Source organism: Streptomyces sp. NPDC051555 (assembly GCF_044454405.1).
GTDB lineage: Bacteria > Actinomycetota > Actinomycetes > Streptomycetales > Streptomycetaceae > Streptomyces.
Map to the genome: position 1 here is coordinate 47,367 of NZ_JBITDP010000029.1, position 57,003 is coordinate 104,369.

At 71.3% G+C, this 57,003-nt stretch carries 53 protein-coding genes (1 of these 53 cut by a window edge); 25 read left to right on the forward strand and 28 right to left on the reverse strand.

The window, feature by feature from the left end; translation table 11 throughout:
- Positions 1-374: 374 nt before the first annotated feature.
- The 3 genes from ACIBEA_RS37595 to ACIBEA_RS37605 all read left to right on the forward strand — a co-directional run bounded on the left by ACIBEA_RS37595 (position 375) and on the right by ACIBEA_RS37605 (position 4,272).
- Positions 375-1,034 (forward strand): response regulator transcription factor, encoded by a 660-nt coding sequence (locus ACIBEA_RS37595; protein WP_330335137.1) that lies wholly within the window; start codon positions 375-377, stop codon positions 1,032-1,034.
- Between the two features lie 222 nt (positions 1,035-1,256).
- Positions 1,257-3,200, forward strand: coding sequence for a 2-oxoacid:acceptor oxidoreductase subunit alpha (locus ACIBEA_RS37600; protein ID WP_399267698.1), 1,944 nt, complete (start codon positions 1,257-1,259; stop codon positions 3,198-3,200).
- Entirely contained in the window at positions 3,193-4,272 is a 1,080-nt protein-coding gene (locus tag ACIBEA_RS37605; RefSeq protein WP_399267700.1) for a 2-oxoacid:ferredoxin oxidoreductase subunit beta, read from the forward strand. The genes ACIBEA_RS37600 and ACIBEA_RS37605 overlap by 8 nt, the downstream gene beginning before the upstream one ends.
- 61 nt (positions 4,273-4,333) lie before the next feature.
- On the opposite strand, the gene ACIBEA_RS37610 is transcribed toward ACIBEA_RS37605, so the two are convergent.
- On the reverse strand, positions 4,334-4,732 hold the full coding sequence (locus ACIBEA_RS37610) for a winged helix-turn-helix transcriptional regulator (protein ID WP_399267702.1): 399 nt from the start codon (positions 4,730-4,732) through the stop codon (positions 4,334-4,336).
- A gap of 105 nt (positions 4,733-4,837) precedes the next feature.
- Between ACIBEA_RS37610 and ACIBEA_RS37615 the strand changes: the two genes are divergently transcribed.
- The 3 genes from ACIBEA_RS37615 to ACIBEA_RS37625 all read left to right on the forward strand — a co-directional run bounded on the left by ACIBEA_RS37615 (position 4,838) and on the right by ACIBEA_RS37625 (position 8,324).
- Positions 4,838-5,692: an SDR family oxidoreductase gene (locus ACIBEA_RS37615; RefSeq protein WP_399267704.1), complete on the forward strand. Its 855-nt coding sequence runs from the start codon at positions 4,838-4,840 to the stop codon at positions 5,690-5,692.
- A 112-nt stretch (positions 5,693-5,804) separates the two neighbouring features.
- Positions 5,805-6,806, forward strand: coding sequence for an EamA family transporter RarD (rarD, locus tag ACIBEA_RS37620; RefSeq protein WP_399267706.1), 1,002 nt, complete (start codon positions 5,805-5,807; stop codon positions 6,804-6,806).
- Positions 6,807-7,007: 201 nt separating this feature from the next.
- Positions 7,008-8,324 (forward strand): M28 family metallopeptidase, encoded by a 1,317-nt coding sequence (locus tag ACIBEA_RS37625; protein WP_399267708.1) that lies wholly within the window; start codon positions 7,008-7,010, stop codon positions 8,322-8,324.
- A 96-nt stretch (positions 8,325-8,420) separates the two neighbouring features.
- Here the strand turns inward: ACIBEA_RS37625 and ACIBEA_RS37630 are convergent, their stop codons facing one another.
- From ACIBEA_RS37630 to ACIBEA_RS37645, 4 genes are all read right to left on the reverse strand, one after another.
- Positions 8,421-8,837, reverse strand: coding sequence for a hypothetical protein (locus ACIBEA_RS37630; protein ID WP_385774719.1), 417 nt, complete (start codon positions 8,835-8,837; stop codon positions 8,421-8,423).
- Complete coding sequence (locus ACIBEA_RS37635) at positions 8,834-9,037, reverse strand: ribbon-helix-helix domain-containing protein (RefSeq protein ID WP_239516343.1); 204 nt, start codon at positions 9,035-9,037, stop codon at positions 8,834-8,836. The genes ACIBEA_RS37630 and ACIBEA_RS37635 overlap by 4 nt, the downstream gene beginning before the upstream one ends.
- Positions 9,038-9,156: 119 nt before the next feature.
- Positions 9,157-10,365 (reverse strand): outer membrane lipoprotein carrier protein LolA, encoded by a 1,209-nt coding sequence (locus tag ACIBEA_RS37640; RefSeq protein ID WP_399267711.1) that lies wholly within the window; start codon positions 10,363-10,365, stop codon positions 9,157-9,159.
- A 249-nt stretch (positions 10,366-10,614) separates the two neighbouring features.
- A complete protein-coding gene (locus ACIBEA_RS37645; protein WP_354382703.1) occupies positions 10,615-11,625 on the reverse strand; it encodes a polyprenyl synthetase family protein in 1,011 nt (336 codons plus the stop codon).
- Between the two features lie 190 nt (positions 11,626-11,815).
- Here ACIBEA_RS37645 and ACIBEA_RS37650 point away from each other — a divergent pair, with 190 nt between their 5' ends.
- Positions 11,816-13,336 (forward strand): peptide MFS transporter, encoded by a 1,521-nt coding sequence (locus tag ACIBEA_RS37650; protein ID WP_399267713.1) that lies wholly within the window; start codon positions 11,816-11,818, stop codon positions 13,334-13,336.
- An 86-nt stretch (positions 13,337-13,422) separates the two neighbouring features.
- On the forward strand, positions 13,423-15,429 hold the full coding sequence (locus tag ACIBEA_RS37655) for a CocE/NonD family hydrolase (protein WP_399267715.1): 2,007 nt from the start codon (positions 13,423-13,425) through the stop codon (positions 15,427-15,429).
- A gap of 236 nt (positions 15,430-15,665) precedes the next feature.
- Here the strand turns inward: ACIBEA_RS37655 and ACIBEA_RS37660 are convergent, their stop codons facing one another.
- Complete coding sequence (locus ACIBEA_RS37660; RefSeq protein ID WP_399267717.1) at positions 15,666-16,484, reverse strand: Cof-type HAD-IIB family hydrolase; 819 nt, start codon at positions 16,482-16,484, stop codon at positions 15,666-15,668.
- A gap of 140 nt (positions 16,485-16,624) precedes the next feature.
- Between ACIBEA_RS37660 and fahA the strand changes: the two genes are divergently transcribed.
- The 9 genes from fahA to ACIBEA_RS37705 all read left to right on the forward strand — a co-directional run bounded on the left by fahA (position 16,625) and on the right by ACIBEA_RS37705 (position 26,396).
- Complete coding sequence (fahA, locus tag ACIBEA_RS37665; protein WP_399267719.1) at positions 16,625-17,902, forward strand: fumarylacetoacetase; 1,278 nt, start codon at positions 16,625-16,627, stop codon at positions 17,900-17,902.
- A gap of 151 nt (positions 17,903-18,053) precedes the next feature.
- Entirely contained in the window at positions 18,054-18,824 is a 771-nt protein-coding gene (locus ACIBEA_RS37670; protein ID WP_399267721.1) for a GntR family transcriptional regulator, read from the forward strand.
- 49 nt (positions 18,825-18,873) lie between these two features.
- Positions 18,874-19,101: a ferredoxin family protein gene (locus tag ACIBEA_RS37675; protein WP_399267723.1), complete on the forward strand. Its 228-nt coding sequence runs from the start codon at positions 18,874-18,876 to the stop codon at positions 19,099-19,101.
- A gap of 14 nt (positions 19,102-19,115) precedes the next feature.
- Complete coding sequence (locus ACIBEA_RS37680) at positions 19,116-20,507, forward strand: ABC transporter substrate-binding protein (protein ID WP_399267725.1); 1,392 nt, start codon at positions 19,116-19,118, stop codon at positions 20,505-20,507.
- Positions 20,504-21,436, forward strand: a complete 933-nt coding sequence (locus ACIBEA_RS37685) for an ABC transporter permease (RefSeq protein WP_399267727.1) — start codon at positions 20,504-20,506, stop codon at positions 21,434-21,436. The genes ACIBEA_RS37680 and ACIBEA_RS37685 overlap by 4 nt, the downstream gene beginning before the upstream one ends.
- A complete protein-coding gene (locus tag ACIBEA_RS37690) occupies positions 21,433-22,239 on the forward strand; it encodes an ABC transporter ATP-binding protein (RefSeq protein WP_399267729.1) in 807 nt (268 codons plus the stop codon). The genes ACIBEA_RS37685 and ACIBEA_RS37690 overlap by 4 nt, the downstream gene beginning before the upstream one ends.
- A 27-nt stretch (positions 22,240-22,266) precedes the next feature.
- On the forward strand, positions 22,267-25,008 hold the full coding sequence (locus tag ACIBEA_RS37695; RefSeq protein WP_399267731.1) for a fumarate reductase/succinate dehydrogenase flavoprotein subunit: 2,742 nt from the start codon (positions 22,267-22,269) through the stop codon (positions 25,006-25,008).
- Between the two features lie 94 nt (positions 25,009-25,102).
- On the forward strand, positions 25,103-25,705 hold the full coding sequence (locus ACIBEA_RS37700) for a hypothetical protein (RefSeq protein WP_399267733.1): 603 nt from the start codon (positions 25,103-25,105) through the stop codon (positions 25,703-25,705).
- Between the two features lie 70 nt (positions 25,706-25,775).
- Positions 25,776-26,396: a Uma2 family endonuclease gene (locus ACIBEA_RS37705; RefSeq protein WP_399267735.1), complete on the forward strand. Its 621-nt coding sequence runs from the start codon at positions 25,776-25,778 to the stop codon at positions 26,394-26,396.
- Positions 26,397-26,476: 80 nt separating this feature from the next.
- Here the strand turns inward: ACIBEA_RS37705 and nuoN are convergent, their stop codons facing one another.
- From nuoN to ACIBEA_RS37775, 14 genes are read right to left on the reverse strand one after another with little or no spacing between them, the layout of a single operon-like run.
- Positions 26,477-28,123 (reverse strand): NADH-quinone oxidoreductase subunit NuoN, encoded by a 1,647-nt coding sequence (nuoN, locus tag ACIBEA_RS37710; protein WP_399267736.1) that lies wholly within the window; start codon positions 28,121-28,123, stop codon positions 26,477-26,479.
- Entirely contained in the window at positions 28,120-29,706 is a 1,587-nt protein-coding gene (locus ACIBEA_RS37715; protein WP_399267738.1) for an NADH-quinone oxidoreductase subunit M, read from the reverse strand. The genes nuoN and ACIBEA_RS37715 overlap by 4 nt, the downstream gene beginning before the upstream one ends.
- A 1-nt stretch (position 29,707) precedes the next feature.
- The gene (gene nuoL, locus ACIBEA_RS37720; RefSeq protein WP_399267740.1) at positions 29,708-31,627 is read right to left on the reverse strand and encodes an NADH-quinone oxidoreductase subunit L; all 1,920 of its coding nucleotides are present in this window, start codon (positions 31,625-31,627) and stop codon (positions 29,708-29,710) included.
- Between the two features lie 12 nt (positions 31,628-31,639).
- Positions 31,640-31,939 (reverse strand): NADH-quinone oxidoreductase subunit NuoK, encoded by a 300-nt coding sequence (gene nuoK / locus ACIBEA_RS37725; RefSeq protein WP_007265827.1) that lies wholly within the window; start codon positions 31,937-31,939, stop codon positions 31,640-31,642.
- A complete protein-coding gene (locus ACIBEA_RS37730) occupies positions 31,936-32,745 on the reverse strand; it encodes an NADH-quinone oxidoreductase subunit J (RefSeq protein ID WP_399267742.1) in 810 nt (269 codons plus the stop codon). The genes nuoK and ACIBEA_RS37730 overlap by 4 nt, the downstream gene beginning before the upstream one ends.
- Positions 32,742-33,341: an NADH-quinone oxidoreductase subunit NuoI gene (gene nuoI, locus ACIBEA_RS37735; protein ID WP_399267744.1), complete on the reverse strand. Its 600-nt coding sequence runs from the start codon at positions 33,339-33,341 to the stop codon at positions 32,742-32,744. Before nuoI ends, ACIBEA_RS37730 begins: the two co-directional genes overlap by 4 nt.
- A complete protein-coding gene (nuoH, locus tag ACIBEA_RS37740; RefSeq protein WP_399267746.1) occupies positions 33,334-34,698 on the reverse strand; it encodes an NADH-quinone oxidoreductase subunit NuoH in 1,365 nt (454 codons plus the stop codon). The genes nuoI and nuoH overlap by 8 nt, the downstream gene beginning before the upstream one ends.
- Positions 34,695-37,211, reverse strand: a complete 2,517-nt coding sequence (locus ACIBEA_RS37745; protein ID WP_399267748.1) for an NADH-quinone oxidoreductase subunit G — start codon at positions 37,209-37,211, stop codon at positions 34,695-34,697. The genes nuoH and ACIBEA_RS37745 overlap by 4 nt, the downstream gene beginning before the upstream one ends.
- The gene (gene nuoF, locus ACIBEA_RS37750) at positions 37,208-38,557 is read right to left on the reverse strand and encodes an NADH-quinone oxidoreductase subunit NuoF (protein ID WP_354382690.1); all 1,350 of its coding nucleotides are present in this window, start codon (positions 38,555-38,557) and stop codon (positions 37,208-37,210) included. The genes ACIBEA_RS37745 and nuoF overlap by 4 nt, the downstream gene beginning before the upstream one ends.
- A complete protein-coding gene (gene nuoE / locus ACIBEA_RS37755) occupies positions 38,557-39,279 on the reverse strand; it encodes an NADH-quinone oxidoreductase subunit NuoE (protein WP_399267797.1) in 723 nt (240 codons plus the stop codon). Before nuoE ends, nuoF begins: the two co-directional genes overlap by 1 nt.
- A gap of 50 nt (positions 39,280-39,329) precedes the next feature.
- On the reverse strand, positions 39,330-40,664 hold the full coding sequence (locus tag ACIBEA_RS37760) for an NADH-quinone oxidoreductase subunit D (RefSeq protein ID WP_399267750.1): 1,335 nt from the start codon (positions 40,662-40,664) through the stop codon (positions 39,330-39,332).
- Positions 40,664-41,413, reverse strand: a complete 750-nt coding sequence (locus tag ACIBEA_RS37765; RefSeq protein ID WP_399267752.1) for an NADH-quinone oxidoreductase subunit C — start codon at positions 41,411-41,413, stop codon at positions 40,664-40,666. Before ACIBEA_RS37765 ends, ACIBEA_RS37760 begins: the two co-directional genes overlap by 1 nt.
- Positions 41,410-41,964, reverse strand: a complete 555-nt coding sequence (locus ACIBEA_RS37770) for an NADH-quinone oxidoreductase subunit B family protein (protein ID WP_330331952.1) — start codon at positions 41,962-41,964, stop codon at positions 41,410-41,412. Before ACIBEA_RS37770 ends, ACIBEA_RS37765 begins: the two co-directional genes overlap by 4 nt.
- 15 nt (positions 41,965-41,979) lie before the next feature.
- Entirely contained in the window at positions 41,980-42,339 is a 360-nt protein-coding gene (locus tag ACIBEA_RS37775) for an NADH-quinone oxidoreductase subunit A (protein WP_283452259.1), read from the reverse strand.
- Between the two features lie 736 nt (positions 42,340-43,075).
- Here ACIBEA_RS37775 and ACIBEA_RS37780 point away from each other — a divergent pair.
- The 5 genes from ACIBEA_RS37780 (at position 43,076) to ACIBEA_RS37800 (ending at position 45,879) form a co-directional block, all read left to right on the forward strand.
- Complete coding sequence (locus ACIBEA_RS37780; RefSeq protein WP_399267755.1) at positions 43,076-43,939, forward strand: C40 family peptidase; 864 nt, start codon at positions 43,076-43,078, stop codon at positions 43,937-43,939.
- Between the two features lie 307 nt (positions 43,940-44,246).
- Positions 44,247-44,627 (forward strand): hypothetical protein, encoded by a 381-nt coding sequence (locus ACIBEA_RS37785; RefSeq protein ID WP_399267757.1) that lies wholly within the window; start codon positions 44,247-44,249, stop codon positions 44,625-44,627.
- Positions 44,628-44,639: 12 nt separating this feature from the next.
- Positions 44,640-45,104 (forward strand): DUF732 domain-containing protein, encoded by a 465-nt coding sequence (locus tag ACIBEA_RS37790; protein WP_399267759.1) that lies wholly within the window; start codon positions 44,640-44,642, stop codon positions 45,102-45,104.
- 89 nt (positions 45,105-45,193) lie between these two features.
- The gene (locus ACIBEA_RS37795; protein WP_399267761.1) at positions 45,194-45,436 is read left to right on the forward strand and encodes a hypothetical protein; all 243 of its coding nucleotides are present in this window, start codon (positions 45,194-45,196) and stop codon (positions 45,434-45,436) included.
- Positions 45,430-45,879 (forward strand): DNA-binding protein, encoded by a 450-nt coding sequence (locus tag ACIBEA_RS37800; protein WP_399267763.1) that lies wholly within the window; start codon positions 45,430-45,432, stop codon positions 45,877-45,879. The genes ACIBEA_RS37795 and ACIBEA_RS37800 overlap by 7 nt, the downstream gene beginning before the upstream one ends.
- Before the next feature lie 60 nt (positions 45,880-45,939).
- On the opposite strand, the gene ACIBEA_RS37805 is transcribed toward ACIBEA_RS37800, so the two are convergent.
- The gene (locus tag ACIBEA_RS37805) at positions 45,940-47,223 is read right to left on the reverse strand and encodes a geranylgeranyl reductase family protein (RefSeq protein WP_399267765.1); all 1,284 of its coding nucleotides are present in this window, start codon (positions 47,221-47,223) and stop codon (positions 45,940-45,942) included.
- A 98-nt stretch (positions 47,224-47,321) separates the two neighbouring features.
- On the opposite strand from ACIBEA_RS37805, the gene ACIBEA_RS37810 reads away from it, so the two are divergent.
- A complete protein-coding gene (locus ACIBEA_RS37810) occupies positions 47,322-47,849 on the forward strand; it encodes a GNAT family N-acetyltransferase (protein ID WP_399267767.1) in 528 nt (175 codons plus the stop codon).
- Between the two features lie 23 nt (positions 47,850-47,872).
- On the opposite strand, the gene ACIBEA_RS37815 is transcribed toward ACIBEA_RS37810, so the two are convergent.
- The 5 genes from ACIBEA_RS37815 to ACIBEA_RS37835 all read right to left on the reverse strand — a co-directional run bounded on the left by ACIBEA_RS37815 (position 47,873) and on the right by ACIBEA_RS37835 (position 53,436).
- Positions 47,873-48,784: a glutaminase gene (locus ACIBEA_RS37815; RefSeq protein WP_399267769.1), complete on the reverse strand. Its 912-nt coding sequence runs from the start codon at positions 48,782-48,784 to the stop codon at positions 47,873-47,875.
- Between the two features lie 14 nt (positions 48,785-48,798).
- On the reverse strand, positions 48,799-49,491 hold the full coding sequence (locus ACIBEA_RS37820) for a demethylmenaquinone methyltransferase (protein ID WP_399267771.1): 693 nt from the start codon (positions 49,489-49,491) through the stop codon (positions 48,799-48,801).
- Positions 49,492-49,640: 149 nt separating this feature from the next.
- The gene (locus tag ACIBEA_RS37825; RefSeq protein WP_399267773.1) at positions 49,641-50,327 is read right to left on the reverse strand and encodes an imidazolonepropionase-like domain-containing protein; all 687 of its coding nucleotides are present in this window, start codon (positions 50,325-50,327) and stop codon (positions 49,641-49,643) included.
- Positions 50,328-50,340: 13 nt separating this feature from the next.
- Complete coding sequence (gene mqnC / locus ACIBEA_RS37830; protein WP_399267775.1) at positions 50,341-51,540, reverse strand: cyclic dehypoxanthinyl futalosine synthase; 1,200 nt, start codon at positions 51,538-51,540, stop codon at positions 50,341-50,343.
- Positions 51,541-51,651: 111 nt separating this feature from the next.
- Positions 51,652-53,436 (reverse strand): serine/threonine-protein kinase, encoded by a 1,785-nt coding sequence (locus tag ACIBEA_RS37835; protein WP_399267777.1) that lies wholly within the window; start codon positions 53,434-53,436, stop codon positions 51,652-51,654.
- Between the two features lie 100 nt (positions 53,437-53,536).
- On the opposite strand from ACIBEA_RS37835, the gene ACIBEA_RS37840 reads away from it, so the two are divergent.
- Positions 53,537-54,592 carry an alpha/beta hydrolase gene (locus ACIBEA_RS37840; RefSeq protein WP_399267779.1) on the forward strand — a complete coding sequence of 352 codons (1,056 nt, stop codon included), beginning with the start codon at positions 53,537-53,539 and terminating at the stop codon, positions 54,590-54,592.
- A gap of 39 nt (positions 54,593-54,631) precedes the next feature.
- On the opposite strand, the gene ACIBEA_RS37845 is transcribed toward ACIBEA_RS37840, so the two are convergent.
- Positions 54,632-55,480, reverse strand: coding sequence for a menaquinone biosynthetic enzyme MqnA/MqnD family protein (locus tag ACIBEA_RS37845; RefSeq protein ID WP_399267781.1), 849 nt, complete (start codon positions 55,478-55,480; stop codon positions 54,632-54,634).
- Between the two features lie 237 nt (positions 55,481-55,717).
- Here ACIBEA_RS37845 and ACIBEA_RS37850 point away from each other — a divergent pair, with 237 nt between their 5' ends.
- The gene (locus tag ACIBEA_RS37850) at positions 55,718-55,921 is read left to right on the forward strand and encodes a cold-shock protein (RefSeq protein WP_399267783.1); all 204 of its coding nucleotides are present in this window, start codon (positions 55,718-55,720) and stop codon (positions 55,919-55,921) included.
- 177 nt (positions 55,922-56,098) lie between these two features.
- On the opposite strand, the gene ACIBEA_RS37855 is transcribed toward ACIBEA_RS37850, so the two are convergent.
- On the reverse strand, positions 56,099-57,003 hold the 3' portion of the coding sequence (locus tag ACIBEA_RS37855) for a hypothetical protein (protein ID WP_399267785.1). It continues 829 nt past the right edge of the window; 905 of the gene's 1,734 nt are visible here — the last part of the coding sequence; its start codon lies beyond the right edge, outside the window; the stop codon is at positions 56,099-56,101.

Genomic DNA, 57,003 nt, shown 5'->3' on the forward strand with positions numbered 1-57,003 from the left:
CCGGGGGGGCGCGCGCGGGGGCCGCCCGGGCCGGGGCCGGGGGGGGGGGCCGGGGGCGGCCCCCCCCCCCCCCGCGCCTCAAACGCCGGCGAGGCTGAGGTGGCCAGGCCCCGCAGGAAGGGGCCCGGCGGGGCTGAATCGGCCGGGCTCTGCTGGAGGGTGCCAGGGTCCCCGCCGAGGTGGGGCTTCGGGCCCCTTTTTGGCGTGCCGGAAGGCCCGGTGCGGGGTTCGACCTCGCAAAGTGGGCGCGTACACGCACTTGTTGGCCCGGACCGGCCTTGACCCGGCCCCGAGGCTGGGATGCTTGGCTGTGTTTGGCTGTGCCAGGGATCGACAACGAGTGACGCGGGAGCTGCTGAGTCGTGGAAGACAGGGTGCGGGTGGTCATCGCCGAGGATTCAGTGCTGCTGCGTGAGGGCCTGACCCGGTTGCTGACCGACCGGGGGCATGACGTCGTAGCAGGCGTCGGGGACGCGGAAGCCCTGATCAAGACGGTGGCGGAGCTGGCGGCGGAGGACGCGCTGCCGGACGTGGTGGTGGCGGACGTACGGATGCCGCCGACCCACACCGACGAGGGGGTGCGGGCGGCCGTACGGCTGCGCAAGGACTATCCCGGGATCGGTGTGCTCGTGCTGTCGCAGTACGTCGAGGAGCAGTACGCCACCGAACTGCTGGCCGGTTCCAGTACCGGAGTGGGGTACCTGCTCAAGGACCGGGTGGCCGAGGTGCGCGAGTTCCTCGACGCGGTGGTCCGGGTGGCCCGGGGCGGCACGGCCCTGGACCCCGAGGTGGTCGCCCAGCTGCTGGGCCGCAGCCGCAAGCAGGACGTGCTGGCGGGGCTGACGCCGCGCGAGCGCGAAGTGCTGGGGCTGATGGCCGAGGGGCGGACGAATTCGGCGGTGGCCAAGCAGTTGGTGGTCAGCGACGGAGCGGTGGAGAAGCACGTCAGCAACATCTTCATGAAGCTCGGCCTGTCGCCGAGTGACGGGGATCACCGGCGCGTGCTCGCCGTCCTCACCTATCTGAGATCCTGATCAACTGACACCCTGTCAGGCAATGCTGTAGCGCCTGGCTCGACGGGGGTGTCGAAGAACCTGACGGCGGAGTGTCTCCTCACCGGGGTTTGCGCGGCGGGAGACACTCCGGACCAGGCCGTCCCACGGGACGGTCCAGCATATGAGCGGCCCAAGGAAGGACACCCTTACCGACGTAGGGTTGGCCTTGCGAACGCCACGCCTCGAAGGAGGTCCAGTTCAGTGACCAGCCAGGTCAGTAGCCCAGCCGAGCAGGCCGACGGGGCCGGGGGTGCTGTAGTCGGTGGACAGCGCACGCCCGCGGGTCCCGGCGAGAAGGAAGTCCGTCGGCTGGACCGTGTGATCATCCGTTTCGCGGGTGACTCGGGTGACGGCATGCAGCTCACCGGTGACCGCTTCACGTCCGAGACGGCTTCTTTCGGCAACGACCTCTCGACGCTGCCGAACTTCCCGGCCGAGATCCGGGCGCCCGCCGGCACCCTGCCGGGCGTGTCCTCGTTCCAGCTGCACTTCGCCGACCACGACATCCTCACGCCCGGTGACGCGCCGAACGTGCTGGTCGCGATGAACCCGGCCGCCCTGAAGGCGAACATCGCCGACGTGCCACGGGGCGCGGACATCATCGTGAACACCGACGAGTTCACCAAGCGCCCGATGGCGAAGGTCGGCTACGCGGTCTCGCCGCTGGAGGACGGCTCGCTCCAGGCGTACAACGTGCACCCGGTGCCGCTGACGACGCTGACCGTGGAGGCCCTCAAGGAGTACGGGCTCTCCCGGAAGGAGGCCGAGCGGAGCAAGAACATGTTCGCGCTGGGCCTGCTGTCGTGGATGTACCACCGGCCCACCGAGGGCACCGAGGCGTTCCTGCGCGCGAAGTTCGCGAAGAAGCCGCAGATCGCCGAGGCGAACGTGACCGCCTTCCGGGCGGGCTGGAACTTCGGGGAGACCACCGAGGACTTCGCGGTGTCCTACGAGGTCGCGCCCGCGACGAAGGCGTTCCCGACCGGCACCTACCGCAACATTTCCGGGAACCTGGCCCTGTCCTACGGGCTGATCGCGGCCGGGCAGCAGGCCGACCTGCCGCTCTACCTGGGCTCGTACCCCATCACCCCGGCTTCCGACATCCTGCACGAGCTGTCCAAGCACAAGAACTTCGGTGTGCGGACCTTCCAGGCCGAGGACGAGATCGCGGGGATCGGGGCCGCGCTGGGGGCCGCCTTCGGCGGCTCGCTGGCGGTCACGACCACCTCCGGGCCGGGCGTGGCGCTGAAGTCGGAGACGATCGGGCTGGCGGTGTCCTTGGAGCTGCCGCTGCTGGTCGTGGACATCCAGCGCGGCGGGCCCTCGACGGGCCTGCCGACCAAGACGGAGCAGGCCGACCTGCTCCAGGCGATGTACGGGCGCAACGGCGAGGCCCCGGTCCCGATCGTGGCACCGCGGACCCCGGCCGACTGCTTCGACGCCGCGCTCGACGCGGCGCGGATCGCGCTGACGTACCGGACCCCGGTCTTCCTGCTCTCGGACGGCTACCTCGCCAACGGGTCCGAGCCCTGGCGGATCCCGGACGTCACCGACCTCCCCGATCTGCGGGTCCCCTTCCATGACGGCCCCAACCACCAGCTCGCCGACGGCACCGAGGTGTTCTGGCCCTACAAGCGGGACCCGGAGACCCTGGCCCGCCCGTGGGCCGTGCCCGGCACGCCGGGGCTGGAGCACCGCATCGGCGGGATCGAGAAGCAGGACGGCACCGGGAACATCTCCTACGACCCGGCCAACCACGACTTCATGGTCCGCACCCGCCAGGCCAAGATCGACGGCATCCAGGTCCCCGACCTCGACCTCGACGATCCCGACGGGGCGACCACCCTCGTGCTGGGCTGGGGCTCCACCTACGGCCCGATCACCGCGGCCGTGCGCCGGCTGCGCCTGGCCGGCACCCCCATCGCCCAGGCCCACCTGCGCCATCTCAACCCCTTCCCCAGGAATCTGGAAGAGGTGCTGCGGCGTTACGACAAGGTAGTGGTGCCCGAGATGAACCTCGGCCAGCTGGCCACCCTGATCCGGGCGAAGTACCTGGTCGACGCCCGTTCGTACACCCAGGTCAACGGCATGCCCTTCAAGGCGGAACAGCTCGCCACGGTCCTCCAGGAGGCCATCAATGACTGAGGTCACCGACGCCCCCGCCCAGGCACCGACGCTGCTGTCGCTGGTCCCCAAGGCCGAGGCCAAGCAGTCGATGAAGGACTTCAAGTCCGACCAGGAAGTCCGCTGGTGCCCCGGCTGCGGCGACTACGCCGTCCTGGCCGCCGTCCAGGGCTTCATGCCGGAGCTCGGACTGGCGAAGGAGAACATCGTCTTCGTCTCCGGGATCGGCTGCTCCTCCCGCTTCCCGTACTACATGAACACCTACGGGATGCACTCCATCCACGGCCGCGCCCCCGCCATCGCCACGGGCCTGGCGACCTCGCGCCGCGACCTGTCGGTCTGGGTCGTCACCGGTGACGGCGACGCCCTGTCCATCGGCGGCAACCACCTGATCCACGCCCTGCGGCGCAACGTCAACCTCAAGATCCTGCTCTTCAACAACCGGATCTACGGGCTGACCAAGGGCCAGTACTCGCCCACCAGCGAGGTCGGCAAGCTCACCAAGTCCTCCCCGATGGGCTCCCTCGACGCGCCCTTCAACCCGGTCTCGCTCGCCATCGGCGCCGAAGCCTCCTTCGTGGCCCGCACCGTCGACTCCGACCGCAAGCACCTCACCGAGGTCCTGCGCGCCGCGGCCGACCACCAGGGCACCGCCCTCGTCGAGATCTACCAGAACTGCAACATCTTCAACGACGGCGCCTTCGAGGTCCTGAAAGACCAGGACCAGGCGCAGGAGGCCGTCATCCGCCTCGAACACGGAGCGCCCATCCGCTTCGGGGCGGACGGCTCCAAGGGCGTCGTGCGCGACCGCGCCACCGGCGACCTGCACGTCGTCACGGTCACCCCGGACAACGAGGCCGACGTCCTGGTCCACGACGCGCGCATCGCGTCGCCGACCAACGCCTTCGCCCTCTCCCGGCTCGCCGACCCGGACACCCTGCACCACACGCCCATCGGGGTGTTCCGCAACGTCGAGCGCCCCGTCTACGACACGCAGATGGCCGACCAGCTCGACACCGCCATCGAACAGCACGGCAAGGGCGATCTGACCACCCTGCTCACCGGCAACGACAACTGGACCGTCGTCGGCTGAACCCGACGCCACGGCCCTGCGCGACGGAGTGCGCGACGGGGGCCCGGATCCCGGCCGATGGCTACGGGGTCCGGGCCCCGTCGTACGCCGCCCGGGCCGCCTGGACGTCGCCCGTACGGCGTTCCGTCCAGCGGGCCAGCGCCCACACCTGCTCGGCGGCCTCGCGCCCCAGCGGGGTGAGCGAGTAGTCGACCCGCGGCGGGATCACCGGCTGCGCGACCCGCAGCACGAAGCCGTCCCGCTCCAACGTCTGGAGGGTCTGGGCCAGCATCTTCTCGCTGACCCCGCCCACCTCGCGGCGCAGTTCGCTGAAGCGGAACGACCGCTCGACGAGCGCGGCCAGGACGAGGACGCCCCAGCGGCTGGTGACGTGCTCCAGGACGCCCCGGGAGGGACACATCGGGGCCTTGACGCTGGCATTGGCATTGGCATTGGCACCGACACTGGCACTTACTTCCATGCCAGTACCTTACTTCAAAGTGGGTACTTACAAATAGTTAGCGCGCTCCGTAGGGTGGTGTCATCAACCGCAGGAACCCCGCAGGACCCCCTGAAGGAGCACCCCATGAGCATCGTCGTCACCGGAGCCACCGGAGCCCTCGGCCGCCTGGTCCTGGAGGACCTGCTGGCCACCGTCCCCGCCTCGGAGATCGCCGCCGTCGTCCGCAACGAGGCGAAGGCCGCCGACCTGGCCGAGCGCGGCGTCGAGGTGCGCGTCGCCGACTACAGCGACCCCGCGAGCCTGGAGGGCGTCTTCCGCGCCGGGGACCGGGTCCTGATGATCTCCGGCAGCGAGGTCGGCCAGCGGGTGCCGCAGCACACCGCGGTGATCGGGGCCGCGAAGGCCGCCGGGGTGGCCCAGCTCGCCTACACCGGGATCCTCGGCGGCCCCGAGGCCGACTTCGACCTCGCCGCCGAGCACCGCGTCACCGAGCAGCTCATCCTCGACTCCGGGCTGCCCCACACCTTCCTGCGCAACGGCTGGTACCACGAGAACTACACCGCGCAGCTGGGCAACGTCCTGGAGCACGGCGCGGTCGTCGGCAGCGCCGGCGAGGGCCGGATCGCCTCCGCGGCCCGCGCCGACTACGCCGCCGCGGCGGCCGCCGTGGTGACCGGCGAGGGCCACCTGAACAAGGTGTACGAGCTCAGCGGCGACACCTCCTGGAGCCTGGCGGAGTACGCCGCCGAGGTCGCGGCGCAGTCCGGCCGCGAGATCGCCTACGCGGCGGTCCCGGCGGACGCGCACCTCGACGTGCTCACCGGCGCCGGCGTCCCCGCGGGCTTCGCCGCCATCCTCGTCGACGTGGACGCGGCCATCTCGCGCGGCCGGCTCGCGGGCACCAGCGGCGACCTGGCCAAGCTGATCGGCCGCCCGACCACCCCGATCGCCACCGCGATCGCGGCCGCCCTGGCCTGAGCCGCGGTGGAGAGGATCCGGATGTCATGACCGTCACCTGCCCAAGGGCATGACATCCCGCTCCGGCGGCGCTACCTTCGTGAGGTTGGCGAGAAGTGACCCTGGAGGGCCCGTGAGGACAGACGACGAGCAGCGCACGGGTCTGCTCTACGGATTCGGCGCCTACGGCCTGTGGGGGCTGGTGCCCCTCTTCTGGCCCCTGCTCAAGCCCGCCGAGGCGATCGAGATCCTCGCCCACCGCATGGTGTGGTCCCTGGTCGCCGTCGGCCTCGCGCTGCTCGTGATGCGCCGCTGGGGCTGGATACGGGCCCTGCTCGGCCAGCCGCGCAAGCTCGGGCTGACCGCGCTCGCGGCCACCGTGATCTCGATCAACTGGGGCCTGTACATCTGGTCCGTGAACCACGGCCGGGTCGTCGAGGCCAGCCTCGGCTACTTCATCAACCCGCTGGTCACCATCGGTATCGGCGTCCTCGTCCTGGGCGAGCGGCTGCGCCGCACGCAGTGGGCGGCGGTCGCCGTCGGCTTCGCCGCCGTCGTGGTGCTGGCGATCGGCTACGGGCGGCCGCCGTGGATCTCGCTGGTGCTCGCCTGCTCCTTCGCGACCTACGGGCTGCTCAAGAAGAAGATCAACCTGAACGGCCTGGACTCGCTGGCCGCCGAGACCGCGCTGCTCTTCCCGCCCGCCCTCGGCTACCTCGTGTGGCTGACGGTCCAGGGCCACTCCACCTTCACCACCGGGGGCGTCGGGCACGCCGCCCTGCTGGCCTCGACCGGCCTGGTCACCGCGATCCCGCTGGTCTTCTTCGGCGCCGCGGCCATCCGGGTCCCGCTGTCCACCCTCGGCCTGCTCCAGTACCTGGCCCCGGTCTTCCAGTTCGGCCTCGGCGTCGTCTACTTCCACGAGGCCATGCCGCCCGAGCGCTGGGCCGGCTTCTCCCTCGTCTGGGCCGCGCTCGCGCTGCTCACCTGGGACGCGCTGCGGACCGCCAGGCGCTCCCGCGCGTCCCTCGCGGGAGCCGTTTCGGCCACTGCCGCGAGCGTCGCCACCCCCGCCGCACAGGCCGCTCCCGGGGCGCCCGCCGCCCCCGTGACCCCGGCGCGCGAACCGGCTTAGCCGCGCATCATCCACCGCTCGATCCCCGGTACGGAACCTCCGTACCGGGGATCGTCCGTTTTCCGAACCCCACTGACCGGATTATGACCTTGACGGGCAGTCATACTCTCGCTGAACATCAGGCTCGCACTGACGCACTAACGCTCACTTGCTCTATCCCCTCAGTTCCGTCATATCCCCGCGGAATCCCGGAGCCCCCACATGAGCCTGTCCGTCTCCCGGCGCCTGGTCGCCGTCACCGCGATCGCGGTGGCCGGCCTGTTCGCCTCCACCGCCCCCGCGGCGCTGGCCTCCCCCACCGCGGCCACGGCCGCGCCGACGCCGCCCGACATCCCCATAGCCAACGTCAAGGCGCACCTGACCCAACTCCAGTCGATCGCGACCGCCAACGGCGGCAACCGCGCGCACGGCAAGGCCGGCTACAAGGCCTCGATCGACTACGTGAAGGCCAAGCTGGACGCGGCCGGTTACACCACCACCCTGCAGACCTTCACCTCCAGCGGCGCCACCGGCTACAACCTGATCGCCGACTGGCCGGGCGGCGACCCGAACTCGGTCCTGATGTCCGGCGCGCACCTGGACTCGGTCAGCGCCGGCCCCGGCATCAACGACAACGGCTCCGGTTCGGCCGGCATCCTCGAAACGGCCCTCGCCGTCTCCCGGGCCGGGCTCCAGTCCACCAAGCACCTGCGCTTCGGCTGGTGGGGCGCGGAAGAGCTGGGCATGGTCGGATCGACGTACTACGTCAACAACCTGCCGAGCGCCGAGAAGTCGAAGATCTCCGGCTACCTGAACTTCGACATGATCGGGTCGCCGAACCCGGGCTACTTCGTCTACGACGACGACCCCACGATCGAGCAGACCTTCAAGACGTACTTCGCCGGCGTCGGCATCCCCACCGAGATCGAGACCGAGGGCGACGGCCGCTCCGACCACGCCCCCTTCAAGAACGCGGGCATCCCGGTCGGCGGCCTCTTCAGCGGCGCCGACTACACCAAGACCGCCGCGCAGGCCCAGAAGTGGGGCGGCACCTCCGGCAAGGCCTTCGACGCCTGCTACCACCGGTCGTGCGACACCTCGGCGAACATCAACGACGCGGCGCTGGACAAGAACAGCGACGCGATCGCCTACGCGGTCTGGACCCTGGGCGCGTCCACCCCGGTCCCGCCGGGCCCGTCCTTCGAGAACACGACGGACTACGCCATCCCGGACTCCCCGGCCGCCGGGGTCAGTTCACCGATCACCGTCTCGGGCGTCACGGGCAACGCCCCGGCGACCACCAAGGTGGACGTGAACATCGTCCACACCTACCGCGGTGACCTCCAGATCGACCTGATCGCCCCGGACGGCACGGCGTACCGGCTGAAGAACTCCAGCTCGGACTCGGCCGACAACGTCATCGCCTCGTACACGGTGAACGCGTCGAGCGAGGTCGCCAACGGCGTCTGGAAGCTCCAGGTGAAGGACGTGGCCGCGCAGGACACCGGCTACATCAACAGCTGGAAGATCACCTTCTGAACGCCCTGGAAAGCCCTGGAACACCCCGAACAACCCGAACACCCTGAACGCGCCACTGCCGCCCGCTTCCCCCCGGGGACGCGGGCGGCAGTGGCGCTACGTGCCTTCGGCGCGCACCCGCAGGGCCTCCGGAACCGGCTCCTGTATCTGGGAGCGCAGCTCCTCGGCCACGGCGGCGATGTCGACCCGGCCCAGCTTCGCGGCCTCCACGAGATCACCGAGCGCCTCGGGCGAGGGCAGTTGCTTCGCCCCGGCGACCCGCAGGTACGAGCGGGTGGCCGCGGCCGCGTAGAACTCGTTCATCGGGGATTCCAGCGCCGGGCACACCGCGAGGGTGTGCAGGAACGCGGCGGCCCGCCAGGCCGTGTCGGGGGCGGGCTGCTCGGGGACCAGCACCAGGTCGTTCTGGTGGCGGGCCACCGCGGCGGCCACCCCGGAGGGATCCCACACGGCGGGATCGGACGGGAGGTGGTGGGCCAGAGCGGTCCAGGCCCACTCCATGGTGATCTTCAATGGCCGAACCGCTCCTGGAAGTAGCCCCAGTGGTCGGCGAACTCCTCGATGCCGGAGAGGAAGTTCTTGCGGTCCTCGTCCAGTTCGCGTTCGGTGACCTCGGTGATCAGCGCGGTGACCGTCGTCCCCAGCGCCGCCGCGCGCGCTTTGAGGCGCTCGTGGAACTCTTCCTCCAGGCGGATGGTGACGTGTCTCGACATGGCACTCACGGTACAGCGGGCCCGCTGTACCGAGGAGAGTTATGCCGCAAGGGTGGCCCGGGACACAAGTCCTGGGCCACCCTTGTCGTACCTGTGCCCACGTTCCGCGGGCGTCCCGGCTACTTCGCGGCGTTGGCCGCCTGGACCAGGGCGTCCTTGGTGAGCGCACCCACGTAGACCTTGCCGTCATCCGTGATCAGCGCGTTGACCACGCGGGTCGAGAAGATCCGGCCGGAGCCGAACTTCCCGTTGACCTTGTCCCCGAGGCTGTCGAGGAGCTGCTTGGCCTCCTTGGGGGCGCCCTTCTCGTTCGCCTTGCCCTCGAAGTCCTTCATGCCCTTGCCCGTGCCCGAGTCGATCCGGGCGACCGCGCCCCAGCCCTCACCGAGGACCGTGGTCTCGCCCTTGGCCCCGCCGCCGGTCAGGCCGTTCAGGCCGGGGATCGGCAGGGAGTCCATGCGGCGCTGCGCCTTGTCCCCGTGCGAGGCGTCGGAGCCCTCCTGCACCTTGGCGCCCTTGGGCGGGGTGAAGGTGAAGGTGTCGGCGGCGGGCTTGGCGAAGTCGACCTTGCTGAAGCCCGCGTCCAGGATCGGCTTGCCGCCCTGGCTGGAGAGCACCTGGACGCGCAGCGGCACACCGTTCTTGGCGTCCACCGCGATCTGGACGGACCCGATGGTGGAACCGGACGCCTTCGGCTTGAGCACCAGCTGGTAGGCGTCGCGTCCGGCCACCTGGGCCGTGTCGCCGACGCTCACGTCGGTGGTGGGTCCGGCGGCCTTCAGGGCCTCCTCGGCGAGCTGCGCGGGCGAGGTGCCGAGCCGGTCGGCCGTCTTGTGCTCCTTGCCCTTCTGCCCCGCCTTGGCGCCCGCTTCCTTGTCGTGGAAGACCTCATTGGACTTGCTGTCGTAGCCCCAGACCTCGTCACCGTTGTGGATGAGGCTGTACTCGTCCTTGCCGTCCAGGAAGGTGATCCGCTGGCGGTCCGGGCCGTCGGCCGCGACCTTGAAGGTGTGCGTGCCGGTGGCGAGCTGCGTGAGCTTGTCCTCCGGGTTCGCGGAACCGCCAGCGACGCCCCCGCCGCCGAGCAGGCCGGTCGCCAGCTTCGGCAGGCCGAGGTCGGTGCTGATCTTCGCGGTGCCGGACAGCTGCTGGGTGTCCGACGCCGCGATCTTCTCGATGAGCTGCTGCGCCGTCACCTTCGGAAGGTCCGGTCCGCTCGCGTTGGCGAAGGCCGGAACGAGTCCCACCGTCGCCACGGCCACTCCCACGACCACGACCGGTACCGCGTACCGCGAGGCCTTGCGAGAGGTCTTTACGTTCGCTGCCATGTCTCTGCCCTACCTCTGTGTGTAGGCGGCGACCTACCCATCCCGACATCTCAACGTCCACCCCGCGCCGCCACTCTCACCCGATCTGGTGGGGATGTGTGTCTCTATCTGACCAAACGGAGGCCCTCCGGGGCATCACTCCTCGGAGCCAACTCCGTGTACGCCCGTGGGATGACATGACGAAGGCCCCCCGTCCCCATCCCGTAGGGGTCGGAGGGCCTGGCCTCTGTCTTAGGTCCTACCGGGGTGCTAGCCGGCCCGGTGGACGACCGCGTCGCACAGCTCTTCCAGGGCGGACTTCGCGAAGCACTCGGGCAGCGGGGCCAGCGTGGCCCGCGCGTCCTCGGCGTAGCGGATGGTGTCGCGCCGCGCCTGCTCAAGCGCCGGGTGCACCCGCAGCCGGGACAGCACCTCGGCGTGCCGGGCGTCGTCCGTCAGGTCGCCGTCCAGGAGGCGCACGAGCTCCAGGTCCTCCTCCCGCCCGTCCCGGGCGGCCATCTCCCGCAGCCGCAGCACCGGCAGGGTCGGGATGCCCTCGCGCAGGTCCGTGCCCGGCGTCTTGCCGGACTCGTGCGAGTCGGAGGCGATGTCGAGGACGTCGTCGGCGAGCTGGAAGGCGGTGCCGAGGCGCTCGCCGTACTGCGTGAGGATGTCGACGACCGACTCGTCGGCGCCGGACATCAGGGCGCCGAAGCGGCCCGAGACGGCGATCAGCGAGCCGGTCTTGCCCGCGATGACGTCGAGGTAGTGGGCGACGGGGTCGCGGCCGTCGCGCGGACCGGCCGTCTCCAGGATCTGACCCGTCACCAGCCGCTCGAAGGCCTCGGCCTGGATCCGCACGGCCTCGGGGCCGAGGTCCGCCAGGATGTGCGAGGCGCGGGCGAACAGGAAGTCACCCGTCAGGACCGCCACGGAGTTGCCCCAGCGCGTGTTCGCGCTGTCCACGCCGCGCCGGACGTCCGCCTCGTCCATGACGTCGTCGTGGTAGAGCGTCGCGAGGTGCGTCAGCTCCACGACCACCGCGGACGGCACGATGCCGGGCGCGTACGGGTCGCCGAAGCGGGACGCGAGCATCACCAGCAGCGGCCGGAACCGCTTGCCGCCGGCTTTGACCAGATGCTGCGCGGCCTCGGTGATGAAGGGGACTTCGCTCTTGGTGGCCTCCAGCAGACCCGCCTCGACTGCGGCCAGTCCGGCCTGGACATCGCTCTCAAGAGCCTGGTCCCGCACGCTCAGTCCGAACGGCCCGACGACGGTCACGAGGGGTACTCCTGTCTGCTGACGATCACGGTGACGATCACCTGGATTGTCGATGTGTCGCTGCCATCACTCAAGCCAGCGTATCCGGTCTGTTTTCGATCACCGAGAGCGCCCGCCCGGTCGCGACCAGCGCACCGCCCGAACCACACCGGTATGTTCTTAAGGAGCCAATACGACCGGAGAATGCGTTTTGTCCAGAACTGCGCCTGATATCGACGAACCGGCGGACCCGGAGGCCGACCAGCCGCCGCCCGGCGACGACCACGCCTTCCTCGGCCACCCCAGGGGCTTGGCGACGCTCTCCGGACTGGAGGTCTGGGAGCGCTTCTCGTTCCTGGGCATGCAGGCCATCCTGGTTCTCTACTTCGCGGACACCGTAGTCAACGGCGGCCTCGGAATGAATCCGGGAACCGCCGCGTCCGTGTCGGCCGCCTACGGAACCATGGTCTACCTGGTTTCCGTGGCCGGCGGCTGGCTCGCCGACCGGATCCTCGGCTCCTACCGCTCCGTCCTGTGGGGCGGCGTCCTGATCGCCTGCGGCCACTACGCGATGGCCGTGCCGACCGCCGCCATGACCTGGGTGGGCCTCGGCCTGATCAGCGCCGGCACCGGCCTGCTCAAGCCCAATGTGGCCAGCATGGTCGGCAAGCTCTACCGCACCGACGACCAGCGCCGCGACGCCGGATTCGCCCTGTACTACATGGGCATCAACATCGGCGCCTTCGCCGGTCCCCTCATCACCGGCTGGCTCGGCGAGCACAAGGGCTGGCACTGGGGCTTCTCCGCCGCCGCGATCGGCATGACGGCCGGCCTGATCCAGTACGTGCTGGGACGCCGCCATCTGGCCGGACGAAAGCACTCCGCCGAGTACCCCCTCGCCCCCGCGGCGATGCGCCGCGCCGTATGGAGCATCGTGGGCGGCCTGTTGGGCGTGGCGGTCCTCGCCACCCTGGCGGCCCGGATCGGCTGGCTCACCATGGGCCGGTTCGTCGACCTGCTCACCCTGATCTCGGTGATCGCCCCGGTCGTCTACTTCGCCGTCATGTTCCGCAGCCCCCGGGTGAGCGCCGAGGAGCGCGGCCGGCTGCGCCCGTACGTGGTGCTCTTCCTCGCCTCCGTCGCCTTCAACTTCATCCTGTTCCAGGCGTACTCGACGATGATGCTGCTGGCCTCGACGAACGCCCAGACCTCCATCCTCGGCTTCCACTTCCCGGCCAGTTGGTACGCCTCCGCGCTCGGCGCCTTCGAGGTGGCGCTGGCCCCGGTCGTCGCCGCCGTCTGGGTCCGGATGGGCCGCCGCCAGCCGCACTCCTCCAACAAGATCGCCCTCGGCGTGATCCTGGGCGGCCTGTCCTTCCTGTTGATGGTCATCCCGACCTCCGGGCACGGGGGCGACGACACCTTCAAGATGGCCGCCTGGTGGATCGTCGGCTCCTACCTGCTGCTCGGCCTCGGCGACGTACTGCTGGAGACCTCCGGCATGTCGGCCACCACCAAACTCGCCCCGAAGGCCTACGCCAGCCAGACCATGGCCCTGTGGTTCCTCTCGCTGGCCCTCGCCAACGGCATCCAGGCCCAGGTGGTCAAGGTCTACGGCAAGGTCTCCGTCCCCGCCTACTTCGGCGTCAACGGCGCGATCGCGGTGGCCGCGGGCCTGGCCGTGATCGCCCTCGCGCCCTGGCTGAAGCGCACGATGCACCCCGTGCACTGACCGGCCGCCCGGCCGCCCGCTCGTCCGCTCGTCCGCTCGTCCGCCTGTCCACACGTTCCCAGTACTGCGAGGGGCTGAGGCCGCGCATGAACATCCGTACCGACTTCCCGTACGGGACCACCCACGAGGATGTCCGGATTCCGCTCCCCGACGGAGTGACGCTGTACGCCCGTATCTGGCGGCCCGTGACGGACGAACCCGTTCCGGCGCTGCTGGAGTACCTCCCGTACCGGCTCAGCGACTGGACCGCGCCCCGTGACCAGCAGCGCCACCCCTGGTACGCCGGTCACGGCTACGCCTCGGTGCGGGTCGACGTGCGCGGCCACGGCAACAGCGGGGGCCACCCCGGCGACGAGTACGACGCGCGGGAACTGGCCGACGGGGTCGCCGTCGTGGAGTGGCTGGCCGCTCAGCCCTGGTGCACCGGCGCGGTCGGCATGTTCGGCATCTCCTGGGGCGGCTTCAACTCCCTCCAGATCGCCGCCCTCGCGCCCGAGCCGCTCAAGGCGGTCGTCACCGTCTGCTCCACCGACGACCGCTACGACAACGACGTGCACTACATGGGCGGCTCCGTCCTCGCCGTCGACATGCACGCCTGGGCCGCCACCATGCTCGCCTTCGCCGCCCGCCCGCCGGACCCGCTCTACGCGGGCGACGGCTGGAAGGAGCAGTGGCTGGACCGGCTGGAGGCGCTCCAGCCGCTCGTCCACACCTGGCTCGCGCACCAGACCCGCGACGCGTACTGGAAGCACGGCAGCGTCTGCGAGGACTACGCGGCGATCGGCGCGGCCGTCCTGGCCGTCGGCGGCTGGCACGACCCCTACCGGGACACCGTCCTGCGGCTGGTCGAACACCTGCCGGCCGACCGGGTGCGCGGCCTGATCGGCCCCTGGTCGCACCAGTACCCCGACCGCGGCCTGCCGCCGGGACCCGCGATCGGCTTCCTCCAGGAGACCCTGCGCTGGTGGGACCACTGGCTCAAGGGGGTGGACAACGGGGTCATGGACGAGCCGCTGCTGCGCTCCTGGATCAGCGAGTCGCACCCCCCGGCGACCGTCTACGAGCGGATGGAGGGCCGCTGGGTCGGCGACCCGGCCTGGCCCTCGCCGGCGGTCGCGCCGCACACGTACGCGCTCCAGGGCGACCCGGTCCTCGTCGTGTCCCCGCAGCACACCGGCCTGGACGCGGGCCGCTTCTTCCCCTTCGGCAACGACGGCGACCTGCCGCCGGACCAGCGCGAGGAGGACGCCAAGTCGGCCTGCTTCGAGTTCCCGGTGGGCGCCGGCGGGCGGCTGGAGGTCCTGGGCCGGCCCCGGGTCACCCTGCGGCTGCGGATGGACGTGCCGTACGGGCAGGTCGTCGCCCGGGTCTGCGACGTGGCGCCCGACGGGTCCTCGACGCTGGTCACCCGGGGCGCGCTGAACCTGTCCGCGCGGCGGGGGCGGGACAAGGCGGTGCCGTGGCCGGTGGGCGCGTACGAGGACGTCACCTTCGAGCTGAACGGCATCGGGCACGCCTTTCCGCCCGGGCACCGGATCCGGCTCGCGGTGTCCTCCGCGTACTGGCCGTGGATCTGGCCGCGGGCCGGGTCCGAGGCGGGCTGGACGCTGGAGCCCGCGGGGAGCGCGCTGACCCTGCCGGTCCGGGACCCGGCCGTGGGGGCGGGCCCGGAGATCGTCTTCGAGCCGCCGGAGCAGTCCGAGGGCCTCGGCGTGGTCCATCCCGGGACCCTGGACGAGCCGCGACCGGAGCGGCTGGTCGTGCGGGACGTGGCGCGCGGGCTCTGGCGGCTGGAGGTGGACCCGCGGTACGGCGGAACGCGGGTGTACCCGGACGGGCTGGAGTTCAGCGAGGACGCGCAGGAGGTGTACGAGATCGAGGACGGCGACCCCTTGTCGGCCCGGACCGTCTCGCACTGGCGGATCCGGCTGCACCGGCCGGAGCGGGGGTGGGACGCGAGGGTGGAGACCCGGTCGGAGATCTCGTGCGACGAGGGCGGCTTCGTGACGTCGAACGAGGTCGTGTGCCGGGAGGGGGACGAGGTCCTCTTCCACCGGACCTGGGAGCGCCGCCTGCCGCGTGCGGCGGGCTAGGCCGGGCCGCTGCCCTCACACGCCGGGCGGGCTGGATCGGGCCCGGCTCGGCCCGCCCGCGCGGCCTACCGACTGCCCTCAAACGCCGGGCGGGCTGGATTCGGCCCGGGCGCCGCCTGCCCGCGCGGCTCAACGATTGCCCTCAAACGCCGGGCGGGCTGAAATCAGCCCCGCCGGGCCAATCCAGCCCCGCCGGCGATTGAGGCGCCCCCGGAGGGAGGGGAGGGCGGGGCCCGCTACGCGTACAGGCGTTCCAGGACCACCGCGATGCCGTCCGCCTCGTTCGACAGGGTCACCTCGTCCGCCACCGCGACCAGCTCACGGTGCGCGTTCGCCATCGCCACCCCGTGGGCGGCCCAGGCGAACATGGGGATGTCGTTCGGCATGTCGCCGAAGGCGATCGTCGAGGAGGCGTCCAGGCCCAGGACGGCCGCCGCCCGGCCCAGCCCGCTGGCCTTGTCGATGCCCGGTGGCTGGATCTCCACCGTGTGTTCCCCGGCCATCGTGATGTTGACGAGGTCACCGACCACGCCGCGCGCGACCCGGGTCAGTTCGTCGTCGTCCAGCTCGGGGTGCTGGAGCAGCACCTTGTTGATCGGGGCCGACCACAGGTCCGCCCGGCGCGGCACGCGGACCGTCGGCAGGTGCGGGTGCCACATCCGGTAGCCGGGCCCCATCAGCATCTCCGCGTCCAGCCCCTCCCGGTTGACGGCCGCGAACACCTCGCCGACCTCCGCTTCGATCTTGCCGAGGGCGACCTCCGCCAGATCCCGGTCCAGGGCGACGGAGTGCAGCATCCGGCCCTCCGCCGCGTCGTACAACTGCGCGCCCTGCCCGCACACCGCGAGCCCCGTGTAGCCGAGGTCGTCCAGGACGTGCCGGACCTGTGGGACGGGGCGCCCGGTGACGATGATGTGCCGGGCGCCTGCTGCGCGCGCCGTCGCGAGCGCCGCGTACGAACGGGCGGAAACTGTGTCACCTGCGCGCAGCAGCGTCCCGTCCAGGTCAGTGGCGATCAGGGCGTACGGGAGGGCGCGAAGGGGGGCGGAAGTCACGGGTTCAAGGATACGGACCTCGTTGGACAAGTCCTACAAATAGCGCCCGAATCCGGCCTCCCGCAGGCCCCACCAGGCACGTAACGTGTCAACAAAACCCGGGACACCCCCGGGCCGCCCGGAAAGCGAGGCAGTATCCCATGCCCCTGCAGAGCCCCCTCGACGTACCCGAGGGCGACCCGTTCGGGCCGCACAACCTCCCGTACGGCGTGTTCTCGACCGCCGAGGAGACGGGCGGGGCCGCGGAGCCCCGGCGGCGCGTCGGCGTGCGGATCGGCGGATACGTGCTGGACGCCGGAGCCGTCGCCCTCGCGCTCGGGTCCCCGTACGCCGGGCTGCTCGGCCAGCCCTCCCTCAACCCGCTGCTGGCGGCCGGCCGCACCGCCTGGCACGACGTGCGCCGCGCGCTCACCGCGTGGGTCACCGACCCGGGCCACCGGCCCGCCGTCGAGCCCCACCTGGTGCCGCTCGAAGCCGTCACCCTGCACCTGCCGTACGAGGTCGCGGACTACGTCGACTTCTACGCGAGCGAGCACCACGCCACCAACGTCGGGCAGATCTTCCGCCCGGACGGCGACGCGCTCACCCCCAACTGGAAGCACCTGCCCATCGGTTACCACGGCCGCGCGGGCACCCTGGTCGTCTCCGGCACGGACGTCGTGCGGCCCTCGGGCCAGCGCAAGGCGCCCGCGGACCCGGCGCCCGTCTTCGGCCCGAGCATCAAGCTCGACATCGAGGCGGAGGTCGGTTTCGTCGTCGGCACCCCCTCCGAACTGGGCACGGCCGTGCCGCTCGGCGACTTCCGGGAGCACGTCTTCGGCCTCTTCCTGTTGAACGACTGGTCGGCGCGCGACATCCAGGCCTGGGAGTACGTGCCGCTCGGTCCCTTCCTCGGCAAGTCCTTCGCGACCTCCGTCTCCGCCTGGGTCACCCCGCTGGAGGCCCTGGACGCGGCCCGCGTGGCGCCCCCGGCCCGCGACTTCCCGCTGCTGCCCTACCTCGACGACTCCGACGCCGGCGCCGACGAGCAGGGCGGCTTCGACCTGCACATCACGGTCGCGATCAACGGCCACGAGGTCGCGCACCCGCCGTTCTCCTCGATGTACTGGACCGCGGCGCAGCAGCTCGCCCACATGACCGTCAACGGCGCCTCCCTGCGCACCGGCGACGTCTACGGGTCCGGCACGGTCAGCGGCCCCGAGACCGGCCAGCGCGGTTCGCTCCTGGAGCTGACCTGGAACGGCCGCGACGCCCTGGAACTCCCCGACGGCAAGCGGACCTTCCTGGAGGACGGCGACACCGTCACCCTGACCGCCTGGGCCCCGGGCCCCGACGGCACCAAGGTCGGCCTCGGCGAGGTCACCGGCACGATCGCGGCCGCCCGCACCGCAGACGGCCGCATCACGGACGCCCGCTAGTCCACACCTCGGGACGCAACTCTGCGGCGGGGTGGCGGATCTTTCCGCCACCCCGCCGTCGTCCCAGGTCAGAGCGGTACGCCGGGCGCCGCCCAGTGGCGCAACACTGCGGCAACACCACCGCCCGGGGCCCCTCGGTATGTTCCGTCGCATGCCAGCCGAACGCCTCCGTGAGCACACCGTCCCGGTCGCCGCAGCGCGCCGCCGACGGCTGCGCGCGGACCGCGCCCGGCAGCTCGCCGACCTCCTGCGCCACCAGGTCCTCGCCGGCCACTACCCCGGCGGGATCCTCCCGCTGGAGGACGCCCTCGCCACCGACTACCGCGCCAGCCGCAACACCGTCCGCCAGGCCCTCGACCTGCTGCGCGGCGAGCGGTTGGTGGCCCGCCAGCCCGGCGTCGGCACCGTCGTCGTCTGCGAGAAGTACCCGCACGGCCTCGACCGCCTCCAGGGCCTCGCCGAAACCCTGCACGAGCACGGCACCGTCAGCAACGAGGTCCGCACGATGGGGCCCGTACCGGCCCCGGCGCCCGTCGCCGAGCGCCTGGGCGTGCCCGAACACGGCGACGTGCTCTACATCGAGCGGCTGCGCCGGCTGAACGGTCTGCCGCTCTCCCTCGACCTCACCTACATCCCGATGGACATCGGCGCCGGGCTCCTCGACTGCGACCTGGAGCACACCGACGTCTTCCGGCTCCTGGAATCCCTGACCGGCAGCCCGCTGGGGCACGCCGAGATCACCCTGGAGGCCGTCAGCGCCGACGCGCACTCCGCCGCCGTCCTCCAGGCCCCGCGCGGCGCCGCCGTGCTGATGCTGGAGCGGCTCACCCACCTCGCCGACGGGCGCCCCGTCGACCTGGAGTTCATCCGTTTCCGCGGCGACCGGATCACCATGAGCGGCCTGCTGCGCCGCGACCGCTGAGCCCCCGCCCCGCACCTCCTCCCCTTTCCCTCCTTTCCTGGAGACAGCCATGCCTCTGGCCCCCCAGCGCGGCGACGTGCCCGTGACCATCGACGAGTCCCTGTGCATCGACGGCTGCACCCTCTGCGTCGACATGTGTCCGCTCGACTCGCTCGCCATCCACCAGGACAGCGGCAAGGCCTACATGCACGTCGACGAGTGCTGGTACTGCGGCCCCTGCGCCGCCCGCTGTCCCACCGGCGCGGTGACCGTCAACATGCCCTACCTGCTCCGGTGAAAGGCCCGATCCCCATGCGCACTCCCCCGCGGACCGCCCTGCGTACGAGAACCCTCGCGCCCCTGCTGCTCCTGGCGCCCCTGGTCACCGCCTGCGGCGGCCAGGGGGCCGGGGCGGACGGGGCGGACGGCGCCAGGACGGTCACGGTGACCGTCGGCTACCAGTCGAAGACCATCAACACCGTCACCGCCGGCACCCTGCTGCGCTCCCTCGGCTACTTCGAACAGGAGCTGGCGGCCCGCGGCGAGCGGGACGGGGTCACGTACAAGGTCGACTGGCAGGACTACGCGACCGGCGCGCCCATCACCGCCCAGATGACCGCCGGAAAGATCGACATCGGTTCGATGGGCGACTTCCCGCTGCTCATCAACGCCGCCCGCGGCAAGGAGCTGAAGCAGCCCACCCACCTGGTGTCGGTGACCGGCTACAACCTCCGCGGCGGCCTCAACACCATCGTCACCGCGCCCGACTCGACGCTGGAGTCGCTGGCCGACCTGCGCGGCAAGAAGGTCTCCACCAGCGTCGGATCGGCCGCGGACGGCACCCTCGTCCGCGCCCTGCAGCGCGCCGGGATCGACCCCGACAAGGGCATCCAGAAGCTCAACCAGCAGCCCAGCGTGGGCGCTTCGGCGCTCCAGGCGGGCAGCGTCGACGCGCTGTCGCAGTTCGTGGCCTGGCCGGGCCAGCTCGCCTTCGAGGGCCGGGCCAAGGCCCTGTACGACGGGGCCGAACTGAAGCTGGCGACCTTCCACGGAGTCACCGTCCGGGAGAAGTTCGCCCACCAACGGGCCGGGGTCCTCGACGACTTCCTGCGCGCCCAGCAGAAGGCCACCTCCTACCTGCGCGACCAGCCCGTGGCCGCCGCCGAGTCGGTGGCCAAGGCGACCGGACTGCCCGCCGAGGTGGTCTACCTCTACAACGGCGCCGACGGCATCGCGACCTTCGACCCGGCGCTGCGCCCCGAGTTGATCGACGCGCTCAAGCAGGACGTGCCGGTGCTGACGGCGGCCAAACTCGTCGGCGGCGTCGACGTGGACGCCTTCGTGGACCCGGAGCCGCTGCGGCGGATCTCCGCGGCGGCCGGCCCGGCCTACCCGGCCGCCACCGGCGCCCGCTCCCGGCTGTGGCTCAAGGGAGCGGACCGGACCACCGCCTACGACTCCCCGCGCGAGCTGCTCCGGGCCGTGCGCGCGGCGGGCGGCCAGGTCCGGGCCGGCTACGTACCGGACGCGGTGACCGGCACCCCGTGGTTCGCCGACAAGGCGGTCTGGGTGGCCGAGGGCGCCGAACTGCGCGCCTTCGTGACCCCCGCGGGCGCCGCGGCGTACGTCGCCGCGCACTCCGGCGGCGGGGCCCGCACGGTGACCTACGAGGAGGCCCTGGGCCTCGCCGGGTCCCCCGCATGAGCGGCGCGGGCGATCCGGGCGGCGCCGGCGACACGGGCGGGGCGAGCAGCGCGGGCAGCGCCGGCCGCCGGCTGCTGCGGCTGGCCTCGCTCGGGGCCGCGCTGCTGGCGTGGCAGCTGCTCACCTCGCTGGACGTGAACCTCTGGCTGCGCTTCGAGCAGTTCCCGACGGTCGGCGAGGTCGCCGCGAAGTTCGCCGAGCGGGCCGCGACGGGCCCGTACTGGCAGGACCTCGCCGACAGCCTGCGCCGGATCGTCACGGGCTTCGCGCTCGCGGCGGTGCTCGGAGTGGCGGTGGGTACCGCGATCGCCCGCTCGAAGGTGGCCGCCGACCTGCTGGGGCCGGTGCTGGAGGTGCTGCGGCCGATCCCCGCGATCGCGCTCGTCCCGGTGGCGATCCTGCTCTTCCCCTCCAACGAGCAGGGGATCGTCTTCATCACCTGCGCGGCCGCTTTCTTCCCCGTCCTGGTCTCCACCCGGCACGCGGTGCGGGCGCTGAGCCCGGTGTGGGAGGAGGCCGTCCTGACCCTGGGCGGCGGGCGGACCCGGGTGCTGTTCTCCGTGGTCCTGCCGGGCGCGCTGCCGGGGATCTTCGGCGGGCTGTCGGTCGGCATCGGCGTGTCCTGGATCTGCGTGATCTCCGCCGAGATGATCTCCGGCGAGTACGGGGTCGGCTACCGCACCTGGCAGGACTACACGGTGGTCGACTACCCCGGCGTCTTCGTCGGCATGGCCACGATCGGCGCCCTCGGCTGGCTGACCTCGACGGCCGTCGAACGGATCGGCCGCCGACTGACCGACTGGCTCCCGGAACGCGCCGCGCGCGGGGCGCCCACCGCCCGGACCCCCCGCCCGCGCGGGCCACGGCGCCGGACGCCGCGGGGCCGGACTCCGCACGACCACACGGTGAAAGAGGTGACCCCCGCATGAACACGGTCAGCACGGCCACCGACCCGGCCGCGCACAAGAGTCGGCCCGCCGCCGCGGGCGCGCGGTTCGCGCTGCGCGGCGTACGCCTCGGGCGCGGCCCCGCCACCGTGCTCGACGGGGTCGAGCTGGAGGTCGAGGCGGGCGAGGTGCTGGCCGTCGTCGGCCCCTCCGGCTGCGGGAAGTCCACGCTGCTGCGCACCCTGGCCGGGCTGTTGCCGCCGCTCGCGGGCAGCGTGGAGCAGGACGGCCGGCCGGTGCTGCGCCCGGAGGCGGACCGGGCGCTGGTCTTCCAGGACGACGCCCTGCTGCCCTGGCGGACGGTGCGGGCCAACGTCGAACTCCCGCTCGCCATCCGCCGGGTGCCCCGGGCCGAGCGGCGCGGCACGGCGGCGCGCTGGCTGGAGCGGGTGGGGCTGGCGGACCACGCGGACAAGCTCCCCCACCGGCTCTCCGGCGGCCAGCGCCAACGGGTCCAGCTGGCCCGGGCGCTGGCCGGCGGCCCGCGGGCCGTCCTGATGGACGAACCCTTCGGCGCGCTCGACGCCCGTACCCGCGCCGAGATGCAGGACCTGCTGGTCGAGGTCCTCGCCGGGACCGGCGCGACCGTCGTCTTCGTCACGCACGACGTCGACGAAGCGCTGTTCCTGGGCGACCGGGTCGCACTGCTCGCCGCCGGGCGCGTGCTCGACGTACCGCGTCCGCGCGAGCGGTCGGCGGCCGGCGGCGCCCCGCAGGGCGCCCTGCGCGCGGAGGTCCTGCGCTCGCTGCGGGAGGACCCGCCCCCCGGTACCACCACCCCCTGATCGGCACCGAACGGAAAGGCAGCACCCGTGGACATCCCCGCGATCGGCTCGGCCGAGGAGATCTCCTGCGACGTCCTCGTCATCGGCGGCGGCACCGCCGGGACGATGGCGGCGCTGACGGCCGCCGAGCGGGGTGCCCGCGTGCTCCTGCTCGAAAAGGCGCACGTACGGCACTCCGGCGCCCTCGCCATGGGCATGGACGGCGTCAACAACGCGGTCGTGCCCGGCCGGGCCGAACCCGACGACTACGTCGCCGAGATCACCCGGGCCAACGACGGGATCGTCGACCAGTCCACCGTGCGCCAGACCGCGACGCGCGGCTTCGCCATGGTGCAGCGCCTGGAGCGGTACGGGGTGAAGTTCGAGAAGGACGAGCACGGCGAGTACGCGGTCCGCCAGGTGCACCGCTCCGGCTCCTACGTGCTCCCCATGCCCGAGGGCAAGGACGTCAAGAAGGTGCTCTACCGGCAGCTGCGCCGGCGCGAGATGCGCGAGCTGATCCGGATCGAGAACCGGGTGATGCCGGTGCGCGTGCTCACCTCGCCCGAGGACGGCCGGGCGATCGGGGCGGCCGGCTTCCACACCCGCACGGGCGCCTTCGTGACGGTGCGCGCCGGCGCGGTGATCCTGGCGACCGGCCCCTGCGGGCGCCTCGGACTGCCCGCATCCGGCTACCTCTACGGCACGTACGAGAACCCGACCAACGCGGGCGACGGCTATGCCATGGCCTACCACGCGGGCGCCGCCCTGACCGGCATCGAGTGCTTCCAGATCAATCCGCTGATCAAGGACTACAACGGGCCGGCGTGCGCGTACGTCGCCAACCCCTTCGGCGGCTACCAGGTCAACCGGCACGGCGAGCGGTTCGTGGACTCCGACTACTGGTCGGGCCAGATGATGGCCGAGTTCGCCGCCGAACTCGCCTCCGACCGGGGGCCGGTGTACCTCAAGCTCAGCCACCTCCCCGAGGAGTCCATCACCTCCCTCGAATCGATCCTGCACACCACCGAGCGCCCCACGCGCGGCACCTTCCACGCCGGCCGCGGGCACGACTACCGCACCCACGACATCGAGATGCACATCTCGGAGATCGGCCTGTGCGGCGGCCATTCGGCCTCGGGGGTGCGGGTCGACGCGCACGCGCGCACCACGGTGGACCGGCTGTACGCCGCCGGGGACCTGGCCTCGGTGCCGCACAACTACATGATCGGCGCCTTCGTCTTCGGTGACCTGGCGGGCGCGGACGCCTCCCGGTACACCGCCTACGAGGGCCCCCTCCCGGCGGACCAGGTGGCCGCCGCGCACGAGCTGGTCTACCGGCCGCTGCGCACGCCCGACGGGCCGCCGCAGCCGCAGGTCGAATACAAGCTCCGGCGGTTCGTGAACGACTACGTCGCCCCGCCGAAGACCGGCGCGAAGCTCTCGCTCGCGGTGGCGGCCTTCGACCGGATGACCGGGGAGATCGCGCGGATGGGCGCGCGCACCGCGCACGAGCTGATGCGGTGCGCGGAGGTGTCCTTCATCCGGGACTGCGCGGAGATGGCCGCCCGTTCCTCGCTCGCGCGCACGGAGTCCCGCTGGGGGCTCTACCACGAGCGGCTCGACCACCCCGAGCGCTCCGACGAGGAGTGGCTGTACCACCTGGACCTGCGCAAGTCCCCCGGCGGGGCAATGGAGTTCACGGCGCGCCCGGTGGAGCCGTACCTGGTGCCGGTGGCGGAGTTCGCACCGGCCGGCGGGGCGTCCCGGCACCTGGGCGAGGTGCACCCGCTGGACGTCGCGACGGCGGGGGCGGCGGGGACGGGGGCGGGGAGCTCGCCGGTGACGCGGACGGTCGGGGCCCCGGTGGCGGCGGGGCCCGCGGTGGCCACCGCGGCGTCGCCCCGGATCCTCGAACTGCTGGCGCTGGCGGAGGAAGCGCCGGGGCTGGCGGCGCTGCGGCCCTACCTCCTCGACCCGGACCCGGCGGTGCGCGCGGCCGCCGTGGCCGCGGTCAGCGAGAGCGTCCCGGCGGGGGCCGGGCCCGCGCTCGCCGAGCGCCTCGCCGACCCCTCCCCCGCGGTACGGGCGGTGGCCGCCGCCTCGCTGCGGGAGCTGCTGGAAGTGCTCCCGGCGGAGCCCGCCCTGGCCGCCGGGCTGCGGGCCGCGCTGGCGGTGACGGACCCGCGGGTCGCCGACCCGGTGGTCCGCTCGGCGGCGCTGGAGGTGCTGCGGGCGCTGCGGCTGGGGGACGCGCCGCTGTACGCCGCCCACCTCGACGACCCCGAGGCGGAGGTGCGGATCCACGCGGTGCGGGCCCTGGTGTCGGTGGACGCGGTGGACGCCCTCGCGCGGGCCGCCGGGGACGGGGCGCGCGAGGTCCGGGTGGCGGTGGCCAAGGGGCTGGCCGCGGTGCGCGGTGCGCGCCCGGAGCCCCTGGAGGTGCTGCTCGGCGATGCGGACCCGCTGGTGCGGGGGGCGGCGCTGGGGGCGCTGGCCACCACCGGGTGCGGGGGCCCGTACGCCGACCGCGCGGTGGCCGCGCTGTCCGGGGACCCGGCGTGGCAGGTCCGGGCGGGGGCCGCGGCCGCGCTGTCCGCGGCGCGGCCCGGGGTGGCGGTGGCGCACCTCACCGGGGCGCTGGCCGACCCGAACGCCGACGTGCGCAAGGCCGCCGTGCTCGCCCTGCTGGCCCACCGGGCCGAGCCGGCCGCCCGCGCGGCGCTGGCGACGGCCACCGCCGACCCGGACGCGGACGTGCGCGCCTACGCCGCCCGGGCGGCCGCCTGACCGGGCGCCGCCCGCCCCCCTTTGGGTGAGCACCGCGTGCGCCCGCCCGCGCCCCCGCACAGGGTGGACGCACGCCCCCACCTCAGGAGCCCCGATGCACGCACGCCCCCTGAAGGCCGCCCTGACCTGCGCGGCTGCCGCGTCCCTCGCCCTGGCCGCCGTCCCGGCGGCCCAGGCGGTGGACGGGCCCGCACCCGACCCCCGCAACGTCCAGGCGATGCGCGACATGGCCGTGGCGATGGCGGTGACCGCCAAGTACGTGGACGAGCAGGAGGCGCTCAAGGACGGCTACGTCCCGCACGGCGAGGAGTGCATGACCAACCCCTTCGGCGCGGGCGCCATGGGCTACCACTACGTCAAGGAGGCCAACTGGGGTTCGAAGGACCCGAGCCGGCCGACCGCGCTCCTCTACAGCACCGCGAAGGACTCGCACGGCCGGCGCAAGCTGGAGACCGTGGAGTGGATGTCCACCGACGGGGACCAGGACCTGAAGACCTCCGACGACCGGCCGAGCATGTTCGGCCTGCCCTTCGACGGCCCGATGCCGGGCCACTGGGCGGGCATGCCGAAGCACTACGACCTCCACCTGTGGGCCTACCGCGACAACCCGGCGGGCCGCTTCCACAACTGGAACACGGCCCTGACCTGCCCGAAGAAGCCCGGCACCCCGGCCGACCCGACACACGGTCACCCGTAAGGGCGGTGCTTACCCGATTCCCGGCGATACGCTGGACGGACTCGCGAGACTCTGCCCCATGGGAGCACTGATGAGCGTCGAATCCGTAGCGCCACAGCCTGAACCGGAGCCGGGGCCACGCTGGCCCATCCCGCCGGCAGGCGGCTGGACCGCGGACGACCTGGACACGCTTCCGAATCTGCCTCCACACACGGAGCTGATCGACGGGAGCCTGGTTTTCGTGAGTCCGCAGAGCATCTTCCACGAGCGGGCCATCGACTTGTGCAAGTGGCAACTGCAATCGGTGGCCCCCGATGACTACGAGGTCTTCCGCGAAATCACCATCGGCATCGACAAGAAGAACCGGCCCGAGCCGGACGTCGTCGTCGTACGAGCGGATGTTGTCGACGCTCTGGAACAGACTGCTTTCCCTGCTGAGGCGGTGGTTCTCGCCATCGAGGTGGTCTCTCCCGATTCGATCGGGCGTGACCGCGAAGCGAAGCCCTTGAAGTACGCCAAGGCCGGGATCCTGCACTTCTGGAGGGTGGAGAACAAGGACGGCCGGGCCGTGGTCTACGTCTACGAACTCGACCCCACAACCCAGAAGTACGTGGCCACCGGCATCTTCCACGACCGCCTCAAGGTCTCCGTCCCCTTCCCCATCGATCTGGATCTCGAAGCGATCGCGCCGAAGCGCCGGCGCCCCGAGTAGTCCCGCACCCGACACGCGTCAGGGCCCGGCCCCCCCTTCCGAGGGGGGCCGGGCCCTGACGTGCGTGCGGCGGCGGGTGGTCAGCGGACGAACGTGCTCGCGTGGCCGGCCAGTTCGAGGAAGTACTGGGGTGCCACGCCCAGGACCACCGTCACGGCGACGCCCACCGCGATCGTGGTCATCGTCAGCATCGAGGGGACGGCGACGGTCGGGCCGTCGGCCTTCGGCTCGCTGAAGAACATCAGCACGATGACCCGGATGTAGAAGAACGCCGCGATCGCCGAGGAGATCACACCGACCACGACCAGCGCGCCCGCGCCGCCCTCCGCCGCCGCCTTGAAGACCGCGAACTTACCGGCGAAGCCGGAGGTCAGCGGGATGCCGGCGAAGGCAAGCAGGAAGACCGCGAAGACCGCCGCCGTCAGCGGGGAACGCCGGCCGAGACCGGCCCACTTGGACAGGTGCGTGGCCTCGCCGCCCGCGTCGCGCACCAGGGTGACCACGGCGAAGGCGCCGATCGTCACGAAGGAGTAGGCCGCCAGGTAGAAGAGGACGGAGGAGACGCCCTCCTTCGACGTGGCGATCACACCGGCCAGGATGAAGCCCGCGTGCGCGATCGAGGAGTAGGCCAGCAGCCGCTTCACGTCGGTCTGGGTGATCGCGATGATCGCGCCCGCCAGCATCGTGACGATCGCGACGCCCCACATCACCGGGCGCCAGTCCCAGCGCAGGCCCGGCAGGACCACGTACAGCAGGCGCAGCAGCGCGCCGAAGGCCGCGACCTTCGTGGCCGCCGCCATGAAGCCGGTGACCGGGGTGGGGGCGCCCTGGTAGACGTCCGGGGTCCACATGTGGAAGGGGACTGCGCCGACCTTGAAGAGCAGGCCCATGAGGATCAGCGCGCCACCGATCAGCAGCAGCGCGTCGTTGCCCATGGTCCCCGCGAGGGCCGGGTCGATCTTCTGGACGGTGCCGTCCACCACGTCCGCGATGACGGAGTACGAGACGGAGCCCGCGTAGCCGTACAGGAGCGCGATGCCGAAGAGGAGGAAGGCGGAGGAGAAGGCGCCCAGCAGGAAGTACTTGACCGCGGCCTCCTGCGACATCAGCCGCTGGCGGCGGGCGAGGGCGCAGAGCAGGTAGAGCGGGAGGGAGAAGACCTCCAGCGCCACGAAGAGGGTCAGCAGGTCGTCGGCGGCCGGGAAGATCAGCATCCCGGCGACCGCGAACAGCATCAGCGGGAAGACCTCCGTGGTGGCGAAACCGGCCTTGACGGCGGCCCGTTCGCTGTCGCTGCCCGGGACGGACGCCGCCTGGGCGGCGAAGGAGTCCACCCGGTTGCCGTGCACCTCCGGGTCCAGGCGCCGCTCGGCGAAGGTGAAGACGGCGACGACGGAGGCCAGCAGGATGGTGCCCTGGAGGAACAGCGCCGGTCCGTCGACGGCGATGGCGCCCATCGCGGCGACGTGCGCCTTGGTGGTGCCGTAGCCGCCGGCGGCGAGGCCGACCACGGCCGCGAAGGCCGAGGCCAGTGCGGCGGCGGTGACGAACACCTGGACGGCGTACCGGGCCCGGCGCGGTACGAACGCCTCGACGAGGACGCCGATCAGCGCGGCGCCCAGCACGATCAGCGTGGGCGAGAGCTGGGCGTACTCGATGTGCGGGGCCGGGATCTTGTCGATCGGATCGGCGGCCAGGGCCCACAGGCCCACGGCGGTCGTGCTCACTTGGCGGCCTCCACGCTCTGTACCGGCACGCTGGGCTCGGGGTCCTGCTGCTTCACATCGGACATGGTGTGCTTCACCGCCGGGTTGACGATCTCGGTCAGCGGCTTCGGGTAGACGCCGAGCCCGATCAACAGGGCGATCAGCGGGGCGACCACCAGCACCTCCCGCAGGCGCAGGTCGGGCATGGCGCGGACCTCCTCCTTCAGCGGGCCGGTCATGGTGCGCTGGTAGAGGACCAGCGTGTAGAGCGCGGCCAGCACGATGCCGAAGGTGGCGATGATGCCGACGACCGGGTAGCGGGCGAAGGTGCCCACCAGGACCAGGAACTCGCTGACGAAGGGCGCGAGGCCCGGCAGCGAGAGGGTCGCCAGTCCGCCGATCAGGAAGGTCCCGGCGAGCACCGGGGCCACCTTCTGCACGCCGCCGTAGTCGGCGATCAGCCGGGATCCGCGGCGCGAGATCAGGAAGCCGGCCACCAGCATCAGCGCCGCCGTCGACAGGCCGTGGTTGACCATGTAGAGGGTGGCGCCGGACTGGCCCTGGGAGGTCATCGCGAAGATGCCCAGGATGATGAAGCCGAAGTGCGAGATCGAGGCGTAGGCGACCAGCCGCTTGATGTCCCGCTGGCCGACCGCGAGCAGCGCGCCGTAGACGATGCTGATCAGGGCCAGGACCAGGACGACCGGGGTGGCCCACTTGCTGGCCTCGGGGAAGAGGCCGAGGCAGAAGCGGAGCATCGCGAAGGTGCCGACCTTGTCGACCACCGCGGTGATCAGGACGGCCACCGGTGCGGTGGCCTCGCCCATCGCGTTGGGCAGCCAGGTGTGCAACGGCCACAGCGGGGCCTTCACCGCGAAGGCGAAGAAGAAGCCGAGGAACAGCAGGCGTTCGGTGCCCTGGGACATGTCCAGGGTGCCGGCGGCCCGGGCGGCGATGATCTCCTGGAGGGAGAAGTTCCCCGCGACCACGTACAGCCCGACCACCGCGGCCAGCATGATGAGGCCGCCGGCCAGGTTGTAGAGGAGGAACTTGACCGCCGCGTACGAGCGCTGCGCGGCCGCGTTCTCATCCGACCCGGAGTGTGCCCGGTCCCCGAAGCCGCCGATGAGGAAGTACATCGGGATCAGCATGGCTTCGAAGAAGATGTAGAAGACGAAGACGTCGGTGGCCGCGAAGGAGATGATCACCATCGCCTCGACCAGCAGGATCAGCGCGAAGAAGCCCTGCGTCGGCCGCCAGCGCGAGGAGTGGGTCTCCAGGGGGTCGGCGTCGTGCCAGCCCGCCGCGATGACGAACGGGATCAGCAGCGCGGTGAGCGCGATCAGCGCCACCCCGATGCCGTCCACGCCCACCTCGTAGCGGACCCCGAAGTCCTTGATCCAGGAGTGGGATTCGGTGAGCTGGAAGCGGTCGCCGCCCGGATCGAAGCGGACCGCGACGAGGGCGGCCAGCGCCAGTGTCGCCAGCGAGACGAGCAGCGCGAGCCACTTGGCGGCGGTCCGGCGCGCGGCCGGTACGGCCGCCGTCAGGATCGCGCCGACCGCGGGCAGCGCCGCCGTCGCCGTCAGAAGCGGGAAATTCATCTCACACCGCCCTCATCAGCAGGGTCGCGGCGATCAGGATCGCCGTGCCCCCGAACATCGAGACCGCGTAGCTGCGGGCGTAGCCGTTCTGGAGCTTGCGCAGCCGTCCCGACAGCCCGCCGACCGCGGCGGCCGTACCGTTGACCACCCCGTCGACGAGGCTGTGGTCGACGTAGACGAGCGAGCGGGTCAGGTGCTCGCCGCCGCGCACCAGCACGACGTGGTTGAAGTCGTCCTGGAGCAGGTCCCGTCGGGCCGCCCGGGTCAGCAGCGAGCCGCGCGGGGCGACCACCGGGACGGGCCTGCGGCCGTACATCGCCCAGGCGACGCCGACCCCGAGGACCAGCACCACCATGGTGGCCAGGGTCACCGTCAGGGCGCTGACCGGCGGGTTGCCGTGCTCGTGGCCGGTGACCGGCTCCAGCCACTTGAGGAAGCGGTCGCCGATGCTGAAGACGCCGCCCGCGAAGACGGAGCCGAAGGCCAGCACGATCATCGGGATCGTCATGGACCTGGGGGACTCGTGCGGGTGCGGCGCGTGGCCCTCCGCGTCGGGCTGCCAGCGCTTCTCGCCGAAGAAGGTCAGCAGCATCACGCGCGTCATGTAGAACGCGGTGATCGCGGCGCCCAGCAGGGCGACGCCGCCGAGGATCCAGCCCTCGGTGCCGCCCTTCGCGAAGGCCGCCTCGATGATCTTGTCCTTGGAGAAGAAGCCCGACAGCCCCGGGAAGCCGATGATGGCGAGATAGCCGAGGCCGAAGGTGACGAAGGTGACCGGCATGTAGATGCGCAGGGCGCCGTACTTGCGCATGTCGACCTCGTCGTTCATCCCGTGCATCACGGAACCCGCGCCGAGGAAGAGGCCCGCCTTGAAGAAGCCGTGCGTCACCAGGTGCATGATCGCGAAGACGTAGCCGATGGGGCCGAGGCCCGCGGCCAGGATCATGTAGCCGATCTGCGACATCGTCGAGCCGGCGAGGGCCTTCTTGATGTCGTCCTTCGCGCAACCGACGATCGCACCGAAGAGGAGCGTCACCGCGCCGACCACGACGACCGCGGTCTGCGCGTCCGGCGCCCCGTTGAAGATGGCGCCCGAGCGGACGATCAGGTAGACGCCGGCGGTCACCATCGTCGCCGCGTGGATCAGGGCCGAGACCGGGGTCGGGCCCTCCATCGCGTCGCCGAGCCAGGACTGGAGCGGCACCTGGGCCGACTTGCCGCACGCGGCGAGCAGCAGCATCAGGCCGATGGCCGTCAGCTTGCCCTCGGAGACCGGTGCGGCAGCGCCTGATGTCACAGTGCCCGCCGCGCCCAGGACCGGTCCGAAGGCGAAGGTCCCGAAGGTGGTGAACATCAGCATGATGGCGATCGACAGGCCCATGTCGCCGACCCGGTTGACCAGGAAGGCCTTCTTCGCGGCGGTCGCCGCGCTGGGCTTGTGCTGCCAGAAGCCGATGAGCAGGTACGACGCGAGACCGACGCCTTCCCACCCGACGTACAGCAGCAGGTAGTTGTCGGCGATGACCAGGATCAGCATCGCCGCGAGGAAGAGGTTGAGGTAGCCGAAGAAACGGCGGCGGCGCTCGTCGTGCTCCATGTACCCGATCGAGTACACGTGGATGAGCGTGCCGACACCGGTGATCAGCAGGACGAAGGTCATCGACAGCTGGTCGAGCTGGAAGCCGAGGTCAGCCCGGAAGCCCTCCACCGGGATCCAGCTGAAGAGCCGCTGGTGCATCGCCCGGTCCTCGACGGCGCGGCCGAGCATGTCGGTGAAGAGCGCCACGCCGATCCCGAAGGAGACGGCGGCGAGCAGGGTGCCGAGCAGGTGCCCGACCTTGTCGAGCCGGCGGCCGCCGCAGAGCAGCACCGCCGCTCCGAGCAGGGGCGCCGCTACGAGCAGCGCGATCATGTTCTCCACGGTGAGCGCCCCTTACAGCTTCATCAGGCTGGCGTCGTCGACCGAGGCCGAGTGCCGGGTACGGAACAGCGACACGATGATCGCCAGGCCGACCACGACCTCTGCGGCGGCGACCACCATCGTGAAGAAGGCGATGATCTGACCGTCCAGGTTGCCGTGCATCCGGGAGAAGGTCACGAAAGCCAGGTTGCAGGCGTTGAGCATCAGCTCGACGCACATGAACAGGACGATCGCGTTCTTGCGGATGAGCACGCCCGCCGCGCCGATGGTGAACAACAGGGCGGCGAGATAGAGGTAGTTGACGGGATTCACTTCGATGCCTCCTCACGGCCGAGCCGCTCGGACGAGGCCTGCTCCAGCGCCTTCAGGTCCTCCAGCGCCTTGCCGGACACGTCCCGGATCTGGCCCCGGGCGCGCAGGGTCTGGTTGACGGTCAGCTCGGACGGGGTGCCGTCCGGCAGCAGACCGGCGACGTCCACCGCGTTGTGCCGGGCGTAGACGCCGGGGGCGGGCAGCGGCGGGAGCTGGACGCCCTCGCGCACGCGCCGCTCGGCCAGCTCGCGCTGGGTCGCGGCCCGCTCGGTGCGCTCGCGGTGGGTGAGCACCATCGCGCCGACGGCCGCCGTGATGAGCAGCGCGCCGGTGATCTCGAAGGCGAACACGTACTTGGTGAAGATCAGCGTGGCCAGACCCTCGACGTGGCCCGCCGAGTTGACCTTCCCCAGCCCGTTGAAGTGGTTCAGGGAGGCGTTGCGGATCCCGGCGATCAGCAGGATGCCGAAGCCGAGCCCGCACACCAGCGCCAGCCAGCGCTGGCCCTTGATGGTCTCCGTGAGCGAGTCCGCGGCGGTGACGCCGACGAGCATGACCACGAAGAGGAAGAGCATCATGATCGCGCCGGTGTAGACGATGACCTGGACGACGCCCAGGAAGTACGCACCGTTGGCGAGGTAGAAGACCGCCAGGATGATCATCGTCCCGGCCAGGCACAGCGCGCTGTGGACGGCTTTCTTCATCAAGATCGTGCACAGCGCGCCGATCACGGCGACGGTGCCCAGGACCCAGAACTGCACGGCCTCACCGGTGGAGGTGAGCGAGGCGGCGGCCACGGCGTTCACGCGCCCACCTCCTCGGACTCGGCGGCGCCCTCGCCCTTGGAGACGGCGACCTGGCGGACCGTGCCCGGAGCGGCCTCCGTCACCAACCCGCGGTAGTAGTCCTGGTCGTCCATGCCCGGGAAGATCGAGTGCGGGGCCTCGACCATGCCCTCCGTGAGCCCGGAGAGGAGCTGCTCCTTGGTGTAGATGAGCGCCTCGCGGCTGGAGTCGGCCAGCTCGAACTCGTTCGTCATGGTCAGCGCCCGGGTCGGGCACGCCTCGACGCACAGCCCGCACAGGATGCAACGGGCGTAGTTGATCTGGTAGACGCGGCCGTAGCGCTCGCCCGGGGAGTAGCGCTCCTCCTCGGTGTTGTCCGCACCCTCCACGTAGATCGCGTCGGCGGGACAGGCCCAGGCGCACAGCTCGCAGCCGATGCACTTCTCCAGACCGTCCGGGTGCCGGTTGAGCTGGTGTCGTCCGTGGAAGCGCGGGGCCGTGGTCTTGGGCTGCTCCGGGTACTGCTCGGTCAGCCGCTTCTTGAACATGGCCTTGAAGGTCACGCCGAAGCCGGCGACCGGGTTCTGCCACTTCTCGTTCTCGTCGGTGTCAGACATCCTCAGCACCCTCCTCTCGGTCACTGTCGTTGTTCGGCCCGCCACTGACGATCAGCTCCCGCTCGGTGCGGGGACGCCTGCGCGGTACGGGTGCCAGGTGCTGGCCTGGCTTCGGCGGAACCGGGAAGCCGCCCGCCAGCGGATCGAAGGGCTCGGCGTCGCTCACCTCGGCCGCCGCGGCCGCCTTCCCCTTGCGGTCGCGGAAGACGTCCGCGACCAGGGACAGCAACAGGACCGCCACGACGCCCCCGCCGACGTACAGCACGATCTCCGAGAAGTCGTACCGCTCGTTGCGCAGCGCCCGTACGGTCGCCACCAGCATCAGCCAGACGACGGATACCGGGATGAGGACCTTCCAACCGAGCTTCATCAGCTGGTCGTAGCGCACGCGGGGCAGCGTGCCGCGCAGCCAGATGAAGAAGAAGAGCAACAGCTGGACCTTGAGGACGAACCAGAGCATCGGCCACCAGCCGTGGTTCGCGCCCTCCCAGTACGTCGAGATCGGCGCCGGGGCCCGCCAGCCGCCCAGGAACAGGGTGGTCGCGACCGACGAGACGGTGACCATGTTCACGTACTCGGCCAGCATGAAGAGCGCGAACTTGATCGAGGAGTACTCGGTGTTGAAGCCACCGACCAGGTCGCCCTCGGACTCCGGCATGTCGAAGGGGGCGCGGTTGGTCTCGCCCACCATCGTGACGACGTAGATGATGAAGGACACCGGCAGCAGCACGATGAACCAGCGGTCGCCCTGCGCCTCCACGATCTTCGAGGTCGACATCGACCCGGAGTAGAGGAAGACCGAGGCGAAGGCCGCGCCCATCGCGATCTCGTAGGAGATCATCTGCGCGCAGGAGCGCAGGCCGCCGAGCAGCGGGTACGTCGAACCCGACGACCAGCCCGCGAGCACGATGCCGTAGATCCCGACCGAGGCCACCGCGAGCACGTACAGCATCGCGATCGGCAGGTCGGTGAGCTGCATCGTGGTGCGCTGGCCGAAGATCGAGACCTGGTTGTCGGAGGGCCCGAAGGGGATCACCGCGATGGCCATGAAGGCCGGCACCGCCGCGATGATCGGGGCCAGGATGTACACCACCTTGTCGGCCCGCTTGACGACGATGTCTTCCTTGAGCATCAGCTTGACGCCGTCGGCCAGCGACTGGAGGAAGCCCCAGGGGCCGTGCCGGTTGGGGCCGATGCGCAGCTGCATCCAGGCGACGACCTTGCGCTCCCACACGATGGAGAAGAGCACGGTCACCATCAGGAAGGCGAAGCAGAACACCGCCTTGATGAGCACCAGCCACCAGACGTCCTTGCCGAAGAGCGACAGGTCCTCGGCAGCGATTTGTACGCCGTTCACGCGTCCACCTCCGAAGTGGCGTCGCCGGTCTCGGCCCGCCGGGTCGCGGGGCCGATGCGGACCAGGGCGCCCGGACGGGCACCGGTGTCCGCGAGGACGCCGGATCCGGTGGAGTTCAGCGGGAGCCACACCACCCGGTCGGGCATCTCGGTGATCCGCAGCGGCAGTTCCACCGAGCCGGCCGGTCCGGTGACGGCGAGGACGTCGCCGTTCTTGACCCCGGTCTCGGCGGCGGTGGCCGCCGACAGCCGGGCACCGGCCTCGTGCCGGGTCCCGGCCAGGGCCTCGTCGCCCTGCTGGAGCAGACCCTGGTCCAGGAGCAGCCGGTGGCCCGCCAGGACCGCCTCGCCCACGCCCGGCCGGGGCAGCGGCGCGGTGTCCACACCCTGCGCGCCGGCGCGGGCACCGGCCCACGGCCCGAGCCGGTCCAGCTCCCGACGCACGGCGTGTACGTCGGCCAGCGCGATCGGCCGGTCGGCCGCGTCGGCCAGCATGTGCAGCACGCGGGCGTCGGCCGGGGCCAGCCGACGGGTCATCTGGTCGGGCTTCAAAGCGGCCTCGAACGGGCGCACGCGCCCCTCCCAGTTGATGAAGGCACCGGCCTTCTCCGCGACGGCCGCCACCGGCAGGACCACGTCCGCGAGATCGGTGACCTCGCTCGGCCGCAGCTCCAGGCAGACCACGAAGGCCTCCTTGAGGGCTTCGCGGGCCCGGACCGGATCCGGCAGGTCGGCGACCTCGACGCCGCCGACGAGCAGCGCGCCCAGTTCACCGCCGGCCGCCGCCTCGACGATCTGGCCGGTGTCGCGGCCGTAGCGGTGCGGGAGTTCGTCCAGCCCCCAGGCCGCGGCGACCTCCTCGCGGGCCCGCGGGTCGGTGGCCGGCCGGGCCCCCGGCAGCAGGGACGCCAGCGCTCCCGCCTCGATCGCGGCCCGCTCGCCGGCCCGGCGCGGGATCCACACGAGGGCGGCGCCGGTCGCGGTGGCCGCCCGTACGGCCGCGGTCAGCGCGCCCGGGACGGCCGCGAGCCGCTCGCCGACGACGATGACAGCGCCCGGCAACCGCAGCGCCTCGGCGGCCGCGTGCGCGCCGTCCTCCAGACCGGTGCCGGAGGCGAGGGCGTCCAACCACTCGGGCTCGGTGCCGGGGGCGGCGGCCAGCAGGGTGCCGCCCGCCTTCTGCAGACCGCGGGTGGCGAAGGGCGCGAGGCCGAAGGTCCGCTGCTTGCGCGCCAGGTGGGCCTTGCGCAGCCGCAGGAAGACGCCGGGGGCCTCCTCCTCGGCCTCGATGCCGACGAGCAGGACGGCGGGCGCCGCTTCCAGCGAGGTATAGGTGACTCCGTCACCGTCGAGGTCCTTGCCGCGGCCGGCGACCGAGGAGGCCAGGAAGTCGGTCTCCTCCGCGCTGTGCACCCGGGCCCGGAAGTCGATGTCGTTGGTGTCCAGCACCACCCGCGCGAACTTGGCGTAGGCGTAGGCGTCCTCGACGGTGAGGCGACCGCCGGTGAGCACCCCCGCCCGGCCGCGCGCCGCGGACAGCCCGGCGGCCGCGGCCGCCAGCGCCTCGGGCCAGCTCGCCGGGGCGAGCACCCCGTCGCTGCCGCGCACCAGCGGGGTGGTCAGCCGGTCGGGACGCTGCGCGTAGCGGAACCCGAAGCGGCCCTTGTCGCAGACCCACTCCTCGTTGACCTCGGGGTCCTCGGCCGCCAGGCGACGCAGCACCTTGCCGCGGCGGTGGTCGGTGCGGGTCGCGCAACCGCCCGCGCAGTGCTCGCACACGCTCGGCGAGGAGACCAGGTCGAAGGGGCGCGAGCGGAAGCGGTAGGCGGCGGAGGTGAGCGCGCCGACCGGACAGATCTGGATGGTGTTGCCGGAGAAGTACGACTCGAAGGGGTCGTCCTCGCCGGTGCCGACCTGTTGGAGCGCGCCGCGCTCCAACAGCTCGATCATCGGGTCCCCGGCGATCTGGTTGGAGAAGCGGGTGCAGCGCGCGCACAGCACGCAGCGCTCACGGTCCAGCAGCACCTGGGTGGAGATCGGGACCGGCTTCTCGTAGGTCCGCTTCTGGCCCTCGAAGCGGGATTCGGAGTTGCCGTGCGACATCGCCTGGTTCTGCAGCGGGCACTCGCCGCCCTTGTCGCAGACCGGGCAGTCCAGCGGGTGGTTGATGAGCAGCAGCTCCATCACCCCGCGCTGGGCCTTGTCCGCGACGGGCGAGGTCTGCTGCGTCTTGACGACCATGCCGTCGGTGCAGGTGATGGTGCAGGAGGCCATCGGCTTGCGCTGGCCCTCCACCTCGACGATGCACTGGCGGCAGGCGCCGACCGGGGCGAGCAGCGGGTGGTCGCAGAACCGGGGGATCTCGACGCCGATCTGCTCGGCGGCCCGGATGACCAGGGTCCCCTTGGGCACCGACAGTTCGACGCCGTCGATGGTCAAGGACACCGTGTCCTCGGCCTTCGGCCGCGGCGCGGCCTCTCCGCCACCGGCGGGAGCATTACTGGTGACGGTCACGCGTTCACCTCCGTGTCAGCCCAGAGGGTCGACTTCTTGGGGTCGAAGGGGCAGCCCTTGCCCGTGATGTGCTGCTCGTACTCCGCGCGGAAGTACTTCAGCGAGGAGAAGATGGGGCTGGCCGCGCCGTCGCCGAGCGCGCAGAACGACTTGCCGTTGATGTTGTCGGCGATGTCGTTCAGCTTGTCGAGGTCGGACATGACGCCCTTGCCGGCCTCGATGTCGCGCAGCAACTGGACCAGCCAGTAGGTGCCCTCGCGGCACGGGGTGCACTTGCCGCAGGACTCGTGCGCGTAGAACTCGGTCCAGCGGGTGACCGCGCGGACCACGCAGGTCGTCTCGTCGAAGCACTGGAGCGCCTTGGTGCCCAGCATGGAACCGGCCGCGCCGACGCCCTCGTAGTCCAGGGGCACGTCCAGGTGCTCCTCGGTGAACATGGGGGTCGAGGAGCCGCCGGGGGTCCAGAACTTCAACCGGTGCCCGGGGCGGATGCCGCCGCTCATGTCGAGGAGCTGGCGCAGGGTGATGCCGAGGGGGGCCTCGTACTGGCCGGGTCCCACGACGTGCCCGCTGAGCGAGTACAGCGTGAAACCGGGGGACTTCTCGGTCCCCATCGACTTGAACCAGTCCTTGCCCCGGTTCAGGATCGCGGGAACGGACGCGATGGACTCGACGTTGTTCACCACGGTGGGGCACGCGTAGAGCCCCTCGACCGCGGGGAAGGGGGGACGCAGCCTGGGCTGGCCACGCCTGCCTTCGAGCGAGTCGAGGAGCGCGGTCTCCTCACCACAGATGTACGCGCCCGCGCCCGCGTGGACCGTCAGTTCCAGGTCCAGGCCGCTGCCCAGGACGTCCTTGCCGAGGTAGCCCGCCGCGTACGCCTCCCGCACGGCCTCGTGCAGGCGGCGCAGTACGGGGACGGTCTCGCCGCGCAGGTAGATGAAGGCGTGCTGCGAGCGGATCGCGTAACAGGCGATCACGATGCCCTCGATGAGGGAGTGCGGGTTGGCGAAGAGCAGCGGGATGTCCTTGCAGGTCCCCGGCTCCGACTCGTCCGCGTTCACGACCAGGTAGTGCGGCTTGCCGTCACCCTGCGGAATGAACTGCCACTTCATTCCGGTCGGGAAGCCGGCGCCGCCGCGGCCGCGCAGCCCCGAGTCCTTCACGTAGGCGATCAGGTCGTCCGGGGTCATCGCCAGCGCCTTGCGCAGGCCCTCGTACCCGTCGTGGCGCCGGTAGGTCTCCAGCGTCCACGAGTTCGGCTCGTCCCAGAACGCGGAGAGCACGGGCGCCAGCAACTTCTCGGGGCTGGTCCCGTTCTCGTTCAGTTCGGTGGTCACCGTCATCACTCCCCCTCCTCGGCACTCGCCTCGGCGCGCGGGCCGACGACCTTGCCGCTCTGGTGCGGGACCTCGCCGCGCGCGATCCGCAGCCCGATCAGCGAGGCGGGACCCGCGCCGCCGCTCGCCTCGACGGCGCCGGGGCGCTCGTCCGGGAAGCCGGCCAGGATCCGGGCCGTCTCCTTGTACGTGCACAGCGGCGCGCCCCGGGTCGGCTGCACCGGGCGGCCCGCGAGCAGGTCGTCGACCAGGGCCTTCGCGGACTCGGGGGTCTGGTTGTCGAAGAACTCCCAGTTGACCATCACCACGGGGGCGAAGTCGCAGGCCGCGTTGCACTCGATGTGCTCCAGCGTCACCTTGCCGTCGCCGGTGGTCTCGTTGTTGCCGACGCCCAGGTGCTGCTTCAGCTCGTCGAAGATGGCGTCGCCGCCCATGACCGCGCACAGGGTGTTCGTACAGACGCCGACCTGGTAGTCGCCCGAGGGCTTGCGCCGGTACATCGTGTAGAAGGTCGCCACCGCGGTGACCTCGGCGGTGGTCAGGCCCAGCATCTCGGCGCAGAACCGGATGGCGGTGCGCGAGACGTACCCCTCCTCGGACTGCGTGAGGTGCAGCAGCGGCAGCAGCGCGGAGCGGCTGTCGGGGTAGCGGGCGATGACCTCCTGCGCGTCCGCCGCGAGCCGGGCGCGCACCTCGGCCGGGTAGTCGGGGGCCGGCAGCCGGGGCATCCCGAGGGAGAGGGGGGACCGGGGGGTGTCCCCTCCGGAAAGTGCGGTCGTCATCGGTCGACGCCTCCCATCACGGGGTCGATGGAGGCGACGGCCACGATGACGTCGGCGACCTGGCCGCCCTCGCACATCGCCGCCATGGCCTGCAGGTTGGTGAAGGACGGGTCGCGGAAGTGGACCCGGTAGGGGCGGGTGCCGCCGTCGGAGACGAGGTGGACGCCCAGTTCGCCCTTGGGGGACTCGACGGCCGCGTACGCCTGGCCGGCCGGTACCCGGAAGCCCTCGGTCACCAGCTTGAAGTGGTGGATGAGGGCCTCCATGGAGGTGCCCATGATGTTCTTGATGTGGTCGAGCGAGTTGCCGAGGCCGTCCGGTCCCATCGCGAGCTGCGCGGGCCAGGCGATCTTCTTGTCGGCGACCATGACCGGCCCGGGCTCCAGCCGGTCCAGGCACTGCTCGACGATCCGCAGCGACTGCCGCATCTCTTCGAGGCGGATCAGGAACCGGCCGTAGGAGTCGCAGGACTCGGTGGTCGGTACGTCGAACTCGTACTCCTCGTAGCCGCAGTACGGGTCCGTCTTGCGCAGGTCGTGCGGCAGGCCCGCCGAGCGCAGGACGGGGCCGGTGGCGCCGAGCGCCATGCAGCCGGTGAGGTCGAGGTAGCCGACGTCCTGCATGCGGGCCTTGAAGATGGGGTTGCCGGTGGCGAGCTTGTCGTACTCCGGCAGGTTCTTCTTCATGGTCTTCACGAAGTCGCGCAGCTGGTCCATCGCGCCCGCGGGCAGGTCCTGGGCGAGGCCGCCGGGGCGGATGAACGCGTGGTTCATGCGCAGACCGGTGATCAGCTCGAAGAGGTCGAGGATCAGCTCGCGGTCCCGGAAGCCGTAGATCATGATCGTGGTCGCGCCCAGCTCCATGCCGCCGGTGGCGATGCACACCAGGTGGGAGGAGATCCGGTTCAGCTCCATCAGCAGGACGCGGATGGCGGTGGCGCGGTCGGGGACCTGGTCCGTGATGCCGAGGAGCTTCTCGACGCCCAGGCAGTACGCCGTCTCGTTGAAGAACGGCGTCAGGTAGTCCATCCGCGTCACGAAGGTGGTGCCCTGCGTCCAGTTGCGGAATTCGAGGTTCTTCTCGATCCCGGTGTGCAGGTAGCCGATTCCGCAGCGGGCCTCGGTGACCGTCTCGCCGTCGATCTCCAGGATCAGCCGCAGCACGCCGTGCGTGGACGGGTGCTGGGGACCCATGTTGACGATGATCCGCTCGTCGTCGGCGCGGGCGGCCGACTGCACGACCTCGTCCCAGTCGCCGCCGGTGACGGTGTAGACGGTGCCTTCGGTGGTCTCGCGGGAGGAGGCGTGGGACGTCTCGGGTGAAGTGGACATCAGCTGTACGACCTCCGCTGGTCGGGAGCCGGGATCTGGGCGCCCTTGTACTCGACGGCGATGCCGCCGAGCGGGTAGTCCTTGCGCTGCGGGAAGCCCTGCCAGTCGTCCGGCATCATGATCCGGGTGAGGGCGGGGTGCCCGTCGAAGACCAGGCCGAAGAAGTCGTACGTCTCGCGCTCGTGCCAGTCGTTGGTCGGATAGACCGACACCAGCGACGGGAGGTGCGGATCGCGGTCCGGGACCGACACCTCCAGCCGCAGCACCCGACCGTGGGTGAGCGAGCGCAGGTGGTAGACGGCGTGCAGCTCGCGGCCCTTGTCGTCCGGGAAGTGGACGCCGGAGACCCCGGTGCACAGCTCGAAGCGCAGGGCCGGGTCGTCGCGCAGGGTGGAGGCCACCGTCACGAGGTGCTCGCGCGCGATGTGGAAGGTGAGTTCGCCGCGGTCCACGACCGTCTTCTCGATGGCGTTCTCCGGCACCAGGTCCTGCTCCTCCAGGGCGCCTTCGAGCTCGTCCGCGACCTCGTCGAAGTACGAGCCGTACGGTCGGCTGCTGGCGCCCGGGAAGGCCACGGTGCGCACGAGGCCGCCGTAGCCGCTGGTGTCGGCGCCCTTGGTGGCCCCGAACATGCCCTTGCGGACGCCGATGACCTCGCCCGCGGCGCCGCCGCGGGGTGCGGGAACGTTCCCGTCCCCCTCCGGCCCTTCGTGCGCGCGGCCATTGGTCGCGTCGTTCGTCGCGCTCACCGGAGCAGACCCTTCATCTCAATGGTGGGGAGCGCCTTGAGGGCCGCCTCCTCCGCCTCGCGGGCCGCCTCCTGCTGGTTCACACCGAGCTTGGAACCCTGGATCTTCTGGTGGAGCTTGAGGATCGCGTCCATCAGCATCTCGGGGCGGGGCGGGCAACCGGGCAGATAGATGTCCACGGGGACGATGTGGTCGACGCCCTGGACAATTGCATAGTTATTGAACATTCCACCCGATGATGCGCAAACCCCCATGGAAATGACCCATTTGGGAGAAGGCATCTGGTCATACACCTGCCGCAGTACGGGCGCCATCTTCTGGCTCACCCGGCCGGCCACGATCATCAGGTCGGCCTGGCGCGGCGAACCACGGAAGACCTCCATGCCGAAGCGGGCCAGGTCGTACCGGCCCGCTCCGGTGGTCATCATCTCGATGGCGCAGCAGGCGAGGCCGAACGTGGCCGGGAAGACGGATGACTTGCGCACCCAGCCCGCGGCCTGTTCGACGGTGGTCAGCAGGAAGCCGCTCGGCAGCTTCTCTTCCAGTCCCATGAAGAATTCAGCCCCTCAGTCCCATTCCAGGCCGCCCCGCCGCCATACGTACGCGTAGGCGACGAAGACGGTGAGCACGAAGAGCAGCATCTCGACGAGCCCGAAGATCCCCAGGGAGTCGAAGGTGACGGCCCAGGGGTAGAGGAAGACAACCTCGATGTCGAAGACGATGAAGAGCATCGCCGTCAGGTAGTACTTGATCGGGAAGCGACCACCGCCGGCCGGAACCGGGGTCGGTTCGATACCGCATTCATAGGCGTCAAGCTTTGCCCGGTTGTACCGCTTTGGGCCGATCAGCGTGGCCATGACCACGGAGAAGATCGCAAACCCTGCGCCGAGGGCGCCGAGCACGAGGATGGGCGCGTACGCATTCACGCTCCTCGCTCCTTCCAGTCGTCCTTGACCGTTGGACCGCTGCACCGGCGCGCTGTACCGCCTCGCGAAGATCACGCACTCAATCGAACGCTCGCATGTGAGGCAGTTCACAAGCCGGACTGGTGCGCATCTTATGCCCGGCGGTCTGTGATCTGCGACACGGGTAACAACAACGAGTTTGTGATCTCCACCACCTGACGAACGATCATGAAGTCCGATGAGTGGTGATCTTCGTACGCGAAGCATCCACATGATCACCAAAGGTGACATCTGGGCCCGTCACCGCAGGTGGAAGGGGTGTCGCTCTATCAAATGCTGCGTACTGCATGCAAATTGGCGGAGCGTCTGCGCGGGTGATAAAGGGAAGCCGTGTAGCCCGCCCGGGGGACCCTCCGAGGACGGGGGTGGACGCGTGCTTTCGTTCACGAACTTCACGGACGCATCACAGGGGGGTCACAACGTCCGCATCACGTGACGGTTCTGTGACCTGCGCCACACTGGAATTCCCCCGCCGGAAAGGGGGCTTGGCCATCTGGTCGGGTGGATGGTAGCCACCTGATCAATTCGGACTTTTTACAGAAACCCTATGATCACAGCCTTGCGGCCGCATGTCCGGTTCGCCCGTTACGGCGTCAATAAGGCCCGCGACGCGCCCGGTTAAACCTCATCTGAAGCAACTGTGGCGCAGACCACGTTTCTTGAAGCGACCCGCAACCCCCTGATACCGGTTGTCCCTATGTCCCACACCGCTCACATACCCAGCCACCGGAAGCCGCGCCGTAGCGCCTCGAAGCTCGCGGTCCGCGCCGGAGTTGCCGGTGGCGTTCTCAGCACGCTGGCGATGGCCGGCACGGCGAGCGCGTCCCCCGCCGCCGAACCCGCCACCGAGACCACCCTCGAGATGCCGGTCCTCAACATGGACCTCGGCTCCCAGGTGTCCTCCGCCGTCATCAAGGCCGCGGACAACACCCGGGCGCAGGCCCTCGTGGGCGAGCTGAACGCCCAGGAGGAGACCGCCCGTACGGGCGCCGCCGCCGAGGCCAAGCTCGCCAAGGCCGACGCCCAGGCGAAGGCCGACGCGGAGAAGAAGGCCACCGACGAGGCCAACCGCCAGGCCGACGCCGACCGCGCCAACCGCGGTGACGGCCGCACGCAGCTCGCGAGCGCCAAGGGCTCCTCCGGCTCCGGCTCCTCCGCCGGCTCCGCGGCGTCCGACGACGACTCCGGCGTCCGCGCCCCGGCCACCGGCTCCGCCTCGGCCATCATCAACTTCGCCCGCAACCAGGTCGGCAAGGCGTACGTCCTGGGCGGCACCGGCCCGTCCTCCTTCGACTGCTCCGGTCTCGTGCAGGCCGCGTACCGTCAGGCGGGGATCTCCCTGCCGCGCATGTCGCAGGACCAGTCCTCCGAGGGCACGTCCGTCTCGCTGAGCAACCTCCAGCCGGGCGACGTCCTGTACTGGGGCAGCCGCGGCAGCGCCTACCACGTCGCCATCTACTCCGGCGGCGGCAAGTTCATCGGTGCGCAGAACTCCGGCACCGGCATCGTCGAGCGCTCGCTGAGCTACGACCCGCCGTCGGGCGCCGTCCGCATCCTCTGATCCCACCCGGATCAGGACCGCCGGAGGCCGGTACTCCCCCGCTCGGGGGGCGAGTACCGGCCCTCGCGCACCGTCCTGCCACCGCGCCGCCGCGCACGAGGGCCGCCGACGGCCCCTGTGCGCGACCGCCGCGCCCCCGGGGGACTCCCCACCCCACGCACGCGCCCTGACGGCCCCACAGGCCCCAGGGCCGCTTCGGCGACCCCGGTTACGGGAGCCGGACCCGACCCGCGCGCCGAACTGCCCCGGAACCGGCGGCTCCGATGCGCGCCCCGAGCCCTACCATCGTGGGCAGGAGGTGGCCGGATTGAGCACGCACCACGACGCGCACCACAGCGAGCACGACGGACCGCGCGGGCCGTACGGGCGGCGCGGGCAGCACGGGCAGTACGACCGCGCGTCCGTCCCCGACGCGACGGCGCTCGCGGCCGCCGCCGGGCTCGGCCTGCTCGCCCTCGGCGGCTGGCTGCTGACCACCACGCGCCCCTGGACCCGCCCCGACGGCCCCGCCGTCCTGGCCCTGTACTGGGGTTCCTCGCTGGCCGTCCTGCTGTGCGGGCTGTTGCTGATCCGCCGCGGCGTCCACGCCGTCCACGGACCCGACGCCGCGGCGCTGGACGACGTATCCACCGGGAACGGCGGCATCGCGTCCTTCCCGCAGCTCGCCCCGCCGGACCCCCCGGCGTAACCGAGGAGTTCAGTGAACCGTCGCACGACCTCCGTCTTACTCGGCGCCGTCATCGCCACCGCGTGCCTCACCGCGTGCGGGAGCGATCAGGACGGCGCACTGCCCCCGGCCCGGACGGGGCCCGCCGCGGCGCCCGTGGCCACGCCCCCGCCCCCACCGGAACCGGGCAAGAACGGCAAGTCGCCCGATCCCAGGGCGAAGACGCCCCCGCCGTTGCCGGACGCGGAGACCCAGGCGAAGTACCTCGCGGCCCTCACGGCCATCGACGCGGACATCGTCCACAACAAGCCCGACAAGGCCGTCGAGCACGGCCGCAGCCTGTGCCAGACGATCGCGCGCTCCCCCGATGACCGCAAGCGACAGAACGACATCGCGGCCGTGCGCTTCACCTCCCCCGCCCACCCGGACGGCTTCGGCCCCACCAAGGCGGCCCGCATCCGCGACACGGTCCACACCCACCTCTGCCCGACCTACTGACCGCCCGCGCCGTCCGGAGCGTGCCCCTCGATACCCGCCGCGGAGAGATCAGACAGGAAATTTCCTACCAGCGGTGCTACGTTTTAAGTATGAGCAGCCACGCAGCCCACCAAGCGACCGACCGGGCCGGCAAGAGATCCGTGTCGCTGGCGCAATCGCTGATCAAGGAAGTCGAGGAGCGCACCGGCAAGAGCGGCTTCTCCTCCGTCGTGGCCGAAGCTCTGGAGGAATGGCTCGCCGCGCAGAAGCTCCGCGAGGTCGTGACCGCCGACCGCAAGGCGTTCGGGCCCGTCTCCACCGAAGCGCGGCGGCAGGCGGAGCAGGAGTGGTAAGCAAGCGCCTCAAGATCAAGGCGAAGAGCGAGGGCACGCTCGTCCTGGACGCCCAGGGCCTTTCACTGCACGTCGACGGTGACGGGGGGATGCGTGCGCGCATCGAGGTCGCTCAGCAGAGCGGCCGGCGCGTGGCGCTGTCCGCACTGACGCCCTTGGAGGTGCGCCGGACAGGAGAGGCCGCCAAGCGACTTCAGTTCCTGCTGTCCCGGTTCGACGTGAAACCGGTCAACGACGCGGTGACAGACGCCGCAGCAAAGCTGCTGGACGCTTCGGGCCTCGATGGGCACGAATGCCTCGTGGACGCATTGGTGGTGGCCACGGCCGCACTCTGCACTCCCCCGGTGCTACTCGTCACTTCTGACAAGTCGCACATCCCAGCGCTGTGCAAGGCCGCCGAGGAGCTTCCCGGCTCACCCAAGGTGAAGATCGTCAACGTGTGACGGCCGAAGGCTACGAACCGGGCCGCTCGACTACCCGACGAGCGGCCCGGCCTTGACCGGTCAAGCGCGGGGGGCCACCTTGCTCAGGCCGTTGATGATGCGGTCCATCGCGTCGCCGCCCTGGGGGTCGGTCAGGTTCGCCAGCATCTTGAGCGTGAACCGCATCAGCACCGGGTGGGTGAGGCCGCGCTGGGCGGCGATCTTCATCACCTTCGGGTTGCCGATCAGCTTCACGAAGGCGCGGCCCAGCGTGTAGTAGCCGCCGTAGGTCTCCTTGAGGACCTTCGGGTAGCTGTGCAGCGCCAGTTCGCGCTGCGCCGGGGTGGCGCGGGCGTGGGCCTGGACGATGACCTCGGCCGCGATCTGGCCCGACTCCATCGCGTAGGCGATGCCCTCGCCGTTGAACGGATTGACCAGCCCGCCCGCGTCGCCCACCAGCAGCAGGCCCTTGGTGTAGTGCGGCTGCCGGTTGAAGGCCATCGGCAGGGCCGCGCCGCGGATCGGCTGCGTCATGTTCTCCGGGGTGTAGCCCCAGTCGGCGGGCATCGACGCGCACCACGCCTTCAGCACCTCGCGCCAGTCCAGCTCCTTGAAGGCGGAGGAGGAGTTGAGGATGCCGAGGCCGACGTTGGACGTGCCGTCGCCCATGCCGAAGATCCAGCCGTAGCCGGGGAGGAGGCGGTCCTGCGCGCCGCGCCGGTCCCACAGCTCCAACCACGACTCCAGGTAGTCGTCGTCGTGGCGCGGGGAGGTGAAGTACGTGCGGACGGCGACGCCCATCGGGCGGTCCTCGCGCCGGTGCAGGCCCATCGCCAGGGACAGCCGGGAGGAATTGCCGTCGGCCGCGACCACCAGCGGGGCGCGGAAGGTGACGGAGTTCTTCTCCTCGCCGAGCTTCGCGTGCACGCCCGTGATGTGCCCGGTACGGGCGTCGCGGATCGGCTCGCCGACGTTGCAGCGCTCGTACAGCCGGGCGCCGGCCTTCTGGGCCTGCCGGGCGAGGGTCTCGTCGAAGTCGTCGCGCTTGCGTACGAGTCCGTAGTCCGGGAAGGAGGCCAGCTCGGGCCAGTCCAGCTGGAGCCGCTGTCCGCCGCCGATGATCCGCAGGCCCTTGTTGCGCAGCCAGCCGGCCTCTTCGGAGACGTCGATGCCCATCGCCACGAGCTGCTTGGTCGCGCGCGGGGTCAGGCCGTCGCCGCACACCTTCTCGCGCGGGAACGCCGTCTTCTCCAGAAGCAGGACGTCGAGTCCGGCCTTGGCGAGGTAGTAGGCGGTGGTGGAGCCGGCGGGCCCGGCCCCGACGACGATCACATCCGCGGAGTGTTCGGAGAGGGGCTCGGTCACTGCGGGATCTCCCGAAGGCTCGATAAGGGGTGCCGAACGGCACGAGACATGTGCAGTCTAAGCAGCGAGAGAGATCACGATCCGAAGGGCTGCCCACGATGACCGTCTCGCCGACCCGGCCACTGCCCGATGTACAGCTGCGCGTGCCCACCGATGAGGACGCGCACGCCTGGCACCGGGTGTTCGGCCATCCCGATGTCATGGAGTTCCTGGGCGGTCCCGCCGAGCTCTCCGTGTACGAGGAGTTCACCGCCCGCCAGCGGATGCACGACGCCCGGCACGGCTTCTGCCTGTGGACCCTCGTGGACCCGGACGGCGCCGTCATGGGCTTCACCGGCGCCCAGCCGTGGCCCAAGCCCTGGGGGCCGCCCTTGGGGGAGATCGAGATCGGCTGGCGGCTCGGCCGCGATTTCTGGGGCAAGGGGTACGCCTACGCCGCCGCGCTCGCCACCGTCGAACGGGTCCGGGCGGCGGGCGTCCCGCACGTCATCGCGATGATCGACTCCCGCAACACGCGGTCGATCGCGGTCGCGGAACGGCTCGGGATGGACCTGGCCGAGGAGTTCACCTCTCCGGGTGGCCACCCGGGCCGCAAGTACACCCTCGACTTCCGCGGGACGGCGTAGTCGACGCGCCCTGGAGGCGCGCCCTAGAACACCGAGAGCCCGGTCAGCGTCGTGAACCGGTCCAGGGCCGCCACGCCCGCCACCGAGTTGCCCTGGGCGTCCAGCCCGGGGCTCCACACGGCGAGCGTGCACAGGCCCGGGACGACCGCGACGATGCCGCCGCCGACCCCGCTCTTGCCGGGCAGGCCGACGCGGTAGGCGAACTCGCCCGCCGCGTCGTACGTTCCGCACGTCAGCATCACCGCGTTGACCTGCTTGGCCTCGCTGCGGGTCAACAGCCGCGAGCCGTCGGCGCGCAGCCCGTGCCGGGCCAGGAAGCGGGCGGCGAGCGCCAGGTCGGCGCAGGTCAGCTCGATCGAGCACTGCCAGAAGTAGTGGTCGAGGAGGGCGGGGACCGGATTGTCGAGGTTCCCGTACGAGGCCATGAAGTGGGCCAGCGCCGCGTTGCGGTCGCCGTTCTCCTGCTCGGAAGCGGCCACCTCGGCGTCGAAGGCGACGTCCGGGTTGCCGCTCTCCTCCTGGAGGAACTTCAGGAGTTCGCTGCTCGCGTCACCGGTGAGGGTCTGGAGCCGGTCGGTGACGACGAGGGCGCCCGCGTTGATGAACGGATTGCGCGGAATGCCGTTCTCGTACTCCAGCTGCACCAGCGAGTTGAAGGGATTGCCGGAGGGCTCGCGCCCGACCCGCTCCCAGAGGCTGTCGCCGCCCTCCGCGAGGGCGAGGGCGAGCGCGAACACCTTGGTGATGGACTGCGCGGAGAACGCCGTCCGCCAGTCGCCGACCCCGTGGACCTTCCCGTCGAGGTCGGCGATCGCCATGCCGAACTGCCGCGGCTCCACGGACGCCAGCGCCGGTATGTACTCGGCGGGCGTCCCGCTGCCGACGAGCGGGGCGATGTCCGCCTCGATCTGCTCCAGCAGCTCCTGGTAGTCCACGGCGCGCCCGTTCCCTAGGCCTTGGTGCCGCGGTGCAGCGCCACGATGCCGCCGCTGAGGTTGCGCCAGGCGACCTTGCCCCAGCCGGCCTTCTGCAGCAGCTGGGCGAGGGCGGCCTGGTCCGGCCACTCGCGGATGGACTCGGCGAGGTAGACGTACGCGTCGGGGTTGGAGGACACCGCGCGGGCCACCGGCGGCAGGGCGCGCATCAGGTACTCGGTGTAGACGGTCCGGAAGGGGGCCCAGGTCGGCTGCGAGAACTCGCAGATGACGACCTGTCCGCCGGGCTTGGTGACCCGGTACATCTCGCGCAGGGCGCCCTCGGTGTCCTGGACGTTGCGCAGCCCGAAGGAGATCGTCACGCTGTCGAAGACGTCGTCCTTGAACGGCAGCTTCGTCGCGTCGCCCGCCGTCAGCGGCAGCCACGGGTTGCGCTTCTTGCCCTCGCGGAGCATGCCGAGGGAGAAGTCGCAGGGGACGACGTACGCACCGGTCGCGGCGAAGGGCAGCGAGGAGGTCGCGGTGCCGGCGGCCAGGTCGAGCACCTTCTGGGCGGGACGCGCGTCGACCGCCCTGGCGACCTCCTTGCGCCACAGCCGGGCCTGCCCGAGGGAGAGGACGTCGTTCGTGAGGTCGTAGTTGGCCGCCACTCCGTCGAACATGGAGGCGACTTCGTGCGGCTGCTTGTCCAGGGATGCGCGGGTCACTGGTTGGCCTCGCAGAGCTCGGGTGCGGTGCCGCTGCGCGGGGCGCGGGCGGCGGGCACGACGCGGTGGGGGTGCCCCCTCATTCTCGCAGGCCCGCCCCGCCCCGCAGCGCCGGGCCCGCACCCGTCCGGGGGCGGGCGGGCGGCAGGTCAGCGGCGGCGGTGCAGGAGGCGGCCGCCGATGACGGTGGCCACGCAGGTGGTGGCGCCGCGCGCCAGCAGGGCGTCCAGGTCGGCCGCGTCGAAGGCCGCGAAGCGGGCCGGGCCGCCGCGTTCCAGGGACCCGTGGAACGCGGCGGCGGCCGTCTCCCGCCCCGCGAAGGGGTCCAGCGAAGGGGCCGGCGAAGGGGCCGGGGAGCCGGGGGCCGGGGAGCCGGGGGCCGCGGCCCCCGCGGGCGCGGGCAGCAGCGCCAGCCCCGAGCGGGTGACCGCCGTGCGGACGGCCGGCACGCGCAGCCGGCCGCTGACCGCGACCACCCCGCGCGACAGCAGCTTCTGGGTGGCCCGCCGGGCGCTGTTGCCCCAGCGGACCTCGGTCAGCTCCAGGGCGTCCAGGGCCTCGGCCCCGGTGATCGGGTCCGCGCCCAGCTCGGCGATCTCGTACGGATCGTCCGGGTAGTACGTCCGCTCCAGCAGCACTTCCGCCCCGCGCACGGCCAACCCCGGGGTCAGCACCCCGGGCCAGCGCCGCGTGCGGGCGTGCGGGTTCCGCTCGGCGAGGGCCTCGTACGCGCCCACGGCGGCGATCCGGTCGCCCTCGACCAGGACCGCCCCGCCCGGCAGCGCGGCCGCGCCCGGCCCGGTGACGAGCAGGTCGGCGGTGTGCAGCGTCAGCATCGGTTCGCCGGGCTCAGTTCGCCTGGATCAGTTTCAGCTCGGGGTGCGCCGTGCCGCCCTCGATGGCCGTCGAGGAGATGTGCGAGGCCACGCGGTCGTCGACCGGGTCGTGCGCCGGGTCGTCGTGGACCAGCAGGTGCTCGTACGTCGTCGCGCGCTGCGCCGGGGTCCGGCCCGCCTTGCGGATCAGGTCGATGATCTCCTGGCGGTTCGAGCGGTGCTTGGCACCGGCCGAGGAGACGACGTTCTCCTCCAGCATGATCGAACCGAGGTCGTCGGCGCCGTAGTGCAGCGCCAGCTGACCCGCTTCCTTGCCGACCGTCAGCCAGGAGCCCTGGATGTGCGCGATGTTGTCGAGGTACAGGCGCGCGATCGCGATCATGCGCAGGTACTCGAACACCGTGGCCTGCGTCCGGCCCTTGAGGTGGTTGTTCTCGGGCTGGTAGGTGTACGGGATGAAGGCGCGGAAGCCGCCGGTGCGGTCCTGCGTGTCCCGGATCATCGCGATGTGCTCGATGCGCTCGGCGTTGGTCTCGCCGGTGCCCATCAGCATCGTGGAGGTGGATTCCACGCCCAGCCCGTGGGCGATCTCCATGATCTCCAGCCAGCGCTCGCCGGACTCCTTGAGCGGGGCGATCGCCTTGCGCGGCCGCGCCGGGAGGAGTTCGGCGCCCGCGCCCGCGAAGGAGTCGAGGCCGGCGGCGTGGATGCGCTTGATGGCCTCCTCCGCCGTGACGCCCGAGATGCGGGCCATGTGCTCGACCTCGGACGCGCCGAGGGAGTGGATGACCAGCTGCGGGTACGCCTTCTTGATCGCGGCGAAGTGGTGCTCGTAGTACTCGACGCCGTAGTCCGGGTGGTGCCCGCCCTGGAACATGATCTGCGTGCCGCCCAGCTCGACGGTCTCCGCGCAGCGGCGCAGGATGTCGTCGAGGTCCCGGGACCAGCCCTTCTTGGTGTCCTTCGGGGCCGCGTAGAAGGCGCAGAACTTGCACGCCGTGACGCACACGTTGGTGTAGTTGATGTTGCGCTCGATGATGTACGTCGCGATGTGCTCGGTACCCGCGTAGCGGCGGCGGCGCACCGCGTCGGCGGCCTGGCCGAGCGCGTGCAGCGGGGCGTCGCGGTAGAGGTCGAGGGCCTCTTGCTGGGTGATCCGGCCCCCTGCGGCGGCACGGTCGAGGACAGACTGGAGAGCGGCCTGGTCGGTCACCGGTGCGTCACCTTTCGGCGGTGTGTCAAGGGTTGTCCGGACCGATCCAGCCTACGCCAGCGCCGCGGTGCGGTTGCGGGGGGCCGCCGCGAAGGGACGGCCCCCCGCAACCTAGCCCTTCGTCAGGTCGCCCTCCGGGTTTCCGGCGGCCTTGTCGCCCGAGCGGTAGTGGAGGGTGCCGCCCTCGTTGAGGGTGAAGCGCTCGTCGGCGGAGCCGGGGGCGCAGACGCCCGGGTGCGGGTTGGGGCCGCCCGCGGTGTCCAGGACCAGGGCCCGGTCGGTGGCGACGGAGAGCTTCCAGTCGCCGCTGCAGTCGTACGCCGTGCCCAGGATGTCGACGACCGAGTGGTCCCGGGCGACCACCGCCCCCTTCTTCCCCTTCCGGATGGTGATCTCGAACCGGGTGGGCAGGCCGAGGTTCGTGGTGAGCGACCCCTTCCAGGTGCCGACGAACTCCTCGGGCACGTCGTCCCGCGTGCTCCGCGTCGGCGGCGCGGACGAGCCGTCGCCGGAACCGGAAGCGGAGGGGAGCGGCGAGCCCGATGACGGGGCGGAGGGCGAGCGGCTGGTGCCCGGCGTCGAGGCCGGCGGGTTCGGCTTGCCCGCCGCCGAGTCGTGCGCGCCCCCGCTCCCGGGCAGCAGGCCCAGCCCGTACAGTCCGCCGCCCAGGCCCAGCGCCAGCGCCGCGCTCACGGCCAGCACCAGCGTGCAGCTCATCCGGCGCCCGGCCGCCGTGAGGCGGACCCCGCGCCGGTCCCCGTCCCCGCGGTCCCCCTTCCCCGTCCCCCGGGCCGTGGCCGCGCCCCCGGCCGCGCCCCCGGTGCCCGTCGCGGTCGGCGGTCCCGGGGGGACCGCGGGCCCGGCCGGGCCGTACGGGCCCACCGGACCGACCGGGGCCCGCTCGGCCTCGTACGAGGAGTCCGCGGGCCCGAAGCCGCCCAGCGCGTCCGAGCTGTAGGGCGACGCGCCGAAGGGCACCGGCCCGGAGGCGTAGGGCCCCGGGTCCGCGTCCGCGTCCAGGTCCAGCAGCCGCGCCGCGGCCCGGCTCACGTCCTCCACCAGCGGCCCCGGCAGCCAGCCGGGCGCGCCCAGCGCCCCGCCCAGCGCCACCGCGATCGCCTCCGGGGCGGGCCGCTCACCCGGCGCCTTGGCCAGGCAGACACCGATCAGGTCGCGCAGCTCCCCGGCCGGGATCCCGTCGAGGTCGGGGTCCTCGTGGACCACCTTGTAGAGGAGGGTGGCGGCGTTGTCCCCGCTGAAGGGGGGCTGGCGGGTCGCGGCGAAGGCCAGGACCGCGCCGAGCGAGAAGACGTCGCTGGCCCCGGTGACCCCCTTGCCGAGGATCTGCTCGGGCGCCATGTAGCCCGGCGAGCCCACGGACACCCCGGTGGAGGTCAGCGAGGCCGTGCCGTCGGTGGCCCGGGCGATCCCGAAGTCGATCAGCCGCGGCCCGTCGAGGGTCAGCATCACGTTCGAGGGCTTCACGTCGCGGTGTACGAGGCCCAGCGCGTGCACCGCCACCAGGGCGCGGGCCAGCCCCGCGCCCACCGCCCGTACCGAGTGCTCCGGCAGCGGCCCGTGCGCGGCGAGCGCCCGGTCCAGGGAGGGCCCGGCGACGTACGCGGTGGCCACCCACGGAACAGCGGCCTCCGGGTCGGCGTCCAGCACCTCCGCGGTCCACTCGCCGCCCACCCGGCGGGCGGCTGCGACCTCGCGCCGGAAACGGGCCCGGAACTCGTCGTCCGAGGCGAAGTGCGGGTGCACGATCTTGACCGCGACCGTCCGGCCACCGACGCTGCGCCCCAGGTAGACCCGGCCCATGCCGCCCGCGCCGAGCCGGCCCAGCAGCCGGTACGACCCGATCGTGCGCGGTTCGCCGGCTTCGAGCGGCTGCATCGCGTCCCCCCGTCCTGTGCTCCCCGTGCATGACTGACGGCTCAGCACACTAGGCCCTGTCGGCCCACGGAGGCGCCGAATCCGTGGCACGGTGATCGGCATGAGACCGCGCACGACCACGGCGGAACCGGCGTTCAGGGCATCCGCCCTGCTCACCGCCTGCCTCACCGCCTGCCTCGCCCTCACCCTCGGGGGCTGCTCCGGCCAGGGCGGCCGGGTCCGCTTCGACGCCCCGAGCTCGGCGCCGACGAGCGCCCCCACCAGCAGCATCAGCCCGCACCCGGTGGCCGAGGCGGAGCGGCTGACCCAGCTGCCGACCGGACCGGAGGCGGAGTTCCACGAGGAGAGCAGCCTCGCCGACGGGACGACGATCGGCGTGACCACCCTGGAGGGTCAGAAATCGGGCTTCACGGGGAAAGTCTGGGTGTGGGCCCCGAAGCAGTACTTCGAATCCCAGTACGCGCACAGCGGCTTCCCGGTGCTGATCGCCCTGCCCGGGGGCCGGGGATTCCCCAAGAACTACTGGATGGCCGCCGGCCTCCGGCTGGAGAGCAGCATCGCCGCCTGGTCGAAGGACGGCCGGAGCCTGCCCTTCATCGTGGCGATGCCGGTACTCAATCCAGACAAATCACACTTCTATGACGGCAGCGACATCCCCGGGCAGCCGAAGATGGGGACCTGGCTCACGGAGGACGTGCCGGACCTGGTCCGCGCGAACTTCCGCACCTTCCACTCCCGGGACGGCTGGGCCTTCATGGGCTCCTCCTCCGGCGGCTTCGCCGCGCTGAAGGCGGTTCTCCAGAAGCCGGAGCAATTCAAGGCGGTGATCGCCTCGGGCCCGGACACCGTGCCCGACTCCCCCTTGTGGAAGGGATACGAGGAGGAGCGGCAGGCGAACAATCCGGAACGCCTCGCCGCGGAACTCGCGACGAAGGACGGACCCGATGTCTATCTCGCCTTCCAGGTCGGCAGCAACGAAAGCGGAAAGGCGAACGTAGAGAAATTCATCAGGAATTACGGAAAGGGTCCAGTAAAGACCCATTTGCAGGTCATCGCCGGTGGCGAGCACAACGCGAAGACCTACATCCGGGGCATGGGCGAGGGCACCATGAAGTGGATCAGCGCCCACCTCCAGGCGCCGGTCCCCACGGGCTGAGGCTGAGGCGGAGCCGGGGCCCCGCCGCGGCCCGACCCGTCACGGGGCCAGCAGCTCCACCACCACGTCCTCGGCGAAGCCGGTGTCCGCGGCGGTCCGGCGCGCGAACTCGCGCACGCCCGCCAGCTGCTCCGCGCCGAAGCGGAAGTCGAGCGTGGTGAAGTACCGCTCCAGCAGCTCCGCGTCGAAGGCCTCCCAGCGGGCCGCCTGCTCGGCCACCTTGGTGACCTCCTCCAGGGACACGTCCCGGGAGGCGAGGAAGGCCTCGTGGACCTCCTTCACCATGGCCGGCTCGCGCTCCAGGTAGTCCTTGCGGGCGGCCCAGACGGCGAAGACGAAGGGCAGTCCGGTCCACTCCTTCCACATGAGCCCCAGGTCATGCACGGTGAGACCGAGCCGGGGCGCATCGTGCAGGGAGGCCCGCAGGGCCGCGTCACCGATCAGTACGGCCGCGTCGGCCTCCTGCATCATCAGCCCGAGGTCGGGCGGGCAGGTGTAGTAGTCGGGCCGCACGCCGTACTGCTCGGCGAGCAGCAGCTGGGCCAGTCGTACGGACGTGCGCGAGGTGGACCCGAGCGCGACCCGGGCCCCGTCGAGCTGCTCCAGCGGCACCTGCGAGACGATCACGCAGGACATCACGGGGCCGTCGCAGCCGACCGCGAGGTCGGGGAAGGCGACGAGCTGGTCGGCGTTGCGGAGGAACTCCACGAGGGTGATCGGAGCGATGTCGAGCTCGCCCCGGACCAGCCGCTCGCTCAGCTTCTCGGGGGTGTCCTTGGTCAGCTCCAGGTCGAGCAGGGTGCCGGTTCTTGCGAGGCCCCAGTACAGCGGCAGGCAGTTCAGGAACTGGATGTGGCCGACCCTGGGCCGGCTGCGATAGACGTCCACATCGCGAGACTAGCCCCCGTCCTCCCGTCAGCCGTCGGACGGGCCTCAAACGTCCGGGTGACGTGATCTTTCCCTCTGGTCGACCCCCCAGTCTGCGTGCTAGGCTCGACGCAAGTTGCAGTTTGGTTTCCCTTGCAGTACGAGGCCTGCGGAGCATGTAACCCGCAGGCTTTTGTAGTTTTCAGACTTCTTAGCAGGTTCTGGAGCAGGGCGACCCTTTGGCCCATAGGAGGGCTCATGGCTACCGGAACCGTGAAGTGGTTCAACGCTGAAAAGGGCTTCGGCTTCATCGCCCAGGACGGCGGCGGCCCGGATGTCTTCGTCCACTACTCCGCGATCAACGCGGCTGGTTTCCGCTCCCTTGAGGAGAACCAGCTCGTGAACTTCGACGTCACGCAGGGTCCGAAGGGCCCGCAGGCGGAGAACGTCAGCCCGGCCTAGTCGCCTGGGCCAGCCCGATCGCGGGTTGGAGATGCAGTACCCAAGGAGCCCTGGCTCCTCCGCGCGAGCGGAGGGGCCGGGGCTCCTGCCTTTGGTGCCCCGACCCCGAGGACGGAACCGGGGGCATACGAGAGGGGCGGGACCCGATGGGTCCCGCCCCTCTCGCGCACCCGAGGCCTACGCCGCCGGGGCCGCCGGGGCCGCGGTGACGATCAGGTCCAGGATGCGCTCCACGCCGTTCTCGGTGACCAGGCGCAGGTGGTACGTGCCCGGCGCGACCGGGGTCGCGGCCGTGCCCGGGGCGGAGGCGGTGAACAGGTCCGGCACGGTGACCAGGCCGTCGGCCCCGGTCGGCGCCAGCGCCACCGTGTGCAGCTCCTTGCCGTCCGCGCCCTTGAAGAACGGGGTGCGCGCGGTCGGGTCCACCGGGACCCACTTGCCCTTCTCGTCCTTCTCGACCAGCGCGGCCGTGACCTTCGTCCCGGCGATCGGGGCGCCCTCGGCGGTGGCCTTCAGCTCGATGCGCACGAAGCTGGAGCCCTGGACCGCCGTGAGCGGCTTGGTGTCGGTAGGGGTGAGCGCGTCCACGACGGGGGCGGGCTTGGGCTTGGGGGTGACCGTCCCGGTGAACTTCACCGTGAAGGGCTGGCTGCCCGTGGTGCTGCCCTTGCCCTGGCTGTAGAGGGTGGCGCGCAGGGTGAAGGCGCCTTCCTTCTCGCCCGCCTTGGCGCCCGCCTTCAGGGCGGGGGCGACCGCGATGCCGTCCTTGTCCGTCTTGACCACGGCGGAGGTCTTGCCGTCGGCTTCGAAGACGGTGCCCGAGGTGTCGCCGTCCTCGACCTTGAAGGTGACCGTCTCGCCCGCGGCGGGCTTGCCGTCGCTCAGGACCGCCTTGACCTTGGGGGCGGACCCGAAGACCGAACCCGCCTCGGCGGTGATCTTCGACTCGCCGACCACCACGAGCTCGCTCACCGTCGCGGGCGTCGGCTTCGTCGGGTCGGTGGGCTTGGTGGGCGGCTTCGTCGGCGGGACGGTGGGCGGCACCGTCGGCGGCTTCTGCGGGGTCACCGGGGCCGTCGGGG

Bases quoted from the DNA above. Each gene is read 5' to 3' on its own strand.
- ACIBEA_RS37825 (WP_399267773.1), bottom strand. From the start codon at position 50,327: ATGCTGACGCTGCACACCGCCGACCTGCTCGTCACCGGGCCGGGCGCG.
- ACIBEA_RS37705 (WP_399267735.1), top strand. From the start codon at position 25,776: ATGAGCGTCGAATCCGTAGCGCCACAGCCTGAACCGGAGCCGGGGCCA.
- ACIBEA_RS37700 (WP_399267733.1), top strand. From the start codon at position 25,103: ATGCACGCACGCCCCCTGAAGGCCGCCCTGACCTGCGCGGCTGCCGCG.
- ACIBEA_RS37635 (WP_239516343.1), bottom strand. From the start codon at position 9,037: ATGTCGAGACACGTCACCATCCGCCTGGAGGAAGAGTTCCACGAGCGC.
- ACIBEA_RS37780 (WP_399267755.1), top strand. From the start codon at position 43,076: ATGTCCCACACCGCTCACATACCCAGCCACCGGAAGCCGCGCCGTAGC.
- ACIBEA_RS37655 (WP_399267715.1), top strand. From the start codon at position 13,423: ATGAACATCCGTACCGACTTCCCGTACGGGACCACCCACGAGGATGTC.
- ACIBEA_RS37770 (WP_330331952.1), bottom strand. From the start codon at position 41,964: ATGGGACTGGAAGAGAAGCTGCCGAGCGGCTTCCTGCTGACCACCGTC.
- ACIBEA_RS37680 (WP_399267725.1), top strand. From the start codon at position 19,116: ATGCGCACTCCCCCGCGGACCGCCCTGCGTACGAGAACCCTCGCGCCC.
- ACIBEA_RS37810 (WP_399267767.1), top strand. From the start codon at position 47,322: ATGACCGTCTCGCCGACCCGGCCACTGCCCGATGTACAGCTGCGCGTG.
- ACIBEA_RS37610 (WP_399267702.1), bottom strand. From the start codon at position 4,732: ATGGAAGTAAGTGCCAGTGTCGGTGCCAATGCCAATGCCAATGCCAGC.
- ACIBEA_RS37715 (WP_399267738.1), bottom strand. From the start codon at position 29,706: ATGAATTTCCCGCTTCTGACGGCGACGGCGGCGCTGCCCGCGGTCGGC.
- ACIBEA_RS37685 (WP_399267727.1), top strand. From the start codon at position 20,504: ATGAGCGGCGCGGGCGATCCGGGCGGCGCCGGCGACACGGGCGGGGCG.
- ACIBEA_RS37840 (WP_399267779.1), top strand. From the start codon at position 53,537: ATGAGACCGCGCACGACCACGGCGGAACCGGCGTTCAGGGCATCCGCC.
- ACIBEA_RS37675 (WP_399267723.1), top strand. From the start codon at position 18,874: ATGCCTCTGGCCCCCCAGCGCGGCGACGTGCCCGTGACCATCGACGAG.
- ACIBEA_RS37625 (WP_399267708.1), top strand. From the start codon at position 7,008: ATGAGCCTGTCCGTCTCCCGGCGCCTGGTCGCCGTCACCGCGATCGCG.
- ACIBEA_RS37760 (WP_399267750.1), bottom strand. From the start codon at position 40,664: ATGTCCACTTCACCCGAGACGTCCCACGCCTCCTCCCGCGAGACCACC.
- fahA (WP_399267719.1), top strand. From the start codon at position 16,625: ATGCCCCTGCAGAGCCCCCTCGACGTACCCGAGGGCGACCCGTTCGGG.
- ACIBEA_RS37605 (WP_399267700.1), top strand. From the start codon at position 3,193: ATGACTGAGGTCACCGACGCCCCCGCCCAGGCACCGACGCTGCTGTCG.
- ACIBEA_RS37795 (WP_399267761.1), top strand. From the start codon at position 45,194: ATGAGCAGCCACGCAGCCCACCAAGCGACCGACCGGGCCGGCAAGAGA.
- nuoE (WP_399267797.1), bottom strand. From the start codon at position 39,279: ATGCCCCGGCTGCCGGCCCCCGACTACCCGGCCGAGGTGCGCGCCCGG.
- ACIBEA_RS37835 (WP_399267777.1), bottom strand. From the start codon at position 53,436: ATGCAGCCGCTCGAAGCCGGCGAACCGCGCACGATCGGGTCGTACCGG.
- ACIBEA_RS37850 (WP_399267783.1), top strand. From the start codon at position 55,718: ATGGCTACCGGAACCGTGAAGTGGTTCAACGCTGAAAAGGGCTTCGGC.
- ACIBEA_RS37690 (WP_399267729.1), top strand. From the start codon at position 21,433: ATGAACACGGTCAGCACGGCCACCGACCCGGCCGCGCACAAGAGTCGG.
- ACIBEA_RS37640 (WP_399267711.1), bottom strand. From the start codon at position 10,365: ATGGCAGCGAACGTAAAGACCTCTCGCAAGGCCTCGCGGTACGCGGTA.
- nuoF (WP_354382690.1), bottom strand. From the start codon at position 38,557: ATGACGGTGACCACCGAACTGAACGAGAACGGGACCAGCCCCGAGAAG.
- ACIBEA_RS37670 (WP_399267721.1), top strand. From the start codon at position 18,054: ATGCCAGCCGAACGCCTCCGTGAGCACACCGTCCCGGTCGCCGCAGCG.
- nuoI (WP_399267744.1), bottom strand. From the start codon at position 33,341: ATGTCTGACACCGACGAGAACGAGAAGTGGCAGAACCCGGTCGCCGGC.
- ACIBEA_RS37615 (WP_399267704.1), top strand. From the start codon at position 4,838: ATGAGCATCGTCGTCACCGGAGCCACCGGAGCCCTCGGCCGCCTGGTC.